The sequence below is a fragment of the Pseudonocardia phyllosphaerae genome, assembly GCF_046546475.1.
In the GTDB taxonomy this organism is placed as follows: Bacteria; Actinomycetota; Actinomycetes; order Mycobacteriales; family Pseudonocardiaceae; genus Pseudonocardia; species Pseudonocardia phyllosphaerae.
Genome location: NZ_JBKGXS010000001.1, coordinates 1,020,931 through 1,078,377 on the forward strand (window position 1 = coordinate 1,020,931; position 57,447 = coordinate 1,078,377).

The 57,447-nt window shown below is 73.1% G+C and carries 48 protein-coding genes (2 of these 48 cut by a window edge); 21 read left to right on the forward strand and 27 right to left on the reverse strand.

What is annotated here, in order from left to right; all coding sequences use genetic code 11:
- Positions 1–210, reverse strand: partial view of a GlxA family transcriptional regulator gene (locus ACLE50_RS04815; RefSeq protein ID WP_410942108.1) — the 5' portion only. It extends 774 nt beyond the left edge of the window; only the first 210 of its 984 coding nucleotides appear in the window; the start codon lies at positions 208–210; the stop codon falls past the left edge of the window.
- 70 nt (positions 211–280) lie between these two features.
- Between ACLE50_RS04815 and ACLE50_RS04820 the strand changes: the two genes are divergently transcribed.
- Entirely contained in the window at positions 281–1,585 is a 1,305-nt protein-coding gene (locus tag ACLE50_RS04820) for an MFS transporter (RefSeq protein ID WP_410942109.1), read from the forward strand.
- 35 nt (positions 1,586–1,620) lie between these two features.
- Here the strand turns inward: ACLE50_RS04820 and ACLE50_RS04825 are convergent, their stop codons facing one another.
- From ACLE50_RS04825 to ACLE50_RS04840, 4 genes are all read right to left on the reverse strand, one after another.
- Complete coding sequence (locus ACLE50_RS04825; RefSeq protein ID WP_410942110.1) at positions 1,621–3,072, reverse strand: HNH endonuclease signature motif containing protein; 1,452 nt, start codon at positions 3,070–3,072, stop codon at positions 1,621–1,623.
- Positions 3,073–3,229: 157 nt separating this feature from the next.
- Complete coding sequence (locus tag ACLE50_RS04830) at positions 3,230–4,339, reverse strand: methyl-accepting chemotaxis protein (protein ID WP_410942111.1); 1,110 nt, start codon at positions 4,337–4,339, stop codon at positions 3,230–3,232.
- Positions 4,340–4,400: 61 nt separating this feature from the next.
- The gene (locus ACLE50_RS04835; protein ID WP_410942112.1) at positions 4,401–5,285 is read right to left on the reverse strand and encodes a transporter substrate-binding domain-containing protein; all 885 of its coding nucleotides are present in this window, start codon (positions 5,283–5,285) and stop codon (positions 4,401–4,403) included.
- Between the two features lie 50 nt (positions 5,286–5,335).
- The gene (locus tag ACLE50_RS04840) at positions 5,336–6,109 is read right to left on the reverse strand and encodes an enoyl-CoA hydratase-related protein (protein ID WP_410942113.1); all 774 of its coding nucleotides are present in this window, start codon (positions 6,107–6,109) and stop codon (positions 5,336–5,338) included.
- 100 nt (positions 6,110–6,209) lie between these two features.
- Here ACLE50_RS04840 and ACLE50_RS04845 point away from each other — a divergent pair, with 100 nt between their 5' ends.
- A complete protein-coding gene (locus ACLE50_RS04845) occupies positions 6,210–6,947 on the forward strand; it encodes a TetR/AcrR family transcriptional regulator (RefSeq protein WP_410942114.1) in 738 nt (245 codons plus the stop codon).
- Positions 6,948–6,990: 43 nt separating this feature from the next.
- Positions 6,991–8,229: a cytochrome P450 family protein gene (locus ACLE50_RS04850; RefSeq protein ID WP_410942115.1), complete on the forward strand. Its 1,239-nt coding sequence runs from the start codon at positions 6,991–6,993 to the stop codon at positions 8,227–8,229.
- On the opposite strand, the gene ACLE50_RS04855 is transcribed toward ACLE50_RS04850, so the two are convergent.
- Together ACLE50_RS04855 and ACLE50_RS04860 are read right to left on the reverse strand one after the other, a co-directional pair.
- The gene (locus ACLE50_RS04855) at positions 8,192–9,511 is read right to left on the reverse strand and encodes a GAF domain-containing sensor histidine kinase (protein WP_410942116.1); all 1,320 of its coding nucleotides are present in this window, start codon (positions 9,509–9,511) and stop codon (positions 8,192–8,194) included. The two genes, ACLE50_RS04850 and ACLE50_RS04855, sit on opposite strands and share 38 nt — an antisense overlap.
- Before the next feature lie 59 nt (positions 9,512–9,570).
- Complete coding sequence (locus ACLE50_RS04860; protein WP_410942117.1) at positions 9,571–10,125, reverse strand: NUDIX domain-containing protein; 555 nt, start codon at positions 10,123–10,125, stop codon at positions 9,571–9,573.
- A 24-nt stretch (positions 10,126–10,149) separates the two neighbouring features.
- Here ACLE50_RS04860 and nucS point away from each other — a divergent pair, with 24 nt between their 5' ends.
- The 4 genes from nucS (at position 10,150) to ACLE50_RS04880 (ending at position 14,747) form a co-directional block, all read left to right on the forward strand.
- The gene (nucS, locus tag ACLE50_RS04865; RefSeq protein WP_410942118.1) at positions 10,150–10,809 is read left to right on the forward strand and encodes an endonuclease NucS; all 660 of its coding nucleotides are present in this window, start codon (positions 10,150–10,152) and stop codon (positions 10,807–10,809) included.
- Positions 10,810–10,935: 126 nt separating this feature from the next.
- The gene (locus tag ACLE50_RS04870; RefSeq protein WP_410942119.1) at positions 10,936–12,474 is read left to right on the forward strand and encodes an aldehyde dehydrogenase family protein; all 1,539 of its coding nucleotides are present in this window, start codon (positions 10,936–10,938) and stop codon (positions 12,472–12,474) included.
- Between the two features lie 113 nt (positions 12,475–12,587).
- Positions 12,588–14,372, forward strand: a complete 1,785-nt coding sequence (locus ACLE50_RS04875; protein ID WP_410942120.1) for a 3-hydroxyacyl-CoA dehydrogenase family protein — start codon at positions 12,588–12,590, stop codon at positions 14,370–14,372.
- A gap of 138 nt (positions 14,373–14,510) precedes the next feature.
- A complete protein-coding gene (locus tag ACLE50_RS04880) occupies positions 14,511–14,747 on the forward strand; it encodes a hypothetical protein (protein ID WP_410942121.1) in 237 nt (78 codons plus the stop codon).
- Positions 14,748–14,877: 130 nt separating this feature from the next.
- Here the strand turns inward: ACLE50_RS04880 and ACLE50_RS04885 are convergent, their stop codons facing one another.
- From ACLE50_RS04885 to mce, 3 genes are all read right to left on the reverse strand, one after another.
- Complete coding sequence (locus tag ACLE50_RS04885; protein ID WP_410942122.1) at positions 14,878–16,347, reverse strand: coiled-coil domain-containing protein; 1,470 nt, start codon at positions 16,345–16,347, stop codon at positions 14,878–14,880.
- Between the two features lie 135 nt (positions 16,348–16,482).
- Entirely contained in the window at positions 16,483–17,814 is a 1,332-nt protein-coding gene (gene ccrA, locus ACLE50_RS04890; RefSeq protein WP_410942123.1) for a crotonyl-CoA carboxylase/reductase, read from the reverse strand.
- Positions 17,815–18,061: 247 nt separating this feature from the next.
- Positions 18,062–18,517: a methylmalonyl-CoA epimerase gene (gene mce, locus ACLE50_RS04895; protein WP_410942124.1), complete on the reverse strand. Its 456-nt coding sequence runs from the start codon at positions 18,515–18,517 to the stop codon at positions 18,062–18,064.
- A 136-nt stretch (positions 18,518–18,653) separates the two neighbouring features.
- On the opposite strand from mce, the gene ACLE50_RS04900 reads away from it, so the two are divergent.
- Positions 18,654–19,841: an acetyl-CoA C-acetyltransferase gene (locus tag ACLE50_RS04900; RefSeq protein WP_410942125.1), complete on the forward strand. Its 1,188-nt coding sequence runs from the start codon at positions 18,654–18,656 to the stop codon at positions 19,839–19,841.
- A 117-nt stretch (positions 19,842–19,958) separates the two neighbouring features.
- Positions 19,959–20,915, forward strand: a complete 957-nt coding sequence (gene meaB, locus ACLE50_RS04905; protein ID WP_410942126.1) for a methylmalonyl Co-A mutase-associated GTPase MeaB — start codon at positions 19,959–19,961, stop codon at positions 20,913–20,915.
- Between the two features lie 14 nt (positions 20,916–20,929).
- Here the strand turns inward: meaB and ACLE50_RS04910 are convergent, their stop codons facing one another.
- On the reverse strand, positions 20,930–21,901 hold the full coding sequence (locus ACLE50_RS04910) for a hypothetical protein (protein ID WP_410942127.1): 972 nt from the start codon (positions 21,899–21,901) through the stop codon (positions 20,930–20,932).
- 103 nt (positions 21,902–22,004) lie between these two features.
- Here ACLE50_RS04910 and ACLE50_RS04915 point away from each other — a divergent pair, with 103 nt between their 5' ends.
- Complete coding sequence (locus ACLE50_RS04915; protein WP_410942128.1) at positions 22,005–22,325, forward strand: hypothetical protein; 321 nt, start codon at positions 22,005–22,007, stop codon at positions 22,323–22,325.
- A gap of 26 nt (positions 22,326–22,351) precedes the next feature.
- Here the strand turns inward: ACLE50_RS04915 and ACLE50_RS04920 are convergent, their stop codons facing one another.
- A complete protein-coding gene (locus ACLE50_RS04920) occupies positions 22,352–22,855 on the reverse strand; it encodes a MarR family winged helix-turn-helix transcriptional regulator (RefSeq protein WP_410942129.1) in 504 nt (167 codons plus the stop codon).
- 98 nt (positions 22,856–22,953) lie between these two features.
- On the opposite strand from ACLE50_RS04920, the gene ACLE50_RS04925 reads away from it, so the two are divergent.
- A complete protein-coding gene (locus ACLE50_RS04925; RefSeq protein WP_410942130.1) occupies positions 22,954–23,301 on the forward strand; it encodes a thiamine-binding protein in 348 nt (115 codons plus the stop codon).
- 187 nt (positions 23,302–23,488) lie between these two features.
- On the opposite strand, the gene ACLE50_RS04930 is transcribed toward ACLE50_RS04925, so the two are convergent.
- Positions 23,489–23,746 carry a hypothetical protein gene (locus tag ACLE50_RS04930; protein WP_410942131.1) on the reverse strand — a complete coding sequence of 86 codons (258 nt, stop codon included), beginning with the start codon at positions 23,744–23,746 and terminating at the stop codon, positions 23,489–23,491.
- A gap of 291 nt (positions 23,747–24,037) precedes the next feature.
- Between ACLE50_RS04930 and ACLE50_RS04935 the strand changes: the two genes are divergently transcribed.
- Positions 24,038–24,976: a co-chaperone YbbN gene (locus ACLE50_RS04935; protein ID WP_410942132.1), complete on the forward strand. Its 939-nt coding sequence runs from the start codon at positions 24,038–24,040 to the stop codon at positions 24,974–24,976.
- 83 nt (positions 24,977–25,059) lie between these two features.
- Here the strand turns inward: ACLE50_RS04935 and glgB are convergent, their stop codons facing one another.
- From glgB to ACLE50_RS04960, 5 genes are all read right to left on the reverse strand, one after another.
- Positions 25,060–27,603, reverse strand: a complete 2,544-nt coding sequence (glgB, locus tag ACLE50_RS04940; RefSeq protein WP_410942133.1) for a 1,4-alpha-glucan branching protein GlgB — start codon at positions 27,601–27,603, stop codon at positions 25,060–25,062.
- Positions 27,604–27,725: 122 nt separating this feature from the next.
- Positions 27,726–28,841: a glycosyltransferase family 4 protein gene (locus ACLE50_RS04945; RefSeq protein WP_410942134.1), complete on the reverse strand. Its 1,116-nt coding sequence runs from the start codon at positions 28,839–28,841 to the stop codon at positions 27,726–27,728.
- Positions 28,838–29,686, reverse strand: a complete 849-nt coding sequence (locus tag ACLE50_RS04950; RefSeq protein WP_410942135.1) for an alpha/beta fold hydrolase — start codon at positions 29,684–29,686, stop codon at positions 28,838–28,840. Before ACLE50_RS04950 ends, ACLE50_RS04945 begins: the two co-directional genes overlap by 4 nt.
- Positions 29,683–30,924 (reverse strand): glycosyltransferase, encoded by a 1,242-nt coding sequence (locus tag ACLE50_RS04955; RefSeq protein ID WP_410942136.1) that lies wholly within the window; start codon positions 30,922–30,924, stop codon positions 29,683–29,685. The genes ACLE50_RS04950 and ACLE50_RS04955 overlap by 4 nt, the downstream gene beginning before the upstream one ends.
- 353 nt (positions 30,925–31,277) lie before the next feature.
- Positions 31,278–32,738, reverse strand: coding sequence for a maltokinase N-terminal cap-like domain-containing protein (locus ACLE50_RS04960; RefSeq protein WP_410942137.1), 1,461 nt, complete (start codon positions 32,736–32,738; stop codon positions 31,278–31,280).
- Positions 32,739–33,111: 373 nt separating this feature from the next.
- On the opposite strand from ACLE50_RS04960, the gene treS reads away from it, so the two are divergent.
- Positions 33,112–35,412, forward strand: a complete 2,301-nt coding sequence (treS, locus tag ACLE50_RS04965) for a maltose alpha-D-glucosyltransferase (protein ID WP_410942138.1) — start codon at positions 33,112–33,114, stop codon at positions 35,410–35,412.
- A gap of 43 nt (positions 35,413–35,455) precedes the next feature.
- On the opposite strand, the gene ACLE50_RS04970 is transcribed toward treS, so the two are convergent.
- Complete coding sequence (locus ACLE50_RS04970) at positions 35,456–37,447, reverse strand: alpha-1,4-glucan--maltose-1-phosphate maltosyltransferase (protein ID WP_410942139.1); 1,992 nt, start codon at positions 37,445–37,447, stop codon at positions 35,456–35,458.
- A gap of 250 nt (positions 37,448–37,697) precedes the next feature.
- On the opposite strand from ACLE50_RS04970, the gene glgP reads away from it, so the two are divergent.
- Positions 37,698–40,217 carry an alpha-glucan family phosphorylase gene (gene glgP / locus ACLE50_RS04975; RefSeq protein WP_410942140.1) on the forward strand — a complete coding sequence of 840 codons (2,520 nt, stop codon included), beginning with the start codon at positions 37,698–37,700 and terminating at the stop codon, positions 40,215–40,217.
- 103 nt (positions 40,218–40,320) lie between these two features.
- Here the strand turns inward: glgP and ACLE50_RS04980 are convergent, their stop codons facing one another.
- The 8 genes from ACLE50_RS04980 to glgX form a co-directional block, all read right to left on the reverse strand.
- Entirely contained in the window at positions 40,321–40,818 is a 498-nt protein-coding gene (locus ACLE50_RS04980; protein ID WP_410942141.1) for a hypothetical protein, read from the reverse strand.
- A 454-nt stretch (positions 40,819–41,272) separates the two neighbouring features.
- Positions 41,273–41,893, reverse strand: coding sequence for a RodZ family helix-turn-helix domain-containing protein (locus ACLE50_RS04985; RefSeq protein ID WP_410942142.1), 621 nt, complete (start codon positions 41,891–41,893; stop codon positions 41,273–41,275).
- 82 nt (positions 41,894–41,975) lie between these two features.
- The gene (locus ACLE50_RS04990; RefSeq protein WP_410942143.1) at positions 41,976–42,677 is read right to left on the reverse strand and encodes a hypothetical protein; all 702 of its coding nucleotides are present in this window, start codon (positions 42,675–42,677) and stop codon (positions 41,976–41,978) included.
- A gap of 447 nt (positions 42,678–43,124) precedes the next feature.
- A complete protein-coding gene (locus tag ACLE50_RS04995) occupies positions 43,125–43,832 on the reverse strand; it encodes a hypothetical protein (RefSeq protein WP_410942144.1) in 708 nt (235 codons plus the stop codon).
- Between the two features lie 253 nt (positions 43,833–44,085).
- Positions 44,086–45,192 (reverse strand): NrfD/PsrC family molybdoenzyme membrane anchor subunit, encoded by a 1,107-nt coding sequence (gene nrfD / locus ACLE50_RS05000; protein ID WP_410942145.1) that lies wholly within the window; start codon positions 45,190–45,192, stop codon positions 44,086–44,088.
- Entirely contained in the window at positions 45,189–46,295 is a 1,107-nt protein-coding gene (locus tag ACLE50_RS05005) for a 4Fe-4S dicluster domain-containing protein (RefSeq protein WP_410942146.1), read from the reverse strand. The genes nrfD and ACLE50_RS05005 overlap by 4 nt, the downstream gene beginning before the upstream one ends.
- Positions 46,296–46,383: 88 nt before the next feature.
- On the reverse strand, positions 46,384–49,710 hold the full coding sequence (gene fdh / locus ACLE50_RS05010) for a formate dehydrogenase (protein WP_410942147.1): 3,327 nt from the start codon (positions 49,708–49,710) through the stop codon (positions 46,384–46,386).
- 217 nt (positions 49,711–49,927) lie between these two features.
- Positions 49,928–51,958: a glycogen debranching protein GlgX gene (gene glgX, locus ACLE50_RS05015; protein WP_410942148.1), complete on the reverse strand. Its 2,031-nt coding sequence runs from the start codon at positions 51,956–51,958 to the stop codon at positions 49,928–49,930.
- A 73-nt stretch (positions 51,959–52,031) separates the two neighbouring features.
- Here glgX and ACLE50_RS05020 point away from each other — a divergent pair, with 73 nt between their 5' ends.
- The 7 genes from ACLE50_RS05020 to ACLE50_RS05050 form a co-directional block, all read left to right on the forward strand.
- Positions 52,032–52,799 (forward strand): ABC transporter ATP-binding protein, encoded by a 768-nt coding sequence (locus ACLE50_RS05020; protein WP_410942276.1) that lies wholly within the window; start codon positions 52,032–52,034, stop codon positions 52,797–52,799.
- 59 nt (positions 52,800–52,858) lie between these two features.
- Positions 52,859–53,638: an enoyl-CoA hydratase/isomerase family protein gene (locus ACLE50_RS05025; protein WP_410942149.1), complete on the forward strand. Its 780-nt coding sequence runs from the start codon at positions 52,859–52,861 to the stop codon at positions 53,636–53,638.
- Between the two features lie 92 nt (positions 53,639–53,730).
- Positions 53,731–54,687: a class I SAM-dependent methyltransferase gene (locus ACLE50_RS05030; RefSeq protein WP_410942150.1), complete on the forward strand. Its 957-nt coding sequence runs from the start codon at positions 53,731–53,733 to the stop codon at positions 54,685–54,687.
- 60 nt (positions 54,688–54,747) lie between these two features.
- Entirely contained in the window at positions 54,748–55,893 is a 1,146-nt protein-coding gene (gene macS, locus ACLE50_RS05035) for a MacS family sensor histidine kinase (protein WP_410942151.1), read from the forward strand.
- Positions 55,845–56,531 carry a response regulator gene (locus ACLE50_RS05040; RefSeq protein ID WP_410942152.1) on the forward strand — a complete coding sequence of 229 codons (687 nt, stop codon included), beginning with the start codon at positions 55,845–55,847 and terminating at the stop codon, positions 56,529–56,531. The genes macS and ACLE50_RS05040 overlap by 49 nt, the downstream gene beginning before the upstream one ends.
- 132 nt (positions 56,532–56,663) lie before the next feature.
- Positions 56,664–57,296, forward strand: coding sequence for a response regulator transcription factor (locus ACLE50_RS05045; RefSeq protein WP_410942153.1), 633 nt, complete (start codon positions 56,664–56,666; stop codon positions 57,294–57,296).
- Between the two features lie 42 nt (positions 57,297–57,338).
- Positions 57,339–57,447 carry the 5' portion of an ArsR/SmtB family transcription factor gene (locus ACLE50_RS05050; protein ID WP_410942154.1) on the forward strand. The gene runs 422 nt beyond the window's last position, so only the first 109 of its 531 coding nucleotides appear in the window; the start codon lies at positions 57,339–57,341; its stop codon lies off the right edge, out of view.

The following is a 57,447-nucleotide window of genomic DNA, read 5'->3' on the forward strand; positions in this document are numbered from 1 at the left end:
CGCCTCGAGCCCGTGCTCGACCGTGATCGTGAAGTCCCCGGTCGTGCGGACCGAGCCCGGGGCGACGGCACAGGTGACGACGTCGTAGAGCGGGGTGCCGTCCGCGGCGTGGGCCATCGGGAACAGCTGGTGCACCAGGCCGAGCTCCATCGGCAGCACTCCGTCGCGGGCCAGGACGACGACTCGGTGCGGGGGCGTGCACGCCGTCATGGCCTGATCCTCACACATGTTGTCCATCCGGCCACTCGTCGCGGCGGGACCGACGGCCGACGCTCGGGGCATGCACGCTCTCCGTGTTCCCCGTCCCCGGATCCGGCGCCCCCGGATCCAGCGCCCCCGGATCCACCGTGCCTGGTGGGTCGCCGCCGTCGTGGCGCTCGTGATCGTCACCGAGGGCTGGTCGACCGGGGTACCGAACATGCTGACGGAGCCGGTGCTCGCGCAGCTCGGCTGGTCGCGCGGGGTGCTCGGAACCGCCTTCGCGATCAACATGGCGCTGTACGGGCTCACGGCGCCGTTCGCCGCGGCCGCCATGGACCGGTTCGGGATCCGGCCGGTCGCGCTGCTCGCCCTCGCTCTGGTCGTCGCCGGAGCATTGGTCACGACGACGATGTCCCTGCCTGCGCAACTCATCCTCGGCTGGGGGCTGCTGGTCGGGCTGGGCACCGGGGCGCTGTCGCTGACCTTCGGCGCGGTGGTGACCGAGCGCTGGTTCCACGCCCGGCGCGGGCTGGTCAGCGGGGTGCTGACGTCGTCGAGCATGTTCGGCGGCATGGTCCTCATGCCGTTGCTGGCGTGGGTGATGCACCACCACGGGTGGCGGGCCGGCGTCGCGACGGTCGGCGGTGCGTCGTTGCTGCTGGTCCTGCCGGTGCTGCTGGTGGTGCGCGACCACCCAGCGAGCGTCGGGACCCGGCCGTACGGTGCGACCGGGTTCGTGCCGCCGCCCGCCCGTGCCGACGGCGGGCTCGGCCGGGCGCTCGTCGTCCTGCGGCGGGCGCTGGCGACACGCGCGTTCTGGTTGCTCGCGCTGACGTTCGGCGTCTGCGGTGCCTCGACGAACGGGGTCATGATGACCCACTTCGTCCCGGCCGCAGGCGAGGTGGGTATGCCGACCGTCGTCGCGGCGGGGCTGCTCGCGGTCATGGGCGTGTGCAACGTCGTCGGCGCGGCGGCGTCGGGTTGGCTCACCGACCGCTACGGCCCGGTGCTGCTGCTCGTCGGGTACTACGGGGCACGGGCGGTCAGCCTCGTGCTGCTGCCGTCGGTGCTCGGGCCCGGTGCCGGGACGGCCGCCGTGGGGTTCGCGGTGGCCTACGGGCTGCTCGACCTCGCGACCGTTCCGCCGACGATCGCGTTGTGCCGGACGTACTTCGGGCCCGGCAACGGTCCGATCGTGTTCGGCTGGGTGAGCGCGGTGCACGCGCTGGGAGCCGCGTCCGCCGCGTACCTGGGCAGCGTGGGACGAGAGGTCTCCGGTGGCTACGACGCGGTCTGGTACGTCTCGGGTGTGGCTTGCGTCGGTGCCGCCGTGCTGGCCCTGGGGCTCCGGGCTGGCAGGGAGCCGGCGCCGATCGCGCGGTGAGGGCACGGCTGTGCCCTTCGGCAAGGCCCGTGCGCTCATCCCGGCACCGTCGCCTTCTCGCCCATGCGCGGTTCGGGCACGGGGATCCGGCCCGTGTCGGGCACGAGCAGATTCGGCTGCCGCCGAGGCCGGCGGTCGGCGTCGATCCACGCCGGTGGAATGAACTCGGGCAGCCCGTCGCGAATGCGCACCAACCATCCGGGCTTGTGTATCAACCGGTGATGCGCCTTGCAGAGCATGACCAGATTGCTTATCTCTGTCGGGCCGTTCATCTCCCACGGAACGATATGGTGGATGTCGCACCACGACGGTGGCCGATCGCAGCCCGGATGTGCACATCCCTTGTCCCGGGCGGTGACCGCGCGGCGCATTCCGGTCGGAATGGTGCGCTGCGCCCGCCCGACGTCGAGGGGTTCGCCCTTGCCGTTCATCACGACCGGTACGACGGCGGCGTCGCAGGCCAGCATCCGCAGGCTCTCCGGTGTGCACTGCCCACCGAAGTGCAGCAGCGCGCCGGCTGCCCGCCGCTCGAGGTCCTCGAGCCGGATCAGTACCGATACGACAGGACGACGTCCACCGGTCTCGGGCAGCTCGTCGCGTTCCAGCGCGGTGGAGCAGATCTCATGGAGCGCCTCGGCCTGGCGTTGCTGCGGGGAGCGCTCGTCGGCCTCGCCGCGCGGTGCCGACAGCGAGTCGATCGCTGTCGCGACGGCGTCGAACATGGCGGCGTCGTCGTAGCGGCCGGTGATCCGTCCGCCGGCGCCGGAGCGGTTCGCGACGACCTGGAGCGTGTTCAGGTCGGGTGCCGGCTCGTCGTCCGGGTCGGGGCCGTTCTCGTCCAGCTCGTCGATCAGGCCGACGGCGAAGGACCGCAGCTCGTTCGGGGTGAAACAGGCGGCGTGCTCGGCGATCTGCCGCTCGGCCGCGGCGAGCGCCTCTGCCGGGACCCGCTGCGCGGCATGGGAGCTCATCGCCGTGGCGATCACGTCCACGTGCGCGAGACCGATCCGGCCCTCGGCGAACTGCTCCGCGGTCGCGGGCAGCGCCGGCGGCAATGTTGCGCCGGTGGCATCGGTGCGCCGGTGGACGTGCTCGGCGGCGCGAGTGAACCTCTTCGCGTCGCGCCGGTCGACGCCGAGCAGGTCGGACAGGGCGGCGTCGGCGCTCCTGTAACCACGGTCTGCGAACGCGCCCTCCCGGTCCAGGTCGGCCAGGGTGGACACCGTCAGCTGGTCGGCCTGACGCCGCACGCCCGCGCACAGGGTCAGTACGGACAGTCGGTCGGCGGCGTCGGCGCCCGGGCCGGCGGCAGCGGCCAGTGTGCTCATCGCCTCGGTGAGGAGGCGATGAGCGTTCGCGAGCCGGTCGCTGGGCATGACTCGAGTGTACTCGAACAAGTGTTTGATCAACAGTTGTCGGGCGCATTTTTTCGACCGCTCGACGAAGAGGCTGTTGTTGCGTGCCGAACCATTCGGTCGGCGAATCATATGACACGAAACGTTCGGCACCGAACGATCGGGAAGTGGCCGCTCCGGTGATCGTGACGATTCGGTGCGCGCCGGAGAATTCGTGATGATCGACTGCGATCCGGATGATCGTCAGTGCGATTCCGCCGTGGCGACCTCCCGTCGGGAGGCCACGACCTCAGTCGTTCCCGTTCCGCTCGGCGTCGCGCTCCTCGCCACGCTTGCGCAGCAACGAGAATCCCGGAATCCCACTGATCGCCTGCCGCACGTCCTTGAGGACGTCGAGCAGCTCGTGCACGTCCGGGCCGACCCGGTCCAGGGTCGCCAGGATCGGCATGATGTCGGTCTCCATGTGCTCGGTGAGCTTCGGGAGCTGGTCGACGAGCCGGATCGCGGCCTGGACCTCCTCGTCGGACAGCTCCTCGACGAAGCGCTGCGCGAGCGGTGCCGCGGACCGGGCGATCGGACCGTAGAGGTCGATCAGCTCGCCGGCCTCGCGGCTGGCGTCGGCGGCGTCGTCGACGACTCCGGACGCCCGGTTGGTCACCTCGCGCGCCGCGTCGACGATGCCGGTCGCGGAGCCGGTGACGACCGAGACCTGCTCGACCAGGTTGCCCGCCTCGTCGGAGACGACCGTGACCTGGCGGATCAGGTTGCCGGCCTCGTCGGTGATGCCGCCGACCGAACGGACGAGCGTCTTCGCCTCGTCGGTGACGCCGGTGACGTCCCGGACCAGCGTGGTCGCCTCCTCGGTCACTCCCGACACGTTGCGGACCAGGACGGTTGCCTCGTCGGTCACCCCGGAGACGTTGCGGACGAGTTCGGTGGCCTCGTCGGTGACACCGGAGACGTTGCGGACCAGCGTGGTCGCCTCGTCGGTCACGCCCGACACGTTGCGGACCAGCGTGGTGGCCTCGTCGGTCACGCCGGAGACGTCGCGCACGAGGACCGTGGCCTCCTCGGTCACCCCGGACACCGTCCCGACCAGCGTCTCGGCCTCGGCGCTGACGCGGGCCACCCGGCCCATCAGCTCCTCGGCGCCGCCGGCGACACCCTCCACCCGGTCGACGACGCCGTCGACCCGGTCCAGCAGTGCCTCCGCCCGTCCCGCGATCACCCCGATCCGGACGACGAGCGAGCCGGCTTCGTCGAGCAGGGCGCCGGCCCGGGCCGGCAGTGCGGAGACCTCGGCCGCGAGACTCCCGGCCCGGTCGGCCGCGACGGACGCCCCGGCGACGATGTCGGAGGGGCCGAAGAGGACGGGTATCCCGGCGATGCGCAGGGCCATGGCGCGATCCTCGCACCGCGGAGCCCCGCGTGCGGGCCGGAGCGGCACCCGTACGGGGTGGTCAGGGCTGCGCGGTACGGGCGCAGAGCTGTGCGGTCGTCAGGCCCGGCGGCGGGACGTCGTCGGGGGTGAACCCGAACGGCTCGGTGATCTGCAGCCAGCGCCCGGAGTCGTGCAGCGCGGTCAGCGCCCGGTCGAACTCGTCGCGGAACTCGGTGTCCGACGGGCGGAACGCGAAGCCGCCTGCGCCGATCGCCGGCCGGCCGCCGATCATCGGGGTGAACCCGGTGGTGACCTCGACGCCGGACCCGGCCGCGGCACGCACCTCGGCGAGCAGCGACGCCCGGGTCAGCGCGCCGACCTGGGCGCGGCCGTCGGCGACGGCGTTCACCAGCGTCGTCTGGTCCGGCACGTACTGGATGCGGTCCGGCGGGATGTTCGCGGCGACCGCGAACTCGGCCTCCGCGCCGCCGCTGACGACGGCGAGCGTCGCCCCGCTGCGTGCCACCCCGGCGAGCGTCGCCACGCCCAGCGGGTTGCCCTCCCGTACGACGAGCGCGCTGCGCGACATGTAGTCCGGCCGGGAGAAGGTCACCTGCTGGCAGCGGAGCGGGGTGATCGTCAGCCCGACCGCGACCATGTCGACCCGGCCCTGCAGGAGTTCCGGGATCAGCTGGTCGAACGACGTCTGGACCGCGAGGACGCCGTTGCCGCCCAGGTCGCGCGCCACCGCACGGGCGACCTCGGGGCTCTCCCCGGTCGGTCGCCCGGATCCGTCGATGTAGCCGAACGGGCGCTCGCCGTCGAGCCCGATCACGAGGTCGCCACCACTGCGAAGCCGGGTCAGCGGGTCCGAAGCCTCCCGGCCGCAGCCGGTCAGCAACGGACCGGCCAGCGTCGCACCGCCGAGTGCCGCCGCGGCGCCGAGCAGGCGCCGTCGGCTCAACGGTCGGGGAGTCATGGTCCGGGAGAGCCTAGGCGATCACCGCGTGCGGTCTAGTCGGGCCACTCCGGGGCGCGCTTCCCGAGGAAGGACTCCATCCCCTCGCGCGCACCGCCGGACTGCGACATCGAGGCCATCACCTCGCCGGCGATGGCGTAGGCGTCGTCCTCCGGGCGGTCGAGCTGGGCGTAGAGCGTCTGCTTCCCGACGGCCTTGGACAACCGGCTGCCCCGGGTCGCGCGGGCGAGCAGGTCCTCGACCCGGGCGTCGAGCTCGTCGTCGGGTACGGCGTGGTTGACCAGGCCCCAGTCGGCGGCGGTCGCGGCGTCGATCGGGTCGCCGGTCAGCGACAGCTCCATCAGCCGTTTGCGGCCGATCGAGCGCGCGACGGGGACGGCGGGGGTGTGGCAGAACCAGCCGCCCTTGCCGCCGGGCAGCGCGAACGTCGCGGAATCGGCGGCGATCGCCAGGTCGCAGGAGGCGACGAGCTGGCAGCCCGCCGCCCACGCCGTCGCGTGCACCCGGGCGATCACCACCTGGGGGGCGGACTCGATGGTGCGCATGACCGACGTGCACAGCTGCAACAGGTCGCGGACCTCGGCCAGGTCGCGCTCGGCGACGTCCCCGAAGTCGTGCCCGGAGGAGAAGGCCGGGCCCTCCCCGGCGAGCACGATGCCGGTCGCGTCGCTGCGGGATGCGGTCTCGAACGCGTCGAGCAGCTCGCGCAGGTGCTCCTCGGAGAGCGAGTTGCGCCGCTGCGGCCGGTTCATCGTGATGCGGACCATGTCGCCGTCCTGCTTGACCAGCAGGTGCTCGTAGTCGGCCATGACCCCGACCGTATCTCGACAACACCGTCGCACGGGTCTACCGTGACTGTCTGACCAGATTTCATTATCTGGTCACGGCGTGGGTGGGCGAGGGGGAGCGGTGGCCGTACCGACCGAGCAGGGTGTGGCAGGGGCCGACGGCGAGCGGGTCGAGCGGGTGCTCGACGCCGCCGCGGAGCTGCTGGTGCGGTGGGGCTACCGGCGGGTGACCGTCGAGGACGTCGCGCGGCACGCCGGCGTCGGCAAGGGCACGGTCTATCTGCACGTCCGCACCAAGGACGCGCTGTTCCTGACCGTTCTGCTGCGCGCCCAGCGGCGGCTGTTCGGAGACCTGGCCGAGCAGATGACGCTCGACCCGGCCGTCGCGCTGCCGTGGCACATGACCCGGGTCCTCTACGACCGGCTCCGCGCCGACGACGTCTCCCGCGCCCTCTACCTCGGCGACGGCGAGGTGCTGGGCCGCCTCGCCCACGAGGCCTCCGGGACCCTCGGCGCCCTGCAGGAATGGCGGAACTCCGCGGTCCGAGAGCACTTCCGGCTGCTGCGCGAGACGGGTCTGATCGAGGTCGGCGGGTTCACCGCCGACGAGCAGATCCACGCCTGGGGGGCGGTCTGCTACGGCTTCTTCGCCACCACCGGATGGCCACCGGAGCAGGACCCCTTCGCTCCCGCCGACGCCGACCGGCGCGGTGAGCTGCTCGACCACGCCGTGCGCGGCCTGCTCGGCGGGCACGCCGACGGCCCGGACCCCGATCCGGCCCTCGCCGCGCGGATCGCCGCGCTCTACCGCCCCCTGCTCGACCACCTCGACGACGAGTGGCGCAACCGCGTCCGCTGATCCCGCCATCCGGGTCCACCACCCCGGGCCGAAGGAGATCGCCATGACCGCACCGGCCGAACCGCAGGACCTGCTGGCTCCGGAGCTGATGACCGACCCGTACGGGGCCTACGCCCGGATGCGGGAACAGGCGCCCGTCCGGACCGTGTCGATGATGGGCTCGCCGCCCGCGGTGATGGTGACCCGCCACGACGACGTCCGCACCGTGCTCACCGACCCGCGCTTCGTCACCGACCCCGAGCTCGCGGGCAACGCCGCGGACCCGATGCGCGCGGCGATCTTCGAGCAGCTCGGCATCTCCGCGGACCTCGCCCAGTACCTGCTGCGCAACATCCTCACCACCGACGGCGCCGAACACGCGCGGCTGCGCAAGCTGGTCTCGCGGGCGTTCACGGTGAAGCGGGTGCAGGGGCTGCGGCCGCGGGTCGAGGAGATCACCGCCGCACTGCTGGACCGGATGGCCGCCGCCGACGGTCCGGTCGACCTCGTCGAGGCCTTCGCCTACCCGCTGCCGATCACCGTCATCTGCGAGCTGGTCGGGGTGCCGGAGGACCAGCGGCCGCAGTGGCACGAGTGGGGCCGCGACATGGTCGCGCTGAACCCGGAGCGCACCCCGACGGTGCTGCGCGCGGCCGTCGATCACGTGCAGGAGCTGGTCGCGGCCCGCCGTGCCGCACCCGCCGACGACCTGATCTCCGGCCTGGTCCGGGCCCAGGAGGACGACGGCGACCGCCTTTCCGACACCGAGCTGGTCACCATGGTGTTCGCCCTGGTCATGGCCGGGCACGAGACGACCGCGCACCTGATCACCAACGCGGTGCTCACCCTGCTCATCCACCCCGGCCAGCTCGCGGTGCTGCGGGAGGACCCGGAGCTGTGGCCGCGCGCGGTCAACGAGCTGATGCGGCTGCGCGGCCCGGTGCAGTTCACCCAGTTCCGCTACCCGGCCGAGGACCTGGAGCTCGGCGGCACCACGATCGCCCGCGGCACGCCGGTGATCGCCGGGCTGCTCCCGGCCAACCACGACCCGCGCGCCTACGACCATCCCGACGAGCTCGACGTCCGCCGGTACGCGGGCCCCGGCGACGGGCACCTCGGGTTCGGCCAGGGGCCGCACTACTGCCTGGGCGCGGCACTAGCCCGGCAGGAGGGCGAGGTGGCGCTGCGGATGCTGTTCGACCGGTTCCCGGATCTGGCCCTCGCCGTGCCGGCGTCGGAGATCGTGTGGGAGCCGCGCCCGGGGTTCAGCTCGGTGGCCGAACTGCCGGTGCGGGTGCACTGATCCCGGGCACCCCGGTGTCCGGCGCCTGCTCGTCGGCCGGGACGTCGGTCGCCGGGGCGTCGGGCACGGTGACCAGCACCGAGGTCCCCTCGCCGGGGGCCGAGCGGACCTCGGCCGCGCCGCCGATCAGCTCCGCGCGCTCGCGGATGGAGGACATGCCGTAGCCGTCGTCGCGGCCCGGCTCGCCGTGCGGGGCGAAGCCGCGGCCGTCGTCGATGATCTCCAGCCGGACGCCGTGGTCCCCGGCCGCCAGCCGGACGAGCACCTGCTGCGCCGCCGCGTGCTTCAGCACGTTCTGCAGCCCCTCCTGCCCGATCCGGTAGAGCGCGACCTCCACGTGGTCGGGCAGCCGCCGGTCGTCGAGGTCGAGCCGGACGTCGATGCCGGGCAGGTCCCGGACCAGTGCGGCGAGCGCTCCGGCCAGCCCGAGGTCGTCGAGCACCGGCGGGCGCAGTGCGCCGATCGCCGCACGCGCCTCGTCCAGGGTGGTGCCCACCAGCCCGGCCGCGTGGCCGAGCTGGGCGCGGGCCTCGTCGTCGTCACCGTGGTCGAGCAGGGTGCCCGCGGCGTCGAGGTGGAACGACAGCGTGACCAGCCGCTGGGAGATCCCGTCGTGGATGTCGCGGGCCAGCCGGCGCCGCTCGGTCTCCTGCGCGGTGACGGTCTGCTCGGCGAACCGCTCGTGTGCGCGTTCGCGGGCCTCGAGCCTGCGGTGCATCCGGGCCTGGTGCAGCGCCGCGGCCAGCAGCCGCCCGATCGCCAGCAGCAGCCGGACGTCGCGGTCGCCGAACTCCCGGCGGGCGACGGTGTGCACGTTGAGGACCCCGGCAAGCCCGTACGGCTCGGAGATCATCGGCACCGAGACCATCGAGGTGTAGTCCTCGCCGCGCAGCTCCGGGATCGGCAGGTAGCGCGGGTCGGCGGTCTTGTCCTCGGTGAGTACCGCGGGCTCCCGGTGCGCGGCGACCCAGCCGCTCACGCCCTCGCCGAGCGGCAGGTGCACGGTCCCCACCAGCGCGTCGAACGGCGGGGTGGCGCCGGCCAGGGTGAGCGCGGTGTCGCCGTCGTCGAGGACGTGTACGAAGCACACGTCGGTCGCGGTCGCCTCGGTGATGACCCGGGCGACGGCCGCGGCCAGCGGCTCCACCCCGGGCCCGGACGCGGTGGCCTCGATGATGTCGAGCAGGACCGCGTTCTCCCGCTCGGGGTCGCCCAGCCCCAGCCCGCGCCCGGGGCCGGACACCCCCGCCTCCACGACCGCACCCGGTGTGATCGGTGTCATGGGACCCACAGTAGGGGTGTACCCCGACAGTTCTCGACCGTCGCCGGGCGGAGCGAGCCTCAGTCCTTGTCGTGCAGGGCCAGCAGCGCCCAGGCGGCGAGGGTCTGGGCGTCGGTCAGCTCGCCGCGGCGCACCATGTCCTCGAACTCGGCGGGGGTGAACCAGGCCGCGCGCATGTCCTGCTCCTGGTGCTCGCGCTGCGGCGGCCCGGCGGTGAGCCCGGTCGCGAGGTAGACGTGCCCGCGCTGGCTGGACATGCCGGGTGCGACGTCCAGCATCCCGAGGAAGGTCATCCCGGCCGCGGCCAGCCCGGTCTCCTCGACCAGCTCGCGTACGGCCAGCTCGGCCGGGTCCTGATCGGCACGGTCCGGTGCGGTGCCTGCCGGGAACTCCCAGCGGCGCGCCCCGACGGGGTAGCGGTACTGCTCGACCAGGTGCAGGCGGCCGTCCTCGTCGCGCGGGATCACCAGGGCGTAGGTCGGCTTGTCGACGACGCCGTAGATCCCCTCGGTGCCGTCGAGGCGGCGGATGCCGTCCTCGCGGACGGTCATCCAGTTGTTCGTGTAGACCCGGCGGGTGGAGGTCTGCTCGATCACCCGCCCAGACTGGTGCATCGGGCCTTCCTTACAGTGAGCCGGGTGCGTCTCGTCATCGCCCGCTGCCAGGTGGACTACGCCGGGCGGCTGACCGCCCACCTCCCGATGGCCCCGCGGCTGCTGCTGGTCAAGGCGGACGGATCGGTGAGCATCCACGCCGACGACCGCGCCTACAAGCCGCTCAACTGGATGTCACCGCCGTGCTGGCTCACCGAGGAGCCGGGCGTCTGGACGGTGAAGAACAAGGCCGACGAGTCGCTGGTGATCACCATCGACGAGGTCCTGCACGACTCGTCCTACGAGCTCGGCGTCGACCCGGGCCTGGTCAAGGACGGCGTCGAGGCCCACCTGCAGGAGCTGCTGGCCGCGCACCCGGAGACCTTCGGCGAGGGGTACACCCTGGTCCGCCGCGAGTACATGACCGCGGTCGGGCCGGTCGACCTGCTCTGCCGCGACGCCGACGGCGGCCACGTCGCGGTCGAGGTGAAGCGCCGCGGGGAGATCGACGGCGTCGAGCAGCTGACCCGCTACCTCGAGCTCATGAACCGCGACCCGCTGCTGGCACCGGTGCAGGGGATCTTCGCCGCGCAGCAGATCAAGCCGCAGGCGAAGACGCTGGCCACCGACCGGGGGATCCGCTGCGTCACGGTGGACTACGACGCGCTGCGCGGGATGCAGTCCTCGGACATGACGCTGTTCTGAGCCCGGCCCGGCCCGAGGTTTCTGTGTCCGGCCCGGACCGAATGTTCTGTGTCCCTTCGGTAGTTCTGTGTTTCTTCGGTACCGGAGACCGGTGGACAACGCCGCGCGGGCGTCTAGTCTGCGCTCGTGAGTGCCACCGCTGCTGACTCCGCCTCCGACTCCCGGCCCGGTGCCGTCCCGGCTCCCACCGAGACCTTCGCCTCGCTCGCGCCGCGCACCGGTGCCGAGCTCGGCCGTTACCCCGTCCACGGCGACGTGCACGTGCGCGCCGCCGTCGACGCGGCCGCCGAGGCGGCGGCGTGGTGGGGTGGGCTGAGCTTCCGCGAGCGCCGCACCCGGCTCGTCGCGTGGCGGAAGGTGCTGGCCGGGCAGCTGGACCGGGTCGCGCGGGTGGTCGCCGACGAGACCGGCAAGCCGTTCGACGACGCCCGGCTCGAGGTCGTCCTGGTCATCGACCACCTGGACTGGGCGACGGCGAACGCGGAGAAGGTCCTCGGGCGGCGCTCGGTCTCACCGGGCCTGCTGATGGCCAACCAGGCGGCGTCGGTGGCCTACCGGCCGTTCGGCGTCGTCGGGGTGATCGGGCCGTGGAACTACCCGGTCTTCACCCCGATGGGCTCGATCGCCTACGCCCTCGCCGCCGGCAACACGGTCGTGTTCAAGCCCTCCGAGCTGACCCCCGGCGTCGGGCACGAGCTGGCCCGCACGCTGGCCGAGGCCGTCCCCGAGGTCGGCCGGTACCCGCTGCTGAGCGTGGTCACCGGCTTCGGCGCCACCGGCGCGGCGCTGTGCACCGCCCCGGGCGTTGCCAAGATCGCCTTCACCGGATCGGCCCCGACCGGGCGCAAGGTCATGGCGGCGTGCGCGGAGAACCTCGTCCCGGTGCTCATGGAGTGCGGCGGCAAGGACGCGCTGATCGTCGACGCCGACGCCGACCTCGAGGCCGCCGCGGACGCCGCGGTCTGGGGCGGGATGTCCAACGCCGGCCAGACCTGCGTGGGCGTCGAGCGGGTCTACGTCGCCGACGCCGTCGCCGACCGGTTCGTCGCGCGGGTCCGCGAGCTGGGTGCGGCGCTGCAGGTCGGGACGGCCGCGAACGAGGGCGACCTCGGCCCGATGACGATGTCCTCGCAGACCGACGTGGTCCGCAGGCACGTCACCGACGCCCTCGAACGCGGTGGCCGGGCGGTGCTCGGCGGCGCGGACTCCGTGCGCGACGACGGCCGGATCGACCCGGTGGTGATCGTCGACGTGCCGGAGGACTCGGTCGCGGTCACCGAGGAGACCTTCGGCCCGCTCGTCGTGATCAACCGGGTGCCGGACGTCGACGAGGCGGTGCGGCGCGCCAACGCCACCGGCTACGGCCTGGGGGCCACGGTGTTCTCCGCGAAGCGTGGCGAGGAGATCGCCGCACGGCTGCGCTGCGGGATGGTGTCGATCAACGGGGTCATCTCGTTCGCCGGAATCCCGTCGCTGCCCTTCGGCGGGGTGGGGGAGTCCGGCTTCGGGCGTATCCACGGCGCCGACGGCCTGCGCGAGTTCACCCGCGCGCAGTCGGTGGCCCGGCTGCGGTTCCCGATCCCGCTCGTCGTGACCAGCGTGAAGCGGACGTCGCGGACGATGTCGACGCTGGTCGGGCTGGTGCGCGCCCGCTACGGCCGGTAGGGCTGACCTCTCGACCAGGTGGCCCTGGTCGCACGTTACCCATCAGTAGCCGTCCGGATGGCAGGATCGCCCCCGACGTGGAAGACAGAGTTGTCCAATCGGGAGGTTGCAGCGTGGCACGCGAGTTCCGGACCGTCGGGGTGATCGGCCTCGGCACGATGGGCGCGGGGATCGTGGAGGTCTTCGCCCGCAACGGCCTCGAGGTGATCGCGGTCGAGGTCGACGCCTCCGCCGGTGATCGTGGACGGGCCCACCTGGAGGCCTCCACCGGACGCGCCGTCGAGCGCGGCAAGCTCACCCAGGAGCAGGCCGACGAGCTGCTCGGGCGCATCACGGTGACCACCGCCCTGGCCGACCTCGCGCCGGTACAGCTGGTGGTCGAGGCGATCCCGGAGAGCCTGGAGGCCAAGGCGTCGGTGTTCGCCGAGGTCGACAAGGTGGTGGACGAGGACACGATCCTCGCCTCGAACACCTCGTCGCTGTCGGTCACCGAGCTGGCGGTGCGCACCACGCGGCCCGGCAAGGTCGTCGGGATGCACTTCTTCAACCCGGCGCCGGTGCAGAAGCTGGTCGAGGTCGTGCGGACCGTCGTCACCGAGCCGGACGTCGTCTCCGACGTGCAGGCCTTCGCCGACTCCCTCGGCAAGGTCCCGGTCGTCATCGGCGACCGCGCCGGCTTCATCGCCAACGCGCTGCTGTTCGGGTACCTGAACCACGCGGCGAAGATGTACGCCGAGCACTACGCCAGCCGCGAGGACCTCGACGCCGCGATGCGCTTCGGCTGCGGCTACCCGATGGGCCCACTCGCGCTGCTCGACCTGATCGGGCTGGACACCGCCTACGAGATCCTCGAGACGATGTACCGCGAGTCGCGCAACCTGATGCACGCCCCGAACCCGGTGTTCAAGCAGATGATCACCGCGGGGCTGCTGGGCCGGAAGACCGGGCGCGGCTTCTACACCTACGAGGCGCCGCACAGCTCCACGATCGTCGCCGACGGCGAGACCCCGGAGTCGGACATCCCCACCGACGTCACGCTGCGCGACGTCACGCGGGTCGGCGTGGTCGGTACCGGGACGATGGCCTCGGGCATCGTCGAGGTGTTCGCCAAGGGCGGCTACGACGTCGTCGTCCGCGGGCGCAGCGACTCCAAGGTCGAGGCCTCGATCGCCCACGTGCGCAAGTCCCTGGACAAGGCCGTGGCCCGCGGCAAGCTGGAGGAGGCCGACCGCGACGCGATCATCGGCCGGATCACCGGGACCACCGCGCTGGAGGACTTCGCCGACGTCGACCTGGTGGTCGAGGCGGTCGCCGAGGAGCTCGACGTCAAGCGCGCGATGTTCGGGGCGCTCGACGAGATCTGCAAGCCCGGCGCGATCCTGGCGACGACGACGTCCTCGCTGCCCGTCGTCGAGTGCGCGGCCGCGACCAGCCGGCCCGGCGACGTCATCGGGATGCACTTCTTCAACCCGGCGCCGGTGATGAAGCTGGTCGAGGTCGTGTCGACCATCGGTACCTCGCGCGACGTGTCGGCGACGATCCTGCAGGTCACCAAGAACCTGAAGAAGGTGCCGGTGAGCTGCGGCGACCGCGCCGGGTTCATCGTCAACGCGCTGCTGTTCCCGTACCTCAACGACGCGGTGAAGATGCTCGAGGCGCATTACGCGACCGCCGACGACATCGACGCCGCGATGAAGACCGGGTGTGCGCTGCCGATGGGGCCGTTCGAGCTGCTCGACGTCGTCGGGCTCGACGTGTCCCTGGCGATCGAGCGTTCGCTGTACTCGGAGTTCCACCAGGCCGGCTTCGCGCCGGCGCCGCTGCTGGAGCACCTCGTCACCGCCGGGCGGCTGGGCCGCAAGACCGGGCACGGGTTCCGGGACTACACGAAGCGCTGAGCCACGCGGGTCCGGCGCCGGGACCCGGTGCCCGGCACGGCCTGGGAGAATGGGCTCATGGCCCGCGGACGTTCGAGACGGCCCCGCCCCACGGAGAGGGGGCGGGGCCGTCCCGTCGCGCCTCCGCTCGGCAGCGGCATGATCACGTCGCAGGAGAGCGGGCGCGACGGCGAGTGGAACGTCCGCCGGGTGCCCGGCGGATCCTCGGTGAAGACCTACCGGTGCCCGGGATGTGACCAGCTGCTGCCGTCGGGGACGCCGCACGTCGTGGCGTGGCCCGCGGACGACACCGGTGGGGTCGAGGACCGGCGGCACTGGCACCAGCCGTGCTGGAACGCCCGGGACCGGCGACGGCCGGGTTTCCGGCGGCACTGAGGCCCGGACGGTCGCTGCAGCGGCGGCTCCGCGGGTGCCCGGCTCGCCGCCCGGGGCGCGCGCCGTTCGGGGCCCGGGCCGCTCGGGCCGCGCGGTGCCGGGACGTGGTGGCGCCGTGGGGCTCGCCGCGTCAGCGCGAGGTCTGAGCGGGCTGCTCGGACTGGCCGTTGCGGGGCTGCGGCGTCGGCCGGGGCCGGTCGTCGCGGGGCCGGTCGTCCCTGGGGCGGTCGTCCCTGGGGCGGTCGTCACGGTGGCGGCCGTCGTGCGGGCCACCGTTCGGATGCCCGGCGGCCGCCGGAGTCTGTCCCGGGTGCTGGGCCTGCCCCGGGGACTGAGTCGTACCCGGGGACTGGGCCTGCCCCTGGCCGCGGTTCTGCGGCGTCGCCCGTGGCGCTGCCCCGGATGCCGAGGGAGTCGCCGGCACCGCACCCGGGCCCTCGCCGGGGACGCCCTCCGGCGCGGGAACGGCGGGCCCCGTACCCAGGTCGCCGACCCCGCCCTCGATCAGCGAGCGGGTGGCGTCGAGCTGCTCGGCGATCCGGGTGCGCAGGTCACCCAGCTCCTGGACGCGACGACGGGCGCGCTCGGTGACGTCCGCGGCGTCGCGCCGGGCGTCCTCGCGCATCCGGTCGGTCTCGGCGCGGGCCTTCTCCCGGGCGACGCGGATCTCCTCGTCTGCCTTCGCGCGACGGCGGGCGATCTCGTCGGACAGCCCGTCGCGCTCGGCGATCAGCGCGGTCAGGGCCTCGGCCCGGCGCTGGTCCATCGCCATCCGGAAGTCGTGCTCGACCTGCTCACGGTTCTCGCGGGCCTCGGTGTCGGCCCGGGTGATGCGCTCGTTGACCGTCCGCTCCTGCTCGGAGAGGTCACGGTCGGTGTTCTGACGCTGCTCGGCCAGCGAGCGCTCGGTGGTGGAGCGCAGGTCGGCGAGCTCGGCCTCGGTGCTGCTGCGGGCCTCCGCAAGCTCGGCCTCGGTGCTGCTGCGCGCCTCGGCGAGCTCGGCCTCGGTGACCCGGCGCTTCTCGGCCAGCTCCGCCTCGGTGCTGTTGCGGTTCTCCGCGAGCTCGGCCTCGGTGCGGGTGCGCAGATCGGCGAGCTCGGAGCGGACGCGGTTCTCCTCGTCGCGCAGGGCCCGCTCGCGCTCCTCGGCCCGGCGGTCCAGGTCGGCACGGTGGGCCTCGGCGTCGGCGGCGATCCGCGCGGCCTCGGCCCGGGCCTGCTCGATGACGGTGCGGGCGTGCTCCTCGCCCTGGCGGCGCTGCTCGCCGATCTCGCGGTCGGCGCGGCCGCGCATCTCCGCGACCTCCTCCTCGGCGAGGCGGAGCATCGACCGGAGGCGCTCGCTCATGCCCTGCACGCTCTGCGGCGGGCCGGAGAGCCGGTTGGCCTGCTGCCGGGCTGCCTCGGCGCGGGACCGCGCGTCGTCGAGCTCGCGGCTCAGCCGGCTGTTCTGGGCGACCGCCGCGTCCCGGTCGGCGGCCAGCATCCGCACCTCGGCATCGAGCCGGCGCAGGTGACTGTCCACCTGAGCCTGGTCGTAGCCCCGTCGTCCGACCGTGAAACCGGTCCGGGGGACGGGTACATCGTGGTCACCGGCCATGGGTGTCACCGTACCTGCGCCGCCGTCCGTCGGAAGTCTGTGAGCTCGACGACGTCATGAGGTTCACCTGCCACCGAGCGGAGTATCCGCCCGTCCCTCGGACGGGCGGATACTCCGTGTCGAACGGGTGAGCGATCAGACGCCGCGGAACCGGTTGATGCCGTCGATGAACTTCTCGCGCTTCTCCGGGTTCGTGACGCCGAGGCCCTCCTCGGGCGCCAGGCCCAGCACGCCGACCTTGCCCTGGTGGGTGTTCTGGTGGACGTCGTACGCCGCCTGGCCGGTCTCGGCCAGCGGGTACACCCGCGACAGCGTCGGGTGGATCATGCCCTTCGCGACGAGCCGGTTCGCCTCGAACGCCTCGCGGTAGTTCGCGAAGTGCGAGCCGACGATCCGCTTGAGGTTCATCCAGAGGTAGCGGTTGTCGTACTCGTGCATGTAGCCCGAGGTCGACGCGCAGGTGGCGATGGTGCCGCCCTTGCGGGCCACGTAGGTCGAGGCCCCGAAGGTCTCCCGGCCGGGGTGCTCGAACACGATGTCCGGGTCCTCGCCGCCGGTGAGCTCGCGGATCTTGGCCCCGAAGCGCTTCCATTCCTTCGGGTCCTGCGTCTGCGGGTCGGACCAGAACTTGTAGCCCTCGGCGTTGCGGTCGATGACCAGGTCCGCGCCCATGGCCTTGCAGATCTCGGCCTTCTCGGGGGAGGAGACCACGCAGACCGGGGTGGCGCCGCCGTTGAGGGCGAACTGGGTCGCGTAGGAGCCGAGGCCGCCGGAGGCGCCCCAGATCAGCACGACGTCGCCCTGCTTCATGTCGGCGCCGTTGCGGGAGACGAGCTGCCGGTAGGCCGTCGAGTTGACCAGCCCGGGCGAGGCCGCCTCCTCCCAGGTCAGGTGGTCCGGCTTCGGCATGAGCTGGTTCGACTTCACCAGTGCCAGCTCGGCGAGCCCGCCGAAGTTGGTCTCGAAGCCCCAGATGCGCTGCTCCGGGTCCATCATCGTGTCGGAGTGCCCGTCCGGGCTCTCCAGCTCGACCGACAGGCAGTGCGCGACGACCTGGTCGCCAGCCTTCCAGTTGTTCACGCCCGGCCCGGTGCGCACGACGACGCCGGCGAGGTCGGAACCGACCACGTGGTACGGCAGGTCGTGCCGCTTGGCCAGCGGCGACGTCTTGCCGTAGCGCTTGAGGAAGTTGAACGTCGAGAGCGGCTCGAAGATCGAGGTCCAGACGGTGTTGTAGTTGATGGCGCTCGCCATCACCGCCACCAGGGCCTCGCCCGGTCCGAGTTCCGGCACCGGGACGTCGTCGAGGTGCAGGCTCCGGCGGGGGTCCTTCTCCTTGGTCTCGAGGCCCTCGAACATGTCGGTGTCCTCGGCCCGGACGGTGACGCCCTGGTAGGTCTCGGGGACCTCCAGGCCGCCGACGTCGGCGAACTCTCCGGCGAGGATGGCGTCGCGGATGTCCTTCACTGCTGGTCCTCCGATGGCGACGTTGCTAGGGGAGTGGCACGAGCACGCGGTCCCGAGCCGTGCAGCGATCCCGGCTCGGGAGCCGGGGTCTGCTTGGGATACCGCAAGTTACTGCGCAGTATCGTAATCGTTCGTCGCCGAGGTCGTGATACCCGACGAGAGCATCGTGATCCAGTGCACGGGACGCCCGTACTGTGCTTCGGGACGGGGTGAGCCGGGCGTGACAGAGCGGGTGACTCTGGGTGGCTCAGTGTCCGGCGGCCGGTTCGACCAGCTCGACCAGGACACCGCCGGCGTCCTTGGGGTGCACGAAGTTCACCTTGGAGTCCGAGGTGCCCCGGCGGGGGGCGTCGTAGAGCAGGCGCAGGCCCTTGGCGCGCAGGGCGTCCGCCGCGGCGGCCACGTCGGTCACCCGATAGGCCACCTGCTGCAGGCCGGGGCCGTTGCGGTCGATGAACTTCGCGATGGTCGAGGTCTCGTCGAGCGGGGCCAGCAGCTGCACCTTGGTCGCGCCCGCGTCCTCGCCGGGCGCCCCCAGCATCGCCTCGCGCACACCCTGGTCGGTGTTGGTCTCCTCGTGCACCGAGACCAGGCCGAGGTTCTCGGCGTACCAGGCGATCGCCTTGTCGAGGTCCGGTACGGCGATGCCCACGTGGTCGACGGCCACGACCAGCGGCGACAGAGCTTCGTCGGTTGTCGTCATGGGGGCAGAACGTACCGCTTCTACTCGTCAGTAGGCTCCTGTGCCACTGGTCACCCCACCCGTTAGGTGCGTCCGCGCGAGCACCGCAGATGGTTATGGTGACCGCCCACCTGCCAAAGATGCTGCTGGAGGATCCGTGTCCGGAACCGTCATCGTCGCCGGCGCCCGCACGCCGATGGGCCGCCTGCTCGGATCCCTGAAGGGTTTCTCGGGCGCTCAGCTCGGCGGGATCGCGATCAAGGCCGCGCTCGAGCGCGCCGGCGTCGCCCCCGACCAGGTGCAGTACACGATCATGGGCCAGGTGCTCACCGCCGGTGCGGGGCAGATGCCCGCCCGCCAGGCCGCGGTCGACGCCGGGATCCCCATGGACGTGCCCGCCCTGACCGTCAACAAGGTCTGCCTCTCGGGCATCGACTCGATCGCGCTGGCCGACCAGCTGATCCGTGCCGGGGAGTTCGACATCGTCGTCGCCGGCGGTCAGGAGTCGATGACCCAGGCGCCGCACCTGCTGCCCAAGTCGCGTGAGGGCACCAAATACGGCGACACCACGCTGCTCGACCACATGCAGCACGACGGCCTGTTCTGTGCGATCGACCAGGTCGCGATGGGCGCGTCGACCGAGAAGTACAACGCGCGCTACGGCCTGACCCGCGAGGAGCAGGACGCCTTCGCCGCCCGGTCGCACCAGAACGCCGCCCGCGCTGCCGAGGACGGGACCTTCGCCGAGGAGATCACCCCGGTCGAGATCCCCCAGCGCAAGGGCGACCCGGTCGTCTTCGAGACCGACGAGGGTGTCCGCGGCGACACCACCGCCGAGTCGCTGGGCAAGCTGAAGCCGGCCTTCTCGGCCGACGGCACGATCACCGCAGGCACCGCCTCGCAGATCTCCGACGGTGCCGCCGCCGTCGTGGTGATGAGCAAGGCCAAGGCCGAGGAGCTCGGCCTGAGCTGGCTGGCGGAGATCGGCGCGCACGGCGTCGTCGCCGGGCCGGACGCGAGCCTGCACGAGCAGCCGTCGAACGCGATCCGGAAGGCCTGCGAGAAGCAGGGCATCACGCCCGCCGACCTGGACCTCGTCGAGATCAACGAGGCGTTCGCCGCGGTCGGCATCGTGTCCGCGCGCGAGCTCGGCCTCGACGACGACAAGGTCAACGTCGACGGCGGCGCGATCGCGCTCGGCCACCCGATCGGCATGTCCGGTGCCCGGCTCGCGCTGCACCTCGCCCTGGCCCTGCGTGCCCGTGGCGGTGGCACCGGCGCGGCTGCGCTGTGCGGTGGCGGTGGCCAGGGTGACGCGCTGATCCTGAGCGTGCCGAAGTCCTGATCGTCCCGGCCGCGGTGCCGGATGGGTGCCGCGGCCGTCGTCGTGGTCGACTCGTGGGGGTTCGGCGGGGTTGTGCTCCGCAGGACCCCCACGCGTCACGAGATGGGAGGAGCGCCCGTGCCCGGACTCGATCTGCAGGACCTGGTCGAACGGGCGCTCGGCGGGCAGCAGGTCGCCGTCGCTCGGCTGATCTCGATCGTCGAGAACGCCGGGCCGGAACTCCGTGAGGTCTCCGCGGCGCTCACCCCGCACACCGGACGGGCCCAGGTCGTCGGGCTGACCGGGTCACCCGGTGTCGGCAAGTCCACCACCACGTCGGCCCTGGTCTCCGCGCTGCGCGCCCGCGGCCGCACGGTCGGGGTGCTCGCCGTCGACCCGTCCTCGCCGTTCAGCGGCGGGGCGCTGCTGGGGGACCGGGTCCGGATGGGCGAGCACGCCGGCGACGACGGCGTCTTCATCCGCTCGATGGCCACCCGCGGGCACCTCGGCGGCCTGTCCTGGGCGACGCCGCAGGCCCTGCGGGTGCTCGACGCCGCCGGCTGCGACGTGGTGCTCATCGAGACCGTCGGCGTCGGGCAGTCCGAGGTCGAGATCGTCGGTCTCGCGGACACCACCGTCGTGTTGCTCGCGCCGGGCATGGGCGACGGCATCCAGGCCGCCAAGGCGGGGATCCTCGAGATCGGGGACGTCTTCGTCGTCAACAAGGCCGACCGCGACGGTGCCCGGCGCACCGTGCGCGAACTGCGCACCATGCTCCACCTGCGCGAGGCCGAGTCCGGTGAGCCGTGGGAGCCCCCGGTGCTCTCGACGGTCGCGGCCCGCAGCGAGGGGATCGACGCACTCGCCGACGCCCTCGACGAGCACCGCGTCTGGTCGGAGAAGTCCGGCGACCGCGATCGCCGGCGCCGGGAACGCGTCCGGCGCGAGATCGAGGCCATCGGCATGGAGCAGGTCCGCGCCCGGATGGAGCGGGTGCGCGGCGGCCGGGAGCTGCCCGGTCTCGCCGGGCAGGTTCTCGCCGGTGAGCTCGACCCGTGGGCTGCCGCCGACCGGCTCCTCGACGACGCCGGCTGACCTCGCGCGCACGGTCACGGCCGCCGCTCCGCCTCGTCGAGCAGCGCCAGGGCCCGCACCGACCCCGTCCGCAGTGCGAGCTGCCTCGCCCGGGTGGCCGCGTCCGTGTCGGCGTGTCCTGCGGCCCGGGCGGCCACGGCCGTCTCGACCAGCTCCTCCAGCTCGGCGCGCACCGGGCGTCGTGGCCCGTGCAGGTCGGTGGTGACCTCGAGCCGTACCGGGGCGCCGTGGAGGCCCGGCCGCTCGGCGGACGGGGCGTCCGGCCACGGGTCGGCGTCGATCCCGGCCTCGTCCAGCAGCCGGGTCCGCCGTGCCCGCAGCTCGTCGGCCAGGTCGGAGCGGTCCGCCCGCTGTGCGGCGGCGAGTGCGGTGGTCCAGGCCGCCCACGCCCGGTCGGGCGCGTCCCGGTCCCGTTCCTGCTCGCCGAGCAGGGCCGCGGCCTCGGCCACCAGGGTGGCGAGTGCGGCGCCCCGGTCCTCCCGGCGACAGTGGTCGGCCAGTTCCTCCAGTTGGGAGACCTGGGCGCGCAGTGACTCGTACGCGGCGGCGGTTCCCAGGGTGGCGTCGAGTGCGGTCGTCGCGCGGAGCTGGCCGGCGAGGGCGGCGAGCGCCTCGTCGTCGACGGCGTCGGCGGCACCGACGGCGGCGCGGAGCCGGTCGGCGGCACCCGCCCGCTCCGGAGGCGGGGTGACGCGGGTGAACCCCAGCTCGTCCTCCGAGCGTTCGTAGAGCGTGGCGAGCAGCGCCCGCTGCTCGGGGGCCGGTGTCGTGTGCCCGTTCTCCCAGCGGGAGAGCTGCGTCTTGAGGCTGCCCGCGGTGGCCCCGGCCACCCCGCCGCGCTCGGCCAGTGCCGCCAGCTCCCGGGCGGCGGCGGACTGCGACCAGCCGCGCTCGCGCCGGGCCGCACGCAGCCGCTCGCCACCCTGTGCCGGCACCGGGTCGACAGCGTCCGTGCGGGAGCCGGAGTGCTCCGTCGTCGTGGTCACGATCCGATTCTGTCGGTGGTGGGACGTACTGTCAACGCTGTTGACGCAACAGTGTGTCAACAGATGTCGACGGTGGCGCATCGGCGCGGACGGGGAGTGAGCGGTGTGGTTCGACGAGTGGGTCTGCCTCGCGGGACGGCTGGGCGCGGAGGGGCTGGCCCGGTGCCCGGCCGGAACCGGTTGCGGGGAATGGGCGGGCTGGGCGGCGTGCACAGTGCTCGGCGGGGTCGCCGGCGGGTTGGCCGGGCACGTCACGGTGCGCTGGATGCTGCGCCCGCCCTCGCCGCGGCGGGGAAGGGTGATGCGGACCTGGCCGGGGCCACTGCTCGGGCGTGGCCGGGCCCGCGACCTCGGGCACTTCGAGGAGTACGGGCCGCCCACACGTTCCCGCCGTCGCCGCTGGTGGTGGCGTCGGCGGGAGTGACCGGGGCCGGGGCACGCGCCCCGGGCTCAGTCGAAGTCGCCGCTCGCGTGCCGGACGGTGCGGAGCAGGCTCGTGAGCTGCTCCTTCCCGGCGTCGTCGAGGCCGTCGAGGCCGAACTCGATCGCGGTGACCGCCGCGGTGGCCTTCTCCAGGCGGGCACGGCCTTCGGAGGTGAGCTCGACGAGCGTGGCCCGCCGGTCGGTCGGATGCGGTACCCGCCGCACCAGCCCGTCGCCCTGCAGCCGGTCGACGATGTTGGTGACGCTGGTCGGGTGCAGCTGCAGCCGCTCGCCCATGACCCGCATCGGGAGACTGCCGCGGCGGGCGAAGTCGAGGAGCACCAGCGCCTCGTAGCGGGCGAAGGTCAGCCCGAGCGGCTTCAACGCACCGTCCACGGCGGAGAGGAGGATCTGCTGGACCCGCATCACGCTGGTCACGGTGGCCATCGTGCGCGACGGGCCGACCCGCTCCTCCCAGAGCTCGGCCGCGCGCTGGATCGGGTCGAAGGGGAGCGACCCGTGGTGTGCCATGCGGGGACGCTAGCAAGCCGTGTCCGGCGGGGATCCGCTCCCGCGCCGGATGTCCGATCCGGCCGGTCGCGCCACCTGCTCGTGGCAGGCTGTGGGACATGCTCTTCGCGTTCAGCATCGCGCCCTCCGGCGGGACGGGCTCCGCAGACGGTGACGGGTCCGGGGACGGCTCCGACGGCGGGGTCAGCGCCGCGGTCGCCGAGGCCGTCCGGGTGGTCCGCGAGTCGGGGCTGCCGAACGAGACCACCTCCATGTTCACGACGATCGAGTCGGAGACCTGGGACGAGGGCATGGCCGTCGTCAAGCAGGCGGTCGAGGCGGTCACGGCGGTCGCGCCGCGGGTGAGTCTGGTGCTCAAGGCCGACATCCGCCCCGGCTACACCGGTCAGCTGAGCGCCAAGGTGGACCGGGTCGAGGAGCGTCTGCGCGGCGACGACGGCGCGTGAGGGGGCGCCCGGGCGTGACGGCCCGGGTGGTGCGGGTGGTGCTCGTGAACAGGGCGTCCGGAACGCCGACGGCCGGTGACGGAACACCCGTCACCGGCCGTGGGGCCGCTCGTCGAGCCGTCACCCCGATGCACCGGGGGAGGCCGGACGGCGGTGGCGGCGCCGCGTCGCGCGGCACCGGAGGTCCTCAGGCCATGCCGCCCGCGATCGTCCTGCTGAAGAAGAACACGCCGACCAGGATCGCGACGAAGCCGATCACCATGGCGATCTGGCCGAGCTTGGCCAGGGACGGCTGCTTCGTCGTCAGGAAGCCGGTGACCAGGGCGGCCAGGCCGAGGACCCAGCCTGCCAGCGGCACGAAGATCCCGCCGATGATGCCGACCACCCCGAGGGCCAGCGCGACGTAGGCGAGGGTCGGCTTGGTGGTGGTCTGCAGGTTGCTCATGTGACTCGCTTCCTCCGGTGTCCCGGCGGCGTGATCGACGCCGTCGCGGTGTGTGACTGTCGGTGACCGTGTGGTCGCTCTCGGGGGTCCAACGAGCCGGCCGTGGCGATGTTGCGGGTGAGGTGGCCGACTCCTCCGGCGACGGTCCGCAGCGGTCGGTGGGCGGGCACCACGACGGTGACGAGCCCACGACCCGTCCCCGTCCGGGGTGTCTCACACCGCCCGCGCCCGCGTGCCAGGATGGACGGCGTGTCTCGTCCAGATCCTCGTCAGGCGGCCCAGAGTGCGGCCATGTCGTCGGCCATGGCCGGAGCGGTCGACCTCTCCGGTCTGAAGGCCCGCGCCGACGCGGCCAACCGTCCCTCCACCGGCGCGAAGAGTGGCACTGCCGCAGGTGGCGGCTCCGGCCAGTGGGTCGTCGACGCCACCGAGCAGGACTTCCAGTCCGCGGTCCTCGAGCCGTCGCTGCAGGTTCCCGTGGTCGTCGAGCTGTGGGCCGGCCGCTACCCGCGTGAGGGCCAGCTGTCCGCGGAGCTGGAGCGGCTCGCCGCGGCCGGTGGCGGCGCGTGGCGCCTGGCCCGCGTCGACGTCGACGACCAGCCCCGCATCGCGCAGGCATTCGGCGCGCAGCAGGTGCCGACCGTGATCGTCCTGGCCAACGGCCAGCCGGTCGACGCCGTCGAGGGCTCCATCCCCGACGACCGTGCCGCGGAGTGGGTGAAGTCCCTGCTCGATGCCCTGCGCGACCGGATGCCCGGAATCGCCGAGGGCGAGGCGCGCGCCGCGTCCGGCGGGGACGCCGAGCCCGAGGAGGAGCCGGAGGACCCGCGGTTCACCGCCGCCGAGGACCACCTCGAGCAGGGTGACTACGCCGCCGCCGAGGCCGCCTACAAGGCGATCCTCGACGCCGAGCCGGCGAACGAGCAGGCGAAGGCCGCACTCGCACAGACGAAGTTCCTCGCCCGGTCCGAGGCGGCCGATCCGTCGGCGGTCCAGCAGGCCGACGCGAGCCCCGACGACGTCGACCTCCAGGTCGCCGCCGCCGACGCCGAGATGGCAGCCGACGACGTCGAACCGGCTTTCACCCGGCTGGTGAACACCGTCGCGCGCACCGCGGGCGACGACCGCGAGAAGGCCCGCACCCGGCTGCTGGAGCTGTTCGAGCTCTTCCCGGCCGACGACGAGCGGGTCACCAAGGCCCGCCGCGCCCTGGCCCGCGCCCTGTTCTGATCCCGGGCCCGGCCCGAACGACGACAGTGCCCCGTCACCGCTGGTGACGGGGCACTGTGCGTGAACGGTGCGCGAGGAACCGGTCAGTCGCGGGCGGAGCTGCCCGTCTCCGACGCCCCGGTGCCGGACGTGCCGGTGACGAACGATCCGCTGCGCAGGGCGTGCCGCCCGACCGTGCCCTCCGCGGGCGCGACGCTGCTGCCGGCCGGGGCCACGAACTCACCGGACGCCCGGAACCCGTCGTTCGGCGTCGCCGGAGCCTCGACATCGGTCTCGTCCGGCTCCGCGGGCACCTCGTCGGCCGGCACCGCGGGCGGCGGCCCGGCCACCACCGGCGCGGACTCCGTCGCGGCCTCGTCCCCGGACGACGAGCCGGCCTCCTCCGGCACCAGCCACAGCACCCCGGCAGGCGGCAGCGTCAGCACCGCCGACGCCGGCTGGCCGTGCCACATCTCCTGCTCGGCCCGCACCCGGCCCAGGTTCCCGACGCCCGAGCCGCCGTAGCTGCCGGAGTCGGTGTTGACCAGCTCGGTCCAGTACCCGCCGAACGGCAGGCCGACGCGGTAGTTCTCCCGCGGGTTGCCGGAGAAGTTCGCGATGCAGGCCAGCACGGTGGGGCGGCCGTCGGCGTCGACCCCCTGGCGCAGGAAGGAGAAGACGTTGCCGTTGGCGTCGTTGGCGTCGATCCAGGCGAAGCCCTCGGGCGTGGTGTCCCGCGACCACAGCGCCGAGTGCTCCCGGTAGGCGCGGTTGAGGTCACCGACCAGCGTCGTGATGCCGCCGTGCAGCGGGTCGTCGGTCTGCTGGTGCCAGTCCAGGGACCGCTGCTCGGACCACTCCCGCTCCTGGCCGAACTCGCCGCCCATGAACAGCAGCTGCTTGCCCGGGTGCGCCCACATGTAGGCGAGCAGCGCGCGGACACCGGCGGCCTTGTTCCAGTCGTCGCCGGGCATCCGGGTCCACAGCGTGCCCTTGCCGTGCACGACCTCGTCGTGGCTGATCGGCAGCACGTAGTTCTCACTGAAGGCGTACATCAGCGAGAACGTCATCTGGTTGTGGTGGTAGCTGCGGTGCACCGGGTCGTGCTGGAGGTAGTCCAGCGTGTCGTGCATCCAGCCCATGTTCCACTTGAACCCGAAGCCCAGGCCGCCCATGTAGGTGGGCCGGGTGACGCCCGGCCACGCCGTGGACTCCTCGGCGATCGTGATCGCGCCCGGGTGCTCGCGGTAGACCGTCGCGTTCATCTCCTGCAGGAACGCGACCGCGTCGAGGTTCTCCCGGCCACCGTGGATGTTCGGCAGCCACTGGCCGTCGGCACGGGAGTAGTCCAGGTAGAGCATCGAGGCGACGGCGTCGACGCGCAGCCCGTCGATGTGGAACGACTCCAGCCAGTACAGCGCGTTCGCGACGAGGAAGTTCTTGACCTCGTTGCGGCCGAAGTCGAACACGAGCGTGCCCCAGTCGGGCTGCTCACCGCGGCGCGGGTCGGCGTGCTCGTAGCAGGGGGTGCCGTCGAACTTGGCCAGCGCCCACTCGTCGCGCGGGAAGTGCGCGGGCACCCAGTCGACCAGCACGCCGTAGCCGGCCTGGTGCAGCGTGTCGACGAAGTAGCGGAAGTCGTCGGGGGTGCCGAACCGCGAGGTCGGCGCGTAGTAGGAGGTGACCTGGTAGCCCCACGACCCGCCGAACGGGTGCTCGGCGACCGGCAGCAGCTCGATGTGGGTGAACCCGGTGCCGTCGAGGTAGGCGACGAGCCGGTCGGCGATCTCGCGGTAGTCCAGGCCGGGCACCCACGAGCCGAGGTGCAGCTCGTAGACGCTCATCGGCTCCTGGTGCGGCTTGCTCGCCGCCCGCGCGGCCATCCACTCCTGGTCGGCCCACTCGTGGACGTCGGTGGTGACCACCGAGGCGGTCTGCGGCGGGATCTCGGTCGCGAACGCCATCGGGTCGGCCTTGTCCCGCCAGCGCCCGTCCGGGCCGAGGATGCGGAACTTGTAGCGCGCCCCGACGCCGACGCCGGGGAGGAAGACCTCCCAGACCCCGGAGCTGCCCAGCGAGCGCATCGGCAGCGCCCAGCCGGCCCAGCCGTCGAAGTCGCCGGTGACGCGCACACCCTTCGCGTTCGGCGCCCACACCGCGAAGCTGGTGCCGGGCACCGGGCCGGAGGCCGTCTCGTACTCGCGCGGGTGTGCGCCGAGCACGTCCCAGAGGCGCTCGTGGCGGCCCTCGCCGATGAGATGGAGGTCCATCTCGCCGAGCGTCGGGAGCCAGCGGTAGGGGTCGTCGACGACGTGCTCGTCGGTTCCGCCGGAGCCGTCGGCGTAGCTCACCAGCAGCCGGTAGTCACCGCCGGAACCGGGGACGACGCCGGAGAACAACCCGGACTCGTGCACCTTCTCCAGCTCGTGGGCCAGTGCACGGTCGCCGTTGGGCAGCACCGCCACGGAGACGGCGTGCGGCCGCAGCACCCGGATCAGCGTCCCGTCGGCGTGCGGGTGCGCGCCCAGGACCGCGTGCGGGTCGTGGTGCTCACCACCGAGGAGGCGGTCGGTGGTCGCCTGATCCGGTGCGTGAGCAGCCGACTCGGAGGGCGTCGCGCGGGTCGATCGCGTCTGCTCGGAGGTCACGTGCGGAACCGTACTGGCCGAACGGACAGCTCGCCGGACGCGGTCGGTGACCGTTGCCGGATCGCAGCGTGACGACACGATCGGGCGACGTCCGGACGGCTCAGCCGGGCTGCGCGACCGGGTCAGGAACGTGCGCCGGAGGACCCGCCCGAGTCCGAAGCGGAGTGCCGGGCGACCGCCGCCCGCAGCGCGTGCAGCAGCTCCACCGCGGCCCGGTCCCAGGTCTGCGGCGCGGCGCGCTCGCGCACCAGGGCCGAGTGCTCCGGCCACGTCGCGTCCAGCGAGCGGACGGCGGCGGCGAACCCGGCGGCGTCGTCGGGGGCGGCGTAGAGCCCGGCGTCACCGGCGACCTCGCGGAACGGGGCGATGTCGGACACGACGACCGGGCAGCCGCGGGCCATCGCCTCCAGCACCGGCAGGCCGAAGCCCTCGTCGCGGGAGGCCGAGACCAGCGCGGTCGCGCCGTCGAGCAGGGCGCGGTAACCGTCGTCGTCGACACCGTCGTGGAAGACCAGCCGCGCCGGTGCGGCCAGCCGCTCCAGCTCGTCGCGCACCGACGGCGGCACCGGCGAGACCAGGTGCAGCTCGTGGTCGGGGAGCTGCGCGGCGGCCCGGGCGAGCGTCCCGACGTTCTTGTACGGCATGAACGACCCGGCGTAGACCAGCCGGTTCCCGGGCGGACGGGTGCGCGCGCCGGTGCCGGCGGGCAGGTGGAAGTCGGTCGCGTCCGGCACGACCCGCACCGGGCGCCGGGTCAGCCGGTGCCGGCGCAGCAGCGCGCCGGTGGCCTCGGAGACCACCGCGACGACGTCGGCGCCGGAGAGCAGGAACCGCTGCGGCGCCCAGGACAGGTGGTAGCCCCGCCAGATCGCCCTGATCGGCGCGGCCAGCCACGGCGGCGGCTGCCGGTGCCGGTAGTAGATGAGGTCGTGCACGGTGAGCACGCAGGCGTAGCGGCGACCCATCGTGCCCATCGTCTGCATCGGGCTGAACACCACGGTCGGCCGGGAGTCGAGCAGCCGGTTGACCCGCCGCGCGACCCACGGCTCGGCCACCGAGGTCGGCACGGGCAGCCGGTGCCACGGCACGTCCGGCAGGCCCGCGCGCTGTGCCGGGTCGCTGACCAGCAGCTCCACCGGGTGCAGGCGGTGCAGGGCGCGGACGAGCCCGGTGGTGTAGCGGCCGATCCCGTCGGGCTTCCCGGGGCGGATGTAGCGGCAGTCGACGAGCACCCTCACGCCAGGAACGCCTCGATCTCCCGGGCGGCCCAGGCGGGGGCCTCGTAGTGCACCAGGTGCCCGACGCCGGGCAGCACCGCGAGCCGGTGCTCCGCCGGGATCGCGGCCGCCAGCCGTTCCTGCCCGGGCAGCGGGGCGACACGGTCCTTCGCCCCGGCCAGCAGCAGCGTCGGCACCCGCAGGTCCGCCGCCCACGGCAGGACCGACCCGGCGCTCGCGGCGCGGAAGGACTCGATCAGCGAGGTGGTCGTCGCGAAGGTGCCGAAGTGCGTGCGGTGCTCGGTCGCGACGAAGTGGCGGACGCCCGCGTCGCGGGTGGTGGTCATCGACGCGGTCGCGGCGTCGGCGAGCAGGCGGTGCCGCAGCACCCCCTCCCAGCCGCGGCGGGCCGCGGTCTCGTGCAGCAGCGCGGTCAGCTCGGTGCCGATCCGGGTGATGCCCGACGCGCCGTCGGCGGGCTCGGCGATCGGGTTGACCAGCACCAGCCGGCGGGGCGGGGCGCTGCGCCGGTCGACGGCGATCCGGGCGGCGACGATCGAGCCGAACGAGTGCCCGAGCAGCGAGGCCTCCGGGCCCAGCTCGTCGAGCAGCGCCGACGCCCAGCGCGCGTAGCCCTCGACGTCGTGGGTGCGGTCGCCGAAGGCGGGGGAGGCGCCGAACCCGGGCAGGTCCGGCACGACGACGCGGGCCCCGCGGATCCGCGACGCCATGGGCGCCAGCCCGTGGTGGCTGCCGCGCAGCCCGTGCAGAGCCAGCAGCGGCGGGGCGCCGGGGTCGCCGAACTCGTGCAGAGCCGTCCGGGCCCCGTCGACGACGGCCTCCGCGGTGGCGGCGGGCGCGCTCACGCGACCCGGCGGTGCTGACGGTCGGGGCTGCGCCGCAGCGCGCGCACCGGCACGACCGGACGCGCCCGGGTGCGGTACAGCTCCTCGTAGGTGTCGAGGGTGACCGACATCGAGTGCTCCCCGGCGATCCGCAGGCTGGCGGCGCCGAACTCCGCGGCGGTCTCCGGGTCCGACAGCACCCGCACCAGCCGGTCGGCCAGTGCGCCGACGTCGCCGTGCGGGTAGCGCCAGCCGTTCTCGCCCTGGCGGGCCAGGTGCGGCAGCGCACCGGCGTCGACGGCGACGATCGGCTTGCCGGTGGCCATCGCCTCCAGCGTGACCAGGCTCTGCAGCTCCGCGGTGCCTGCGTTCACGAACACGTCGAGCGCCGGGTAGACGTCGGGGATCTCGGAGTCCGACAGCCGCCCGGTGAACGTCACCGCGTGCTCGACGCCTGCGGTGCGGGCCGCGGTGCGCAGCCGGTGCGCCTCCTCGCCGTCGCCGACGACGACGAGCCGGGCCTCCGGCAGGCTCGCGCGCACCAGCGGCAGCGCCCGGACGAGCTCGTCGACGTGCTTCTCCCGGTCCAGCCGCCCGACGAACCCGGCGAGCGGTGCGCCGGCCGGGATGTCGTGCCGCGCACGGAACGCGGCGCCGCGGCCGTCGCCGTCGTCGGGGCGGAAGCAGGACAGGTCGAGGCCGTTGGAGACCGGCAGCACGGGGCCGTGGACACCGTTGCGCTCGGCCATCGACGCGGCCAGCGGGGTCGGAGCGGTGACCAGCCCGGCGCGGTCCAGCACGCGCACCGCGTCCCACCAGAAGAGCCGCTTGAGCGAGGACTGCGGGATCGGCAGGAAGCTGATCGCCGGGAGGATGTTCTCCGGGATCATGTGCGTGGTCGCCATCGACGGGATGCCGAGGTCGGATGCAGCCGTCAGGAGCATCCGGCCCAGGACCATGTGGCTCTGCACGTGGACGACGTCCGGGCGAACCCGGCGCAGCAGTGCCCGCGCGGTCTGCCGCAGGCCGGGCGGCGGGCAGAGCCGGAAGTCCGGCGGCTTGGGCACCGGGCAGGACCGGACGCGGTGCTCGGTGATCGCACCGACCCGGGCCGCGGGGCGGCTGCGGAACCCGCGCGACGGGGCGACGACGTGCACCTCGTGGCCGCGCTCGGCGAGCCCCTCGGCGAGGCGGCGGGACGCGTAGCTCGCGCCGTTGACGTCGGGTGCGTAGGTGTCGGCACCGATCAGGACACGCACACGCTCTCCTTCCGCGGGCCCGTGGCGGGCACCGGCCGGTGGCACGGCGCGCACAGCGCCCGGGCGGCCGGACGGGGTCGGGCGACCGGGGAGCGGTCGGGGTTCTCGCGCAACATCTCCCGCTGATTGTCCGGGAGGGCGTCCGCGGTCCGGACAGGGGGCACCCGGGACGGGGCTCCGGCGGCGCTGCGCGGGCGGTCCGGGCGTGCCCGGCGTCGTCGTGTCATCGCGGTCCTCCCTGGTGGCGAGGATTCCACGATGGCCGGTCCGCCCGTGCGCGAGGTCCGGTGTGACTCCGGTGTCCGCGGCGTGACATCGGGTGCCGGCCCGGTTCCGCCCCGGGCCGGTCCCTGCTACTCGCCGGTGTCGCGGGCGATCGCCGTCAGCGGGATCGGCAGCCACGCCGGACGGCTGCGGGTCTCGTAGAGCACCTGGTAGACGGCCTTGTCGAGCTCGTAGGCGCGCAGCAGCGCGGCGGCCGCACGCGGGTCGGCGCCCCCGCGCCCGGCGTAGCCGGCGCAGAACGCGTCCCGGTTCGCCGCCGCCCATGCCTGCGCGGCGCGGGCCTCCGGGGTGTCCGAACCCAGATCGCCGCCGGGCGTGTCGGAGCGGGTGAGCAGGTGGTGGAACGCGGCGTAGTCGAAGGAGAAGAGCATCCCGACGACGTCGCGGACCGTCGAGTCGGGCGCCCGCCGCTCGGCAGGCGTGGCGGCAGGCTCACCCTCGAAGTCGATCACCAGCCAGTGCCCGTCGGACCGGCGGCGCAGCGTCTGGCCGAGGTGCAGGTCCCCGTGCATGCGCTGTACGACGACGGGTGCGCCGAGCGCGGCGACCTCGTCGTAGGCGGCCCGGATCGCCGGCACGTACGGCTCGAGCACCGGGACCTGGCCTGCGACGGCGTCGAGCCGGGAGTTCCAGTACGCGGCCATCGTCACCGGGTCGGCCTCGGAGCTGCCCAGCTCGTCGCGCAGCGCGGTGTGGATCTCGGCGAGGGCCTCGCCGAGCGCGCGGGCCTCCCCGGTGAAGTCGGCGCCCTCGCGGACGGCGGCGGTGGCCCGCTCCCAGCCGTCCTCGGAGCCCGCGGCGAACTCCTGCAGCATCCCGTAGGTCGCGGGCTCGCCGTCGAGGGTGCCCTCGATCGCGCCCTGCAGCGCGGCCACCGACGTCGACCCGGCCGCGCGCAGCGCCCGGTGCAGCTCCAGGTCGGGGTTGCGGCCCGGCGACAGCCGCCGGTAGATCTTCAGGATCGAGTGCTCGCCCCAGCGGATCGAGGTGTTGGACTGCTCGGCGTCGACGACCCGGCCGGTCTCGCCCAGCGGGAGCTCCGCGCCGGGCTCGGGCACGAACGCCAGCCCCTCCACGGCGGTGCCGTCGGCGATCGCGCGCAGGATCCAGCCGGTGACGTCCGGGTCGTACAGCCCGTCGTAGAGCGTCTCGCCGCCCGAACCGTCGGAGCTGTCGGAGTCGCCGGAGCCGTCGGAGCCGTCGGAGCCGTCGGAGCCGCCGGAGCTGCCCGAGCTGCCGGAGCCGGTGTCCACGGTGCCGATCACCGGGGCGCCCTCGGGCGCGGACCGGCCGCGGGCCAGGTGGAGCTGGTAGTGGCGGGCGGGGCCGTCGTCGTCGAAGGCGACGGACAGGACGAGCACCTCGAGCCCGAGCAGGTGCGTGCCGGTGACCGGCAGCGCGATCCGCTCCTCGACCCGTACCGAGCGCAGCGGCCTGCCCTTCTCGGCGAACCAGCGACGCCCGGGGAGCCAGCTCCGGAGCAGTTCGGGAAGTGCGGTGACGTGCTCGGATGCTCCGGTCGGGCCCACGCCTCGTCCCCCTCCTGCCGGCGGCGTTCCCCCGGCCGTGTTGCTGCAGCGTTCCCGCCGCGTCACGGGATGCGCCCACCGTGACGCCGACGCGTGCCGGACCCTATCCGGAAGCGGCGATCCGGGCGGGACGACAAGGATCACGCTGGTACGCTCCGCCGCAGGTTGATCACCCGTCGGTCACGGTTGGTCACCCCCCGTGAGACCTCCCGATGTCGGTTCTCCGCCCGGCGGATGACCGCCCGGAAACCCATACTGAGAAGCCGGTCCCCGCGCCCCGGTGACGGTCCCGCACGCCCGCGTGCGCCGCCCCGTCGCCGGCCGGGAGCCGGGCCGACCATCCGACCCCACACCCTCCCGGAGGACCGGCGGCGTGACCGAGCGAGAGCCGAAGGCCGAGCAGCCGGCCGAGACGCAGACGGACGAGATCGCCGCGGCCGAGGGGGAGGAGCAGGAACAGCCTCCGCACGAGGTCAACTTCGCCGAGTACTACCACGAGGCCCGGCCCCGCACGCTGCGTCACCGCGCCCGGGTCCGCTCGACCGTCCGCCGCCGCTCGGTGTCGCAGGACGGCCCCGCCTCCGGCGAGAACCCGGTCTACGTCTCCTGGCTGCTGGCCCAGTCGATGCTCGGCCACGCCGACGAGCTGGCCCGCCAGTTCTCCGGGCAGGGCTCGATGTGGCAGAACCCGTTCGCCAACCCCGGCCCGCGCCACGCGGTGGAGACCGCCTCGGTGTGGTTCACCGCGTACCCGATCTCGCTGATCACCGAGGAGGGCACGTCGTTCCTCGGTGCGCTCGGCGACGAGGCGATGTGGGAGGCGTTCGAGGCCATCGGGATCGAGGCACTGCACACCGGCCCGGTGAAGAAGGCCGGCGGCATCAGCGGCTGGCAGCCGACCCCGAGCGTCGACGGGCACTTCGACCGGATCTCCAACGAGATCGACCCCGCGTTCGGCACCGAGGACGAGTTCCGGGCGATGTGCGCGGCCGCGACCTGGCACGGCGGCACGATCATCGACGACATCGTGCCCGGCCACACCGGCAAGGGCGCGGACTTCCGGCTCGCCGAGCTCGGCTACGGCGACTACCCCGGCATCTACCACATGGTCGAGATCGAGCCGGGCGACTGGAACCTGCTGCCCGACGTCCCGCCCGGGCACGACTCGGTCAACCTCGACCAGGCCACCGAGGAGGCGCTGGAGAAGACCGGCTACATCGTCGGCCGGCTGCAGCGGGTGATCTTCTTCCAGGAGGGTGTGAAGGAGACCAACTGGTCGGCGACCTGCGAGGTCACCGGGGTCGACGGCGTCGCCCGGCGCTGGGTCTACCTGCACTACTTCAAGGACGGCCAGCCGTCGGTGAACTGGCTGGACCCGACGTTCGCCGGGATGCGCATGGTCATCGGCGACGCCCTGCACTCGCTCGCCGACCTCGGCTCCGGCGCGCTGCGCCTGGACGCCAACGGCTTCCTCGGCGTCGAGAAGTCCACCGGCGGGATGCCCGGCTGGTCGGAGGGCCACCCGCTGTCCGAGGCCGCGAACCACCTCATCGCGAGCATGGTGCGCAAGGTCGGCGGCTTCACCTTCCAGGAGCTCAACCTCACCGTCGACGACATCCGGTCGGCGTCGGAGGCCGGCGCGGACCTGTCCTACGACTTCATCAACCGTCCCGCCTATCACCACGCGCTGGCCACGGCGGACACCGAGTTCCTGCGGCTCACGCTGCGCACCGCGCTCGACGTCGGCGTCGACCCGGCCTCGCTGGTGCACGCCCTGCAGAACCACGACGAGCTCACCTACGAGCTGGTGCACTGGACCGCCGGGCACCCCGACGAGCTGTACGCGTTCCGCGGCGAGGAGATGCGCGGCGGCGACCTCGCCGACACCATCCGCAAGGACCTCTCCGAGGCGCTGACCGGCGCCGACGCGCCGTACAACCTGGTCTTCACCACCAACGGCATCGCCTGCACCACGGCGACGGTGATCGCCGCGTCGCTGGGGATCGGCGCGCTCGACGACATCGGGCCCGACGACGTCGCCCGCATCCGCCGGGTGCACCTGCTGCTGGTCATGTTCAACGCGTTCCAGCCGGGGGTGTTCGCGCTGTCGGGCTGGGACCTGCTCGGCATGCTGACCCTGCCGCCGGACCGGGTGCCCGACCTGCTGGCCTCGGGGGACACCCGGTGGATCTCGCGGCCCGCGCACGACCTGATGGGCCACAGCCCGGACGCCGACCGGTCGTCGTCGGGGATGCCGCGCGGGCGCAGCCTCTACGGTTCGCTGCCCGAGCAGCTGACCGACGACGAGAGCTTCGTCCGGCAGATGCAGGCGATCCTCGCCGTCCGCAAGGACTGCGGGGTCGCGACGGCCGAGCAGATCGACATCCCCGACGTCTCGCACCGCGGGCTGCTGGTGATGGTGCACCGGCTGCAGGAGGCGGGCCCCGACGGCCGCTTCGTGCCGGGGAAGGTCCAGGTCACCGTGCTGAACTTCGCCGACGAGGACGTCGACGCGTTCGTCCGCTCCGAGCACCTGGACCCCGGGTCGACGGTGGTCGACCTGTTCTCCGGCGAGGAGATCGGCACCGTCGACGAGCTGAACGGGTTCCGGGTGCCGATGAGCCCGTTCCGGGCGATGGCCGTGCTGCTGGAGCCCCCGGCCGACGAGGAGTGACGCGGGTGGTCCCGGGCCCGCTCGGCCCGGGGCCACCCGTCGATCAGACCAGCGGCTTCTGCGCCGGCAGCCGCACGACGTGCGCGACGTTGTCGGTCGGGATGAGCCGCACGAAGTTGTGCTCGCCCCACCGGAACGTCTGGCCGGTCACCTCGTCGGTCACGTCGACGACGTCGTCCCAGTCCAGGCCGAGTGCCGGCATGTCCAGGGTCAGCGTGCCCTGCTGCGGGTTGTCCGGGTCCAGGGTGCACACGACGATCACCTGGTCCCCGGTCGCCGGGTCCAGCTTGGAGTAGGCGATCAGGTTGTCGTTCTCGACGGTGTGGAAGGTGATCTCGCGCAGCTGCTGCAGCGCCGGGTGCTCGCGGCGGATCTCGTTGAGCAGCGTCAGGTACGGCTCCAGCGAGCGGCCCTGGTTGAGCGCGGTCTCGAAGTCGCGCGGGCGCAGCTCGTACTTCTCGGAGTCGAGGTACTCCTCGCTGCCCGGCTTCACCGGGGTGCCCTCGTACAGCTCGAATCCGGAGTAGACGCCCCAGGTCGGCGACATCGTCGCGGCCAGCGTCGCGCGGATCGCGAACATCGCGGGGCCGCCGGTCTGCAGCGACTCGTGCAGGATGTCCGGGGTGTTGGTGAACAGGTTCGGACGGCACTCGTCGGCGTGCTCGGCGTGCATCGTCGCGAACTCGGTCAGCTCCTCCTTCTCGGTCCGCCACGTGAAGTACGTGTAGGACTGGGTGAAGCCGATCCGGGCGAGCCCGAACAGTCGTGCCGGGCGGGTGAAGGCCTCGGCCAGGAACAGCACCTCGGGGTGCTCCCGCTTGACCTCCCAGATCAGCCAGTGCCAGAAGTTCGGCGGCTTGGTGTGCGGGTTGTCGACGCGGAAGATCGTGACGCCGTGCTCGACCCAGGTCAGCACCACGCGCAGGACCTCGGCGTAGATCCCCTCGGGGTCGCGGTCGAAGTTGAGCGGGTAGATGTCCTGGTAGCGCTTCGGCGGGTTCTCGGCGTAGGCGATCGTGCCGTCGGGCCGGACGGTGAACCACTCCGGGTGCTCGGCGACCCACGGGTGGTCGGGCGCGCACTGCAGCGCCAGGTCGAGCGCGACCTCCAGGTCGAGCTCGCGGGCCTTGGTGACGAACGCGTCGAAGTCGGCGAAGTCGCCCAGCTCCGGGTCGATCGCGTCGTGCCCGCCGTCGGCGGAGCCGATCGCCCACGGCGACCCGACGTCACCCGGCTCGGCGTGCACGGAGTTGTTGCGGCCCTTGCGGTGCACCGTGCCGACCGGGTGGATCGGCGGCAGGTAGGCCACGTCGAAGCCCATCCGGGCGACGCGGTCGAGCTCCTTGGACGCCGTCGCGAACGTGCCGTGCACCGGCCGGCCGGTCTCGTCGCGGCCGCCGGTGGAGCGCGGGAAGAACTCGTACCAGGAGCCGAACAGCGCACGGGTGCGGTCGGCGTGGATCTCGCGCTCGGGGCCGTGGGTGATCAGCTCGCGCACCGGGCGCTCGGTCATGATCGTCTCGACGGCGTCGAACAGGGCCGGGGCGACCCGCGCCCGCAGCGGCAGGGCCGTGTCGCGCAGCGTGTTCGCCGCGCCCAGGAGCAGGTCGCGGCTGTCCTTCTCGGACGGACGGCGGCCGACCCGGTGCAGCAGCCGGGCGCCGGTCTCGAGGTCGTTGGCCAGCTCCTCGGCGGACTGGCCTGCCTCGATCTTCTTCTCGACGGCGTTGCGCCACGTGGTCCACGGGTCGCTCCAGGCGTCGACCCGGAAGGACCAGCGGCCCTCGGCGTCGGGCACGACCCAGGCGACGAAGCGGTCGGTGCCGGTGCCCTCGGGCTCCATCCGCACGTGGCGGGACTCGCCCTCGGAGCCGTCGGCGGGCAGATGGGTGAACACGACGTTGGCGGCGACGGCGTCGTGGCCCTCGCGCCAGACCGTGGCGCGGATCGGCACGACCTCACCGACCACCGCCTTGGCCGGATCGCCCGACTCCACGAACGGCGTCACGTCGTCGATTCCGAGCCGCCCGATCATCGGACGTCACCCCCGGCTTCCTGCTCGATCGGCTTGTGCACACCGGGACCTGTGTGGCGCGCGGGACAACCGTACCCATTCGGTCCAGTACTGCGCGCGACGGGACACGGCCGGAACACCGCTGTTCGGCATCGGTTCAGTCGCGCTTCGTGACCGGACCTCCCGTCGTGGTGACACCTGGTCGCCCGAGCGGGAACCGGGGGCGCGCGACGCTCCCGTGGCCCTGTCGGAAACGGCTAGGGTGCGCGCCGTGAGAGCCCTGCGCCGATTCACCGTCCGTGCCCAGCTGCCCGGCCCGCTGGCCCCGCTCCAGACACTGGCGACGAACCTGCGCTGGAGCTGGCACGCCCCCACCCGCGACCTGTTCGCCTCGCTGGACCCCGACGCCTGGGAGTCCTGCGGGCAGGACCCGGTGCGGCTGCTGGGGGAGATCCCGACCTCGCGGCTGGCCGAGCTCGCCGAGGACTCCGCGATCACCGACCGGGTCGCCTCCTGCGCCGCGGACCTGGACCGCTACCTGTCCGAGCCGCGCTGGTACCAGCACGACGACGAGCCCGGCCTGCCCGACGCCGTCGCCTACTTCTCCATGGAGTTCGGCGTCTCGGAGGTGCTGCCGAACTACTCCGGCGGCCTCGGCGTGCTGGCCGGTGACCACCTCAAGGCCGCGTCCGACCTCGGGGTGCCGCTGGTCGGCGTCGGGCTGCTCTACCGGTCCGGCTACTTCCGGCAGTCGCTCTCGCTCGACGGCTGGCAGCTCGAGCACTACCCGGCGCTGGATCCGCAGGGCCTGCCGCTGCAGCTGCTCACCACCGACGGGGAGCAGAACGGCACCCCGGTGCTGGTCGAGGTCGCGATGCCCGACGCGCGGGTGCTCACCGCGCGGGTCTGGCTCGCCCACGTCGGCCGGGTGCCGCTGCTGCTGCTCGACTCCGACATCGAGGAGAACGAGCCGGAGCTGCGCGGCGTCACCGACCGGCTCTACGGCGGCGACCAGGACCACCGGATCCGCCAGGAGATCCTGATCGGCATCGGCGGCGTGCGGGCGCTGCGCCGGTTCTGCGAGGTCACCGGGCACCCCGAGCCCGCGGTGTTCCACACCAACGAGGGCCACGCCGGGTTCCTCGGGCTCGAGCGGATCCGCGAGCTGTGCACCGGTTCCGGGCTGGACTTCGACGAGGCGCTGGCGGCCGTCCGCGCCGGGACGGTGTTCACCACCCACACCCCGGTCCCCGCCGGCATCGACCGCTTCGGCGTGACCCTGGTGGGCCGCTACCTCACCGGCGACCTGCTGCCCGGGCTGCCGCCGGACCGCCTCCTCGCGCTCGGCGCGGAGGAGGACCCGGAGATGTTCAACATGGCGCACATGGGTCTGCGCCTGGCCCAGCGCGCCAACGGGGTGTCCCGGCTGCACGGCCACGTCTCGCGGGAGATGTTCGGCGGGCTGTGGTCGGGGTTCGACCCCGACGAGGTGCCGATCGGCTCGGTCACCAACGGCGTGCACGGCCCCACCTGGGAGGCCACCCAGGTCACCGAGCTGCTCGGCCCGCCGGAGCACGCGCACGTCGGCGAGGTCTCGGCCCACGACCTGTGGTCGCTGCGCAACACGCTGCGTTCTCGGCTGGTCGACGAGGTCCGCCGACGGGTGCGCGCGGCGTGGCTGGAGCGCGGCGCGTCCGAGCCGGAGCTGGGCTGGACCGACCACGTCTTCGACCGCGACGTGCTCACCGTCGGCTTCGCCCGCCGCGTCCCGACCTACAAGCGGCTGACCCTGATGCTGCGCGACGCCGACCGGCTGCGCAGCCTGCTGCTCGACCCGCAGCGGCCGGTGCAGCTGATCGTGGCCGGCAAGTCCCACCCCGCCGACGACGGCGGCAAGGCGCTGATCCAGCAGATCGTCCGCTTCGCCGACGACGCCGGTGTCCGGCACCGCATCGTGTTCCTGCCCGACTACGACATGTCGATGGCCCGCTACCTCTACTGGGGCTGCGACGTCTGGCTGAACAACCCGCTGCGCCCGCTGGAGGCCTGCGGCACCTCGGGCATGAAGTCCGCGCTCAACGGCGGGCTGAACCTGTCCATCCGCGACGGCTGGTGGGACGAGCTCTACGACGGCGGCAACGGCTGGGCCATCCCCACCGCCGACGGCGTCGAGGACCCGACCCGGCGCGACGATCTCGAGGCCAACGCGCTCTACGAGCTGATCGCCACCCAGGTCGCCCCCGCGTTCTACGACCGCTACGGCGGCGTCCCGGACCGCTGGGTGGACATGGTGCGGCACACGCTGAGCACCCTGCGCCCGGAGGTGCAGGCGACCCGGATGGTGCGCGAGTACGTGCACGACTGGTACGCCCCGGCCGCCCGCGCCGCGGCCGCCGTCACGGGGGAGGACTACGCGGCGGCCCGCGACGTCGCCGCCTACCGCGCCCGGTTGGACAAGGCCTGGAACCACGTGCGGGTCACCGGAGTCGACGCGTCCGGGCTGCCGGAGACCCCGGTCGTCGGCTCCCCGATGCGGGTGCGCGCCGGGGTCGACCTGGCCGGGCTGGAGCCCGCGGACGTGACGGTCGAGGCGGTCGTCGGGCGGGTGGACGACGCCGACGAGCTCGCCGAGGCCGTCACCGTGCCGATGGAGCACACCGGCGACGACACCTGGGAGATCGAGGTGCCGCTGCCGCACGCCGGCCTGACCGGCTACACGGTGCGGGTGCTGCCGGACCACCCGCACCTGGCCTCCTCGGTCGAGCTGGGGCGGATCGTCCTGGCCGGCTGAGCGGCCCGCCGGAAGCGGTGACCCAGCAGCGGCCGCCCGGCAACGACGACGGGGCCGCGGCGTCTGCACGCCGCGGCCCCGCTCGATCAGTGGTGCTTCTCGCTCACTCCTCGCAGACCGACACGGCGCGCGCGTCGGCCGGCTTCTCGCCGTGCTGCGGGAAGTAGGCGCTCAGCGTCCGGTAGGCGAGCTTGCCGTCGCACACCCCGAGGTCCGAGGCGAAGACGACGGCCTGCTCCTGCTTGGCGTCGGCGATCGGCGCACCCGGAGCGGAGTACGACGCGACGGCCGTGCCGGAGGCGATCGGGCCGCCCCAGCTGTTCCAGGCGATGTTCTGGTAGACGCCGGTCGCCGACGCCCCGCCGAGGTCGACGTAGGTCGGCCGCGGAGCGCCGAGGCCCTGTGCGGCCGGGTTGCCGGGCGCCCCGCCCAGCACCGGCTCGGACTTCACGCCGGTCGGTGCCTGCACCGACAGCGACGCGGGCGCCGCGGCGGTGTCGGCCGCCGGAGCGGCGTTCGCCACGCCGGCGAACCCGGTCAGTGCAACACCCGCGGCGAGGCCGGCGGCCACCAGTGCGCGTCGGATCGTGTTCGTGTCCATCGAGATCGTCCCCCTGTTTTCCCGGTGTTTCCGAATTGGTGGTCCGAGGTGTCGCCACGGTTCTGCGACGTTCTCGGGCGCTGTCCGGAACGAACCCCCCGGTTCGCTGTCGTGCAGCTGCACAACGAGTATCGTCGGAATCGGGGCCCGCGAAACAGAATCGGTGATCATCCACCCGATCAGAAGGGGGTTGCTCGGCATCGGAAGGGAAACCGATGCGAGTTCCCGAATGATCTTTCACCCGGGTGGAGGTACCGGGGCCTGTCCGGGCCCCGTATCCGCTGAGGCCGACCGGGCTGTGCGGGTCGGGGTGGATGGATCGGGCTGTGCGGCAACGGGTCCGGCGGCAACGGGTCCGGCCCCGGGAACGACAGAGGGGCCGCGGCGTCGAGACGCCGCGGCCCCTCCGGCCGTGCTCCAGTTTCGTGCCGTGCTCAGTTCGGCGTAGGGCCACTCACTCGTGGCAGATCGGGACCGACGTCGCGTCCTCGGGACCCTGGCCGTACTTCGGGAAGTAGGTGTGCAGCGTGCGGTACGACGGCACGCCGTTGCAGGTGCCGAGGTCGTCGGCGTACACGACGCCCGGCTCCTCGCGGGCGCTGGAGTTCGGCTCGTGGGGCGGGACGTAGGCGGCGATCGCGCTGCCGCTCGCCACCGGGCCTCCCCACGACTGCCACAGGACGTTGTCCCAGACACCCGTCGCCGAGGCGCCGCCCAGGTCGATGTGGTTCGGCCGGGCGGTGCCCAGACCCTGGGCGTGCGGGTTGCCGGGAGAGCCGCCGAGCACCGGCTCGGCGACGTTGCCGTCCGGTGCGGCAGTGCTGTTGAGCGCCGGTGCGGCGGTGCTGTTGAGCGCCGGTGCGGCGGTGCTGTTGAGCGCTGGTGCGGCGGTGCTGTTGAGCGCTGGTGCGGCGGTGCTGTTGAGTGCCGGTGCGGCGGTGCTGTTCAGCGTCGGCGCCGCCGTGCTGTTGAGGTCGGGCGCGGCGCTCGCGACGCCGGCGAACCCGGTCAGTGCGACGCCCGCGGCGAGGCTCCCGGCGACCAGTGCGCGCCGGATCGTGTCGGTGGTACCCATCGAGATCATCCCCCCGGTGTTCTCGTGTGGTGGACCGGCTCCGGCGGCCCGAGCGGACCGCCGGAGCCGGTGTGACGTGCGGTTACTTGACGGTGACGTCCGTGGTCGCGACGTAGTCGTGCCCGTTGGGCGAGCGGGTGGTCAGCTTCAGGTGGTGCGTGCCCGGCTTCAGGCCGGAGATCGTGGCCTCCTCGTCCTCGGCGCCACCGACCGAGCCCGACCAGACCTTCTGGCCGTCGGCGGTGAGGACGCCCGGACCACCGACCTCCGGGTCCCACGGCGCCTCGCGCTTGATGTCGACGTGCACGGTGCCCGGGCCGGTCTGCTTCGCCGCGAGCGAGGAGTTGATCTCGCAGGTCAGCGATCCGAACGTGGCGCTCGTCTCGGGCCCGACCAGCACGGAGCCGTTCGGCTTCTCGGTCACGGCGTGGACCTTGATCGTGTACGGCTGGGTGCAGCGGTCGGCGTCGAACCGGCCCGCCGCCGTCGCATCGGTCTGGCCGGCGTCGATCTTGCGGCCGGTGGTGTCCCGGACGTCGTAGGCGTAGTGCAGGTTCTTGCCCCCACCGGTGTCGGCCGGGGCCTTCCACCCCGCGTCGAAGTAGGCGACGCGGGCGCCCTCACCGCCGCGGGAGTCCAGGTGCAGACCCTGCACCGGACCGGGCGGCGTCGGCTCGGACGCCGCCGGTGCCGCGTTCGCCGCACCGGCGCCGAGAACCGCCGTCAGCGACGTGGCGGCGATCAGAACGGCCGCTTTCAGCGACCGGTCGAGTGCTCCGTTCATCACGAACCCCCCAGTTCGTATGAGTCGCGGTGCCCGGTGTGGCACCGCACCCGAAGTATCGGCACGCAACGATCCCGCGTCACGGAATTGCGGCATCGCCACCCGATGGTCAGGGGGTTGCTCGGCATCGGAATGCAATTCGGGGGAATTTCCGGGCCGCGATTCACTCGGACGGCGGTGGAGTCAGCAGCCCCGCTCCCGGCGGAGCACCGCCCCGGCAGCGGGACTCGTGGCCCGGCGTCCGGCGAGTATGCGCGCCCGGTGCGGGCACCGAGAAGACCAGACGCGCGAGAAGATCGGGCGCGCGAGAAGACCGGGCGTGTGAGGGGCAGGCACGCAAGAAAGGGGGCCGCGGCGCCCGCAGGCGCCGCGACCCCCTTCCTCGTTGCAACAGATACCCCGCCGCCGGTGCCGCCCCCTCAACGGCGCCGACCGCGGGGGACCGGGTCACCGCACGGTCGCGGTGCCCCGGTCGGTGTAGGTGATCCCGTTGGGCGACTTGGTGACCAGGATCAGACCGTGCGTGCCGGGCTCGAGCCCGGTGACGTGCGCGGTCTTCGCCTTGTAGCCACCGCAGGTGCCGCTCCAGACCGGCTTGCCGTCGACGTTCAGCACGCAGTCACCGGAGACCTCGACCGGCGCGGTCTGGGCCGAGGTGATCGTGACGTCCACGGCGCCCGGGCCGGTCTGCTTCGCGGCGAGCGTCGAGTGCAGCGCGCAGGCGTCGCTGCCGGCGCTGCCGTAGCTCGCGCTCGCCGGCGGGCCGGCCGTCTCGGCGCCGTCGCGCCCGCTCACCGAGACCGCACGGACGGTGAACGTGTACGGCGCGCGGCAGTAGTCGCCGTGGAACGTGCCCGCGCGCGTGTCGTCGGTCCGGCCGGCGTCGACGCGCTTGCCGAGCGCGTCGGTCACCTCGTAGCGGTAGTAACCCTCGATCATCGGGCCCGTCGCCGGCTGCGTCCAGGACGCGTCGAACGCCGACCCCCGGGCGCCGCTGCCGGGCCCGATGGCCACCGTCAGATCCCGCACCGGCCCCGGCGCCGGCGGCCCGGGCTGCGGTGCCGCGCTCGCCGCACCGGCGGCGAGCACCGTCGCCAGCAGCGTGGTGAGGAGCAGCAGGACCACCTTCGTGGACCGGACGAGTGCTCTGGTCATGACGAACCCCCCAGTTCGTGTGCATGCATGTCACCCGGTTCATCGACCTGTGGGCACGGTGCGTGACAGGAACGGGGGAGTGCCACCCGATGAGCGGGGGTTGCCTGGTGCCGCACCGGCATTCGGGGCGGATGCCGGTACAGATGATCACTCGGACAGGGGTATCCAGGCGTACGTCCGGCGGAGAATCACCGGAAAACGGGCGGGCCCCCTCGAGATCGAGGGGGCCCGCCCGCAGGTGGTGCGTGGGGTGTCAGACCGTGGTGATCGAGTCGTCGGTGATCCCGGCGGCGCGGCGGGCCGCGAGGCGGCGGCGCTGCGGCTCGATCGTGTACTTCGGGTCCCGCGCCGAGTGCAGCCCGGCCTCGAACACCCCGAACCGGGTGAACGCCGACGCCGCGGCCAGGCACAGCCCGGACAGGATCGCGATCGGGCGCTTCCGCCCGCCCAGCAGCGTGCCGACACCACCGGCGATCGCGAGCCGCTCGGCCCACGTCACCAGCTTGCCGGACTCGCCGTGGTGCAGCGGCTCCTTGACCGTCTCGTCCATCCGCGACTCGGTCCACTTCATGAACGCGATGTCACCGATGACGCCGGCGACGGCCAGCTTGCGGGCCGGGCCGCACTCCTCGACCGGCGTCGTCACCATGGCCAGGCCGGACGCCGCGAGGCTCGCCGAGCTGACGAACACGTACGGCAGGCCCTCGCGCATCGCGTTCCAGGTCGGGACCGCGGTGTCGGACAGCAGCACACCGGTGTAGGACGCCAGCGGCGCCGCGAACACGGCCGCGCCGAGACCGGCCGGGTTCTCCGCGAGCCGCAGCAGCTTGCGCAGCGGGCCGAGCGGCAGCCGCTCGCCGAGCATCCGGTCGAAGTCCGCACCGAACGCGACGGTGAGCGCCCCGGCGTAGCCGGACAGGATCCACGAGCCGACGCTCATCGGCGAGGTGACCTTGAACGTCCGGAGCATGTTGTAGAAGCGGTCCGGGCGTCCCAGGTCCATGACCAGCGCGACGCCGCCCAGGCCGACCGCGCTCATGGCGATCACCCGGGTGTTGCGGCGCAGCTTCGGGCGCTTCGACATCTGCGCACCGGCACCGAGCAGCCCGGAGCCGCCCGCGACGCCGCCGAGGAACAGGTAGGCCGCGACCTCGTGCCCCCACGGCGGCGGCTTGACGACGCCCTTGCCGTAGTACGAGTCGTGGGCCATCGCCTCGACGTCGGGCACCATCGGCATCTCGCGGTTGCCCTCGGCGCCGCGCCGGCTCGCGTCGCCGGCCGCGGCGGCCTGGCGACGCCGCTTGCGGCGCTTCTTCGGCTGCTCCGGCGGGCGGTAGCTGTCGAACTCGTTGACGCTCATCGCCGTCCTCCCGTCAGGAACGCGAGCGCCGCGGCACCCACCATGCCGGCGCTCGCGATGAGCGCGGTCTTCCACATCTCCGGCAGGTCGGCGGTGCAGACCCGCGGGTCCGGCGGCAGGCCGTAGACCTCCGGCTCGTCGAGGAGCAGGAAGATCGAGCCGGTGCCGCCGACGCCGTCGTTGGGGTTGGCGCCGTAGAGCCGGGCCTCGGTGAGCCCCTGCGCGTGCAGCTGCTCGACGCGCTGCTGGGCGACCACCGCGAGGTCCTCGGTGTCCCCGAACTTGATCGACGTCGTCGGGCAGGTCTTGGCGCACGCCGGGGTCTCGCCGTCGATCAGCCGGTCGTAGCAGAGCGTGCACTTCTGCGCGACGCCCCGGCGCGGGACGTCGGGCTGCTCGCCCTTGCGGTCACCGGAGCCGGTCGTCGGGGCGGCGGTGCCGTCGGCGCGGCGCTCGACGACACCGAACGGGCAGCCCGCGACGCAGGTGCCGCAGCCGTTGCACACGTCGTGCTGGACGACGACCGTGCCGAACTCGGTGCGGAACAGCGCACCGGTCGGGCAGACGTCCAGGCACCCGGCGTGCGTGCAGTGCTTGCAGACGTCGGAGGACATCAGCCAGCGGAACTCCGGGGTGTCCGGCGGCGTCAGGTCCATCTGCTCCCGCGGGGGGAGCGCGGCGAGACCGAGTGCGCCGTCGAAGCCGTTGCCCGAGCCGTTGGACAGTGCGCCGTTCGAGGACCCGTTGGAGGAGGCGCCGACGCCGGCGGGCACGGCCTCCTTCTCCTTGGTGCGGATCGAGGGCAGGCCGAGGTTGACCAGGGCGCGCCCGGAGGCCCGGGCCTCCTCGATGCGGTCCTCGTCCTGCTCGATGAACGCGACGTGGCGCCAGGTGCTGGCGCCGAGCTGCTCGGTGTTGTCGTAGGACATGCCGGTGAGCTCGAGGTCACCGTCACGCGGGTTGTGGTTCCACTCCTTGCACGCGACCTCGCAGGCCTTGCAGCCGATGCAGATCGACGTGTCGGTGAAGAACCCCTTGCGCGGCTGGGGCTCGTCCCAGTGCACATCGGCGGTCGGGTCGGTGGGGCCGGCCAGTTGACCCATCAGAACTCCTGTACGGCGGTGAGCCGCCCGGCCCCCGGCTGACCGGGGGACGGGGCGGCTCCGCTTCGTGAGGTGGTGGCGGGGTGCGTCATCGGGCGGTGTGCGGGGCTTCGGTCTCGTCGGTGTGCGGAGGGTTCGGGTAGATGCCCTCCTCCGACGGGTCGGAGATCCGCTCGTTGTCGGTCTCCGGCGTCGTCCCCGCACGGTCGCGGTAGGCCTGGACCAGTTCGGTGACGGCGTGGCCACGCGGGCGCCGCCCGGCCACCAGGTCACACGACCCGACCTTCGACCCCTGGATCTGGGTGTTCGGGTCGAGCGCGATGCCGATCAGGTCGTTCGCCGCGTCACCGGTGACGACGGCGTCCGTGCCGACGCCCCAGTGGTAGGGCAGCCCCACCTGGTGCACCCACTTGCCGTTGATCAGCAGCGGGTTCATCCGCTCGGTGACCAGCACCCGGGCCTCGATGGCCGCACGCGGCGACACGATCGTCGCCCAGCCACCGTTCTCCAGCCCGCGTTCCGCGGCGAGCTCCGGGGAGATCTCGCAGAACATCTCGGGCTGCAGCTCGGCCAGGAACGGCGACCACCGGCTCATCCCGCCCGCCGTGTGGTGCTCGGTGAGCCGGTACGTGGTGAACACGTACGGGTACACACCGGCACCGGCCATCCCGGCATCGGGCGCCATGAGGTTGTCCTCACGGGCGAACAGCATCCGCGCGGGCGCGTGCTGCTGCGGGTAGAGCGTGTTGGTGACCGGCGACTCCTGCGGCTCGTAGTGCGCCGGGAGCGGACCGTCGACCAGTCCCCGCGGCGCGAAGAGCCAGGCCTTCCCGTCCGCCTGCATGATGAACGGGTCGTCGCCTGCGAGCGCGTCCGGACCGCCGATCGACGGGTCCGGGCGGGCGTGGGGCGCCCGGTCGACCGGGAAGTCCGGCACGTCCGGACCTGCCCAGCGGCCTGCCGCCTCGTCCCACCACATGTAGCGCTTGCGCTCGCTCCACGGCTTGCCGTCCGGGTCCGCGGAGGCCCGGTTGTAGAGCATCCGCCGGTCCGCAGGCCACACCCAGCCCCACTCGGACTGGGTGAGCCCGTGCCCGCCGTGCGGGACGCGCCGCGCCGCCTGGTTCTTCCCCTCGCCGTAGACGCCGGTGTAGATCCAGCAGCCGGCCGAGGTCGAACCGTCGTTCTTGATCTCGGTCAGCGCCGGGAGCGGCTCGCCCTTCTTCTCCCCGGTGAGGTAGTGGCCGTTGATCTCGGCCAGCACCGCCTCGGGCTCGGGCAGGCCGTGCTCGTCGAGCGGATAGTCCCAGGTCATGTCCAGCAGCGGGCGATCCCGCTCCAGATCCGACCCGGCCATCCGCTCCCGGATCCGACGGCCCAGCTCCCAGAAGAAGTCCAGCTCGCTCTGCGCCTCGCCCGGCGGGGCGACGGCCTGGTGCCGCCACTGGACCATCCGCTGGGTCTGGGTGAAGGTGCCTGCCTTCTCGACGTGCGTCGCGGCGGGCATGAAGAAGACCTCGGTACCGATGTCCTCGGTCTTCAGCTCGCCGGAGGCGATCTCCGGGCCGTCCTTCCACCAGGTGGCGGACTCGATCATGTTGAAGTCGCGCACGACCAGCCACTTGAGCTTGGACATGCCCATGCGCTGCTGGTGCGAGTTCGGCGAACCGACCGCCGGGTTCTGCCCCAGGACGAAGTACCCGTCGACGTTGCCGGCGAGCATCTCCACCACGGTCTGGTAGGTCCCGTGCGGACCGGTCAGCCGGGGCAGGTAGTCGTAGGCCCAGTTGTTGTCCTCGCGCGCCGCGTCACCGAACCAGGCCTTCATCAGGCTGATCATGTAGGCGTCGGCGTTGGCCCAGTAGCCCTTCTGCTGCTTCGAGCCGACGGACTCGATGTACTCCTCCCAGGTGTCGTGCCGGCCGGCGTGCGGCATCGGCAGGTAGCCCGGGAGCAGGTTGAACAGCGTCGGGATGTCGGTCGAGCCCTGGATGGACGCGTGCCCGCGCAGCGCCATGATGCCGCTGCCGGGCCGGCCGACGTTGCCCAGGAGCAGCTGCAGGATGGCCGCACTGCGGATGAACTGCGCACCGAGGGTGTGCTGGGTCCAGCCCGTCGCGTAGCCGAAGCAGGTGGTCCGCTCCCGGCCCGAGTTGGCCGTGATCGACTTCGCCAGGTACTCGAACTGCTCCGCGTCCAGGCCGCACAGGTCCTGCACCATCTCCGGGGTGTACCGGGCGTAGTGCTTCTTCAGGATCTGGAAGACCGAGCGCGGGTGCTGCAGCGTCTCGTCCCGGTTCACCTCGGCGTGGTCCAGCGGCGGGCCGCCGGCGCCGTGCTCGTCCCCGGCCGCGTGACCGAGCGAGTTGGCGTTCTTCTCGTTGCCGTTCGGCGAGACGTTGTGCTCGTCGTAGGACCAGGTGCTCGGGTCGTAGCTACCGGTCTCCGGGTCGAAGCCCGAGAACAGGCCACCGAGGTCCTCGGTGTCGCGGAACTCGGAGTTCACCAGGGTCGCGGCGTTGGTGTAGGAGACGACGTACTCGTGGAAGTACAGGTCGTTCTGCAGCACGTAGTTGATCAGTGCACCGAGCAGCACGACGTCCGAGCCGGCGCGGATCGGCAGGTGCCGGTTCGCGACCGCGGAGGTACGCGTGAAGCGCGGGTCGACGTGGATGATGCGGGCGCCGCGGGCCTTGGCCTCGGACACCCACTGGAACCCCACCGGGTGGGCCTCCGCCATGTTGCCGCCCATGAGGACGATGCAGTCGGCGTTGGCCATGTCCTGCAGGGACTGGGTCGCTCCACCGCGACCGAACGAGGCTCCCAGACTGGGAACCGTGGCGGAGTGTCAAATACGGGCCTGGTTCTCGATCTGGATGGCGCCCGCGGCGGTGAAGAGCTTCTTGATCAGATAGTTCTCTTCGTTGTCCAGCGTGGCGCCGCCCAGCGAGGCGATGCCCATCGTGCGGCGGAGCAGACGACCCTCGTCGTCGGTCTCCTGCCAGTGGTTCTCCCGCGCCTCGATGAAGCGGTCCGCGAGCATGTCGAGCGCGGTGTCGAGCTCGAGCGGCTCCCAGTCCTTCGCGTACGGGGCCCGGTAGAGGATCTTGGTCTGGCGCAGCGGGTTGTTCACCAGCTGCTCGCTCGACGAGCCCTTGGGGCACAGGCGGCCCCGCGAGATCGGCGAGTCCGGGTCGCCCTCGATCTGGGTGACCTTCTCGTCCTTGACGTACACACGCTGGCCGCAGCCGACGGCACAGAAGGGGCAGACGCTCTGCACGACCCGGTCGGCCGTCGCGTTGCGGGATTCCATCCGCCGCGTCTTCCCGGACTGCACCGCAGGACCGCGGCCGAAGATGTCCCCGCTGGCGAGCTGCCGGAGAACCGGCCACCCGAGGAAGCTCGACCTGGTCATGCCTCCACGGTAGACCTGCGACAACGCATGTGCGGGCCGGGCCGTACCACGAGTGATCGGTTTTCTCGATCAGAATGCGTGGTTCGTCCGATTCCGTCCCGGTGTCGACAGGTTCCGTGAATCGAAGCGTCGATGACGGGGCCGGAGTGAAGTGTGTCACCCACCTGTCGAGCCGGGAATTCGCACACGCGGACCGGTCGTCCGGATGAAAGCCGAATCAGCGGCTCCGCAGCAGTCGGACCGAGCGGGGCGGCAGGACCACGGTGGCACCGGCCTCCAGCGGGGCCGGGTCCACGGGCTCACCGTCCTCGGCGGCGGAGTCGAGCACCGGCTCGAACCCGTGGTCCCCGGGCAGCACGCAGTCCACCGGCTCGTCGCCGGAGTGCAGCAGGAGCAGCCAGTAGTCGGCCAGCAGGACGACCAGGGTGCGCCGCCCGCCGTCGTGCCAGTCGCCGTCGTTCATCGGGCGGCCGGACGGGTCCCACCAGAGGACCTCGCCGTCGACGTAGAACTGGTCCCGGTGCAGCACCGGGGACTCCCGGCGCAGCGCGGTGACCTTCGCGGTGAACGCCTCCATCGCCGCGGTCTCGTCGGTGGCGGTCCAGTCCACCCAGGAGGTGCCGTCGTCGCGGCAGTAGGCGTTGTTGTTGCCGCCCTGGGTGCGCCAGCGCTCGTCGCCGCCGGTGATCATCGGCGTGCCGATCGACAGCAGCAGGGTCGCCATCATGGCCCGGGCGGTGGCCCGGCGGGCGGCGCGGATGCCGGCGTCGGCGGTCTCGCCCTCGGCGCCGTGGTTCTGCGAGCGGTTGTCGTCGGTGCCGTCGCGGTTCTGCTCGCCGTTGCCCTCGTTGTGCTTGTGCTCGTAGGACACCAGGTCGCGCAGGGTGAAGCCGTCGTGCGCGGTCACGAAGTTCACCGACGCCCACGGCCTGCGCCCGGACGCGGCGTAGATGTCGGAGCTGCCGGTCAGCCGTGACGCCAGCTCGCCCACCCCGCCGTGCCCGCGCCAGAAGTCGCGCACGGCGTCGCGGTAGCGGCCGTTCCACTCCGACCAGGCCACGCCGAAGCCGCCCACCCGGTAACCCTCGCCGGTCGCGTCCCACGGCTCGGCGATCAGCTTGCACGCCGACAGCGTCGGGTCCTGGGCGATCGCGGTGAGCATCGCCGACTCGGCCGAGAACGGCCCGGAGTGCGGTCGGCCGAGCACCGAGGCGAGGTCGATGCGGAAGCCGTCGACGCCGTAGGTGCGCACCCAGTGCCGCAGCGAGTCGCAGATCAGCCGGATCACCGTGGGGGAGCCGGCGTCGAGGGTGTTGCCGGTGCCGGTGATGTCCGCGTCGTGCCCGGAGCCGCCGAGCGAGTAGTACGCCGGGGCGTCCAGCCCGCGGTAGGACAGCGTCGTCCCGCCGACGCCGCCCTCGCAGGTGTGGTTCGGGACGACGTCGAGGATCACCTCGATCCCGGCCGCGTGCAGGGTGTCGACCAGGTAGCGGAACTCGGCGGCCTCGTTGCCGGGCACGGCCGCGTAGCCGGGGTGCGGGGCGAGGAAGGCCAGCGTCGCGTAGCCCCAGTAGTTCGACGCGCCGCGCTCCAGCAGCGGCGGCTCGGCGGCGCTCGCCTGCACCGGGAGCAGCTCGACCGCGGTGATCCCGGTCCGCTGCAGGTGCGCGATGACGGCCGGATGGGCCAGCCCGAGGTAGGTCCCGCGGTGGGCCTCGGGGACCTCCGGGTGGTTGCGGGTCCAGCCCTTGACGTGGATCTCGGAGATCACGGTGTCCGACCAGGGCACGTCCGGGCGGGGCGGGCGGGCGCGCTCGCCGTTGCCGGTGACCACCGACAGCGGCACGCTGCCGAGCGAGTCCACGGTGCTCGGCGTGCCCGACATCGGGTCGCCGTACCAGCCGCGGGCGGCGACGACGTCGGTCACCACGCCCTCGACCTGCCGCGCGTAGGGGTCGACGAGGATCTTGTGCGGGTTGGCGCGCAGCCCCTGGAACGGCCGGTACGGGCCGTGCACCCGGAAGCCGTAGCGCTGGCCCGCCCGCACCCCGGGGATGTGGCCGTGCCACACGCCGAAGGTGTGCTCGGTCAGCTCGACGCGGCGCTCGGTGAGCTCGCGGTCGCTCGTCCCGGAGCTGCTCTCCGGGCCGTCGACCAGGCACACCTCCACCGCCTCGGCACTGGTGGAGGCGACCGCGAAGCGGGTTCCGTGATCGTCGGGGTGGGCACCGAGCGGGAAGACAGGCACGGTCGGCAGGATAGGCACCGTGACTTCTCCGGCAACGAGCCTCGCCCCGGACTCCGACGACCTGGTGATCGGAATGCAGGCCGCGACCGTCCGGCGCGGCGCCACCACGCTGCTCGACGCCGTCGACTGGCGGGTCGAGCTCGACGAGCGCTGGGTGGTGCTCGGCCCCAACGGCGCCGGCAAGACCACCCTGCTGCGCCTCGCCGCCGCCGAGCTGCACCCCACCTCGGGTGCGGTGTACGTGCTCGGCGAGCGGATGGGGCGGGTGAACGTGTTCGAGCTCCGCCCGCGGATCGGGCTGACCTCGGCCAACCTCGGCGTCCGGATCCCCGGCGACGAGATCGTCTCCGACGTCGTCGTCTCCGCCGGGTACGCCGTGCTCGGCCGCTGGCGCGAGGACTACGAGGCCCAGGACACCGAGCGGGCGCGGCAGCTGCTCACCCAGCTGGGCATGGGGTCGCTCGCCGACCGCGCCTACGGGACGCTGTCGGAGGGGGAGCGGAAGCGGACACTGATCGCCCGCGCGCTGATGACCGACCCGGAGCTGCTGCTGCTCGACGAGCCGGCCGCCGGACTGGACCTGGGCGGGCGCGAGGACCTGGTCGCGCGGCTGTCGGACCTGGCGCAGGACCCGGACGCGCCCGCATCGGTGCTGGTCACCCACCACGTGGAGGAGATCCCGCCCGGCTACACGCACGGCCTGCTGCTGCGCGAGGGGAAGGTCGTCGCGGCCGGGCTGCTCGACGACGTCATGACCGCCGACGCGCTCTCGGAGACCTTCGGGCTGCCGCTGGCCGTCGACCGCCGCGCCGACGGACGGTTCGCCGCCTACCGGCGGTGAGGCGGGAGGCAGCGTCGATCACAGGGCCGCCCCGGGTGCGGGCCGTTAGGGTCCGGCCCGTGACCGAATTCGTGAGCCTGTCCGTGGACGACGGCGTCGGGACGATCCGGATCGACCGCCCGCCGATGAACGCGCTGAACCGCCAGATCCAGCGGGAGCTGCTGGAGATCTCGGCGGAGGCGACGGCCCGCGCCGACGTGCGCGCCGTCGTCGTGTACGGCGGGGAGAAGACCTTCGCCGCCGGGGCCGACGTCAAGGAGATGGCGTCGATGTCCTACTCCGACATGGCGCCGCAGGCCCGGGAACTGTCCGCCGGGCTCGGCGCGATCTCCACCATCCCCAAGCCGACCGTCGCGGCGGTGACCGGCTACGCCCTCGGCGGCGGCCTCGAGGTCGTGCTCGGTGCCGACCGGCGGATCGCCGGGGACAACGCCAAGCTCGGCTTCCCGGAGATCCTGCTCGGGATCTTCCCGGGCGGCGGCGGGACCCAGCGCGCCGCCCGGCTGATCGGCGCGCCGCGTACCAAGGACCTGATCTACACCGGCCGGATGGTGAAGGCCGAGGAGGCCCTGGAGATCGGGCTGGTGGACGAGATCGTCCCGGCTGACGACGTGTACACCCGCGCCGTCGAGTGGGCGTCGCAGTTCAAGGACGGCCCCGCGCTGGCCTACGCCGCGGCCAAGAAGGCGATCGACAACGGCCTGGAGACCGACCTGCGCACCGGCCTGGACATCGAGTCCGAGCTGTTCGCCGGAGTCTTCGCCTCCGAGGACGCGAAGGCAGGCACCGCCTCGTTCGTCGAGCACGGGCCGGGGAAGGCCACCTTCACCGGTCGCTGAGCCCGCCGCTCGCCGCCCCGGGTCCGTACGGGCCCGGGCGGGGAGCCGGTGTCCTCGGTGGAACCGTCGGCGGGTTCTGCGAGACTCCAGCCATGAGTCAGGACCCGGCGCCCACCCCGCACGCCACCGCCGAGCAGGTCGAGGCCGCGTGGCACGACCGCAAGCTCGCGAACGTCCTCTATCACGACTGGGAGGCCGGGACCTACGACGAGAAGTGGTCGATCAGCTACGACGAACGCTGCATCGACTACGCCGCGGGCCGCTTCCGCGCCGCGGCCCCGTGGGACGGCCGCCCGTACAACCGCGCGCTGGAGCTGGGCAGCGGGACCGGGTTCTTCCTGCTCAACCTGATGCAGGCCGGGGTCGCCGAGCGCGGCGTCGTCACCGACCTGTCCCCGGGCATGGTGGAGGCCGCCACCCGCAACGCCGAGGGCCTCGGGCTCGACGTCGAGGGCCGCGTCGTCGACGGCGAGCACATCCCGTTCCCGGACGACAGCTTCGACCTCGTCGTCGGGCACGCGGTGCTGCACCACATCCCCGACGTCGAGGCCGCGTTCCGGGAGATCCTGCGGGTGCTGGAGCCGGGCGGGCGGTTCGTCTTCGCCGGGGAGCCGACCACGATCGGCGACGCCTACGCCCGCAAGCTCGGCCAGTGGACCTGGAAGGCCACCACCACCCTGACGAAGCTGCCCGCGCTGGCGGGCTGGCGGCGCCCGCAGCACGAGCTCGACGAGTCCTCCCGCGCCGCGGCGCTGGAGTCCGTCGTCGACATCCACACGTTCGACCCCAGCGAGCTGGAGGAGACCGCCCGCCGGGCAGGCGCGGCCGGGGTGGCGGCCTCGACCGAGGAGTTCTCCGCGGCGATGCTGGGCTGGCCGGTGCGCACGTTCGAGGCGGCCGTCCCGCCCGGCAAGCTCGGCTGGAACTGGGGCATGTTCGCCTACCACGGCTGGCAGCGGCTCTCGAGGCTCGACGAGACGGTGCTGCGCCACGTCGTGCCGCGCAGCTGGTTCTACAACGCACTGATCACCGGCACCAAGCCCCGGTAACCGGCCATGACCTCGCCGGAACGGCCCCGGTGGGCGGGCCTCGCCGTCAGACTCGACGACGTGGAGCACCCGCTCGAGCCGTTCTGGCGCGGCATCATCGCCTACCGGCTGCTGACCCTGGTCACGGTCGCCGGCGTGACCGTCTACGGCCTGGGCAGCGGCTACACCAGCCCGGTCGGCGCGCTCGGCGTCATCGCGGTCATGGGCGTGTGGACCGCGGTCACCTCCTGGGGCTACCTCGGCGGGCTGCCCGGCACGCCGGACCGGCGCGGCCGGCTCGCGGCCGCCGACCTGGCCGTCTGCGTCGCGGTGATGGCGACGACGCCGTGGCTGGTGCACCCCGCCTACCTCGACGCCGGCGGCCCGGGCATGGGCTCGATCTGGACCTCCGGCGCGGTGCTGGCCTGCGCCGTCGCGGGCGGGATCCGCGGCGGGGTCGCGGCCGCCGTCGTCGTGTCGGTGACCCTCGGGCTGACCAAACGGCGGTTCGGGCTGCTGGAGCTGGGCGACACCGAGCTGCTGGTGCTGGCCGGGCTGACCGTCGGGTTCGCCTCGCACGTCCTCGACCGGACCGCGGCCCGGCTGCGCCGCCTCACCGCCGAGCAGGCCGCCGACGACGAGCGGGAGCGGCTCACCCGGGCGGTGCACGACGGCGTCCTGCAGGTGCTCGCGCATGTGAAGCGCCGCGGCTCCGAGCTGGGCGGGGGCGCCGCCGAGCTGGGCCTGCTGGCCGGGGAGCAGGAGACGGCGCTGCGCGCGCTGCTCACCGGCGGCACCGGCACCGCCGACGCGTGCGGGCGCCGCGACCTCGCCGCGGTCCTGCGCGGTCTCGGTTCCGAGCGGGTCACGGTGTCCGCGCCCGGGCACCCCGTCGAGCTCGACGCGGGTGTGGCGACCGAGGTGGAGGCCGCGGTCCGGGCGGCGCTGGCGAACGTCGCCGTGCACGCCGGGCCTGCCGCGCGGGCCTGGGTGCTGCTGGAGGAGCTGCCCGACGCCCTGGAGATCAGCGTCCGCGACGACGGCCCCGGCATCCCCGACGGCCGCCTCGCCCAGGCCGAGGCGGAGGGCCGCCTCGGTGTGGCACGGTCGCTGCGCGGACGGGTCGAGCAGCTCGCCGGGACGCTCACCCTGGACACCGGGCCCGAGCTCGGGACGGAATGGGTGATCCGGCTGCCGAAGGAGGACACGTGGACGCGATCCGGGTGATGGTGGTCGACGACCACCCGATCTGGCGCGAGGGCGTCGCGCGCGACCTGGGGGAGCGGGGCTGCGACGTGGTCGCCACCGCCCCGGACGCGCCCGCCGCGGTCCGGATCGCGACCGCGGTGCGCCCGGACGTCGTGCTGATGGACCTCAACCTGGGCGCCGTCTCCGGGGTGACCGCGATCGGCGAGATCACCGCCGCGCTGCCGGAGACCCAGGTGCTGGTGTTGTCGGCGTCCGGCGAGCACGCCGACGTGCTGGAGGCCTGCAAGGCGGGGGCGCTGGGCTACCTGGTGAAGTCCGCGGGTGCCGAGGAGCTGCTCGACGCCGTCGAACGCACCGCCCGCGGGGTCCCGGTGTTCACCCCGGGCCTGGCCGGCCTGGTGCTGGGGGAGTACCGCCGTCTCGCCGAGGGTCCCGCCCCGGCCCGCGACGAGCCCGCGGTCCCGGCGCTGACCGAGCGGGAGACCGAGGTGCTGCGGCTGGTCGCGAAGGGGCTGACCGCGCGGCAGATCGCGTCGAAGCTCGTCGTCTCGCACCGCACCGTGGAGAGCCACGTGCAGAACACCCTGCGCAAGCTGCAGCTGCACAACCGCAGCCAGCTCGTGCGTTACGCCATCGAACAGGGCCTCGCGGACTGACGATCTCCGGCCGGTCTCCCGACGATCACTGTCCGGAACGGACGCAACTGCCCGATCGGCCGTGCCGGATCGACTGTGCCGCATGGCAGGGTGCCCGGACGAACCGGCACAGGGACGAGTACGGGGGCGCGGGTGGCGGAAGCGGTCGAGGGGGCCGGCGCGGCGCCGGTCCGCAGCGTTGTCGTCGGCGATCCGCCGGTCCCCGAGGGCGCCGAGGTCGTCGGACGGGCCGGCGCGGAGTCCGCCGAGGCGGTCGCGGCCTCGGTCGCCCGGGCGGCGCCGGGCGTGGTGCTGGCCGACCTGACGCCGTCGCCGGGCCCGGTGCTCGCGGTCATCGCCGCGGTCGTCACGCGCAGCCCCGACGTGCCGGTCGTCGCCGTCGCCGCGCCGGACGCCGACCACGGGCTCGTGCTCGACGCCGTCCGTGCCGGGGCCACCGGCGTCGCGATCTCCGACGACGCCGAGGAGGTCGCGGACATCGTCGCCGCCGCCGTCGCGGGCCGCCCCGCCTTCTCCCCGGGACTGGCCGAGGTCGTCCTCGACTCGGTCGCCGCACCCGCCCGGGAGGCCGCGCCGGAGCTCAGCCCGCGCGAATCGGAGGTGCTGCGCCTGGTCGTCGAGGGGCTGACGGCACGGCAGATCGCCGCCCGGCTGGTGCTCTCGCCGCGGACGGTGGAGAACCACGTGCAGCGGCTGCTGCGGAAGTTCGGCGTCCCCGGGCGCGGCGCGCTGGTGCGGCTGGCGATCGAGCACGGCCTGGCCTGACCGGCGCTTGTACGAAGATACGTATTTTCGTATCTTCGTGGTGTGAACGACGTCCCGGACGACCACGACGCCCGCCTGCGCGCCCTGGAGCGCGCCGTCGCCGACCTGCAGGCCGCCCGGGCCGATGCGGCGGACGAGAGCAGCGGCACCG

What these genes read in the sequence shown, in the direction of transcription:
- ACLE50_RS04820 (WP_410942109.1), top strand. Translation starts at nt 281, where the DNA reads ATGCACGCTCTCCGTGTTCCCCGTCCCCGGATCCGGCGCCCCCGGATC.
- ACLE50_RS04825 (WP_410942110.1), bottom strand. Translation starts at nt 3,072, where the DNA reads ATGATTCGCCGACCGAATGGTTCGGCACGCAACAACAGCCTCTTCGTC.
- ACLE50_RS04830 (WP_410942111.1), bottom strand. Translation starts at nt 4,339, where the DNA reads ATGGCCCTGCGCATCGCCGGGATACCCGTCCTCTTCGGCCCCTCCGAC.
- ACLE50_RS04840 (WP_410942113.1), bottom strand. Translation starts at nt 6,109, where the DNA reads ATGGCCGACTACGAGCACCTGCTGGTCAAGCAGGACGGCGACATGGTC.
- ACLE50_RS04850 (WP_410942115.1), top strand. Translation starts at nt 6,991, where the DNA reads ATGACCGCACCGGCCGAACCGCAGGACCTGCTGGCTCCGGAGCTGATG.
- ACLE50_RS04855 (WP_410942116.1), bottom strand. Translation starts at nt 9,511, where the DNA reads ATGACACCGATCACACCGGGTGCGGTCGTGGAGGCGGGGGTGTCCGGC.
- ACLE50_RS04860 (WP_410942117.1), bottom strand. Translation starts at nt 10,125, where the DNA reads ATGCACCAGTCTGGGCGGGTGATCGAGCAGACCTCCACCCGCCGGGTC.
- ACLE50_RS04880 (WP_410942121.1), top strand. Translation starts at nt 14,511, where the DNA reads ATGATCACGTCGCAGGAGAGCGGGCGCGACGGCGAGTGGAACGTCCGC.
- ACLE50_RS04885 (WP_410942122.1), bottom strand. Translation starts at nt 16,347, where the DNA reads ATGGCCGGTGACCACGATGTACCCGTCCCCCGGACCGGTTTCACGGTC.
- mce (WP_410942124.1), bottom strand. Translation starts at nt 18,517, where the DNA reads ATGACGACAACCGACGAAGCTCTGTCGCCGCTGGTCGTGGCCGTCGAC.
- ACLE50_RS04920 (WP_410942129.1), bottom strand. Translation starts at nt 22,855, where the DNA reads ATGGCACACCACGGGTCGCTCCCCTTCGACCCGATCCAGCGCGCGGCC.
- ACLE50_RS04925 (WP_410942130.1), top strand. Translation starts at nt 22,954, where the DNA reads ATGCTCTTCGCGTTCAGCATCGCGCCCTCCGGCGGGACGGGCTCCGCA.
- ACLE50_RS04930 (WP_410942131.1), bottom strand. Translation starts at nt 23,746, where the DNA reads ATGAGCAACCTGCAGACCACCACCAAGCCGACCCTCGCCTACGTCGCG.
- ACLE50_RS04935 (WP_410942132.1), top strand. Translation starts at nt 24,038, where the DNA reads ATGTCGTCGGCCATGGCCGGAGCGGTCGACCTCTCCGGTCTGAAGGCC.
- ACLE50_RS04970 (WP_410942139.1), bottom strand. Translation starts at nt 37,447, where the DNA reads ATGATCGGGCGGCTCGGAATCGACGACGTGACGCCGTTCGTGGAGTCG.
- ACLE50_RS04980 (WP_410942141.1), bottom strand. Translation starts at nt 40,818, where the DNA reads ATGGACACGAACACGATCCGACGCGCACTGGTGGCCGCCGGCCTCGCC.
- ACLE50_RS04985 (WP_410942142.1), bottom strand. Translation starts at nt 41,893, where the DNA reads ATGGGTACCACCGACACGATCCGGCGCGCACTGGTCGCCGGGAGCCTC.
- ACLE50_RS04990 (WP_410942143.1), bottom strand. Translation starts at nt 42,677, where the DNA reads ATGAACGGAGCACTCGACCGGTCGCTGAAAGCGGCCGTTCTGATCGCC.
- ACLE50_RS04995 (WP_410942144.1), bottom strand. Translation starts at nt 43,832, where the DNA reads ATGACCAGAGCACTCGTCCGGTCCACGAAGGTGGTCCTGCTGCTCCTC.
- nrfD (WP_410942145.1), bottom strand. Translation starts at nt 45,192, where the DNA reads ATGAGCGTCAACGAGTTCGACAGCTACCGCCCGCCGGAGCAGCCGAAG.
- ACLE50_RS05005 (WP_410942146.1), bottom strand. Translation starts at nt 46,295, where the DNA reads ATGGGTCAACTGGCCGGCCCCACCGACCCGACCGCCGATGTGCACTGG.
- ACLE50_RS05020 (WP_410942276.1), top strand. Translation starts at nt 52,032, where the DNA reads ATGCAGGCCGCGACCGTCCGGCGCGGCGCCACCACGCTGCTCGACGCC.
- ACLE50_RS05030 (WP_410942150.1), top strand. Translation starts at nt 53,731, where the DNA reads ATGAGTCAGGACCCGGCGCCCACCCCGCACGCCACCGCCGAGCAGGTC.
- ACLE50_RS05040 (WP_410942152.1), top strand. Translation starts at nt 55,845, where the DNA reads ATGGGTGATCCGGCTGCCGAAGGAGGACACGTGGACGCGATCCGGGTG.